This is a genomic window from Streptomyces sp. NPDC002446, from assembly GCF_053595675.1.
Window position 1 is genome coordinate 57,672 of the sequence record NZ_JBSFYC010000005.1, and the last position, 57,671, is coordinate 115,342.

The 57,671-nt window shown below is 71.3% G+C and carries 38 protein-coding genes (1 of these 38 only partly in view); 32 read left to right on the forward strand and 6 right to left on the reverse strand.

All coding sequences use genetic code 11. The annotated features are described in order from the left end of the window. The first annotated feature begins 38 nt into the window (after nt 1-38). From ACWD6P_RS04915 to ACWD6P_RS04990, 16 genes are all read left to right on the forward strand, one after another. Complete coding sequence (locus ACWD6P_RS04915; protein ID WP_451442600.1) at nt 39-479, forward strand: SH3 domain-containing protein; 441 nt, start codon at nt 39-41, stop codon at nt 477-479. A gap of 225 nt (nt 480-704) precedes the next feature. Continuing rightward, nucleotides 705-1,931 carry an acyl-CoA dehydrogenase family protein gene (locus ACWD6P_RS04920; RefSeq protein ID WP_451442601.1) on the forward strand — a complete coding sequence of 409 codons (1,227 nt, stop codon included), beginning with the start codon at nt 705-707 and terminating at the stop codon, nt 1,929-1,931. A 336-nt stretch (nt 1,932-2,267) separates the two neighbouring features. Next, nucleotides 2,268-3,245: a hypothetical protein gene (locus tag ACWD6P_RS04925; protein WP_451442602.1), complete on the forward strand. Its 978-nt coding sequence runs from the start codon at nt 2,268-2,270 to the stop codon at nt 3,243-3,245. Between the two features lie 34 nt (nt 3,246-3,279). Then, nucleotides 3,280-4,158, forward strand: a complete 879-nt coding sequence (locus tag ACWD6P_RS04930; protein WP_451442603.1) for a diiron oxygenase — start codon at nt 3,280-3,282, stop codon at nt 4,156-4,158. Further along, a complete protein-coding gene (locus tag ACWD6P_RS04935) occupies nt 4,155-4,400 on the forward strand; it encodes an acyl carrier protein (RefSeq protein WP_451442604.1) in 246 nt (81 codons plus the stop codon). The genes ACWD6P_RS04930 and ACWD6P_RS04935 overlap by 4 nt, the downstream gene beginning before the upstream one ends. Continuing rightward, on the forward strand, nt 4,397-5,224 hold the full coding sequence (locus tag ACWD6P_RS04940) for a hypothetical protein (protein WP_451442605.1): 828 nt from the start codon (nt 4,397-4,399) through the stop codon (nt 5,222-5,224). Before ACWD6P_RS04935 ends, ACWD6P_RS04940 begins: the two co-directional genes overlap by 4 nt. Beyond that, nucleotides 5,224-6,228 (forward strand): NAD(P)H-dependent flavin oxidoreductase, encoded by a 1,005-nt coding sequence (locus ACWD6P_RS04945; protein WP_451442606.1) that lies wholly within the window; start codon nt 5,224-5,226, stop codon nt 6,226-6,228. Before ACWD6P_RS04940 ends, ACWD6P_RS04945 begins: the two co-directional genes overlap by 1 nt. Then, on the forward strand, nt 6,215-7,063 hold the full coding sequence (locus tag ACWD6P_RS04950) for an alpha/beta fold hydrolase (protein ID WP_451442607.1): 849 nt from the start codon (nt 6,215-6,217) through the stop codon (nt 7,061-7,063). Before ACWD6P_RS04945 ends, ACWD6P_RS04950 begins: the two co-directional genes overlap by 14 nt. After that, entirely contained in the window at nt 7,056-7,316 is a 261-nt protein-coding gene (locus ACWD6P_RS04955) for a hypothetical protein (protein WP_451442608.1), read from the forward strand. The genes ACWD6P_RS04950 and ACWD6P_RS04955 overlap by 8 nt, the downstream gene beginning before the upstream one ends. A gap of 73 nt (nt 7,317-7,389) precedes the next feature. Continuing rightward, a complete protein-coding gene (locus ACWD6P_RS04960; RefSeq protein ID WP_451442609.1) occupies nt 7,390-7,893 on the forward strand; it encodes a 4'-phosphopantetheinyl transferase superfamily protein in 504 nt (167 codons plus the stop codon). A 37-nt stretch (nt 7,894-7,930) separates the two neighbouring features. Further along, a complete protein-coding gene (locus ACWD6P_RS04965; RefSeq protein WP_451442610.1) occupies nt 7,931-8,173 on the forward strand; it encodes an acyl carrier protein in 243 nt (80 codons plus the stop codon). Between the two features lie 14 nt (nt 8,174-8,187). Next, nucleotides 8,188-10,920 carry an aminotransferase class III-fold pyridoxal phosphate-dependent enzyme gene (locus ACWD6P_RS04970; RefSeq protein WP_451442611.1) on the forward strand — a complete coding sequence of 911 codons (2,733 nt, stop codon included), beginning with the start codon at nt 8,188-8,190 and terminating at the stop codon, nt 10,918-10,920. Continuing rightward, on the forward strand, nt 10,917-12,632 hold the full coding sequence (locus ACWD6P_RS04975) for a fatty acyl-AMP ligase (RefSeq protein ID WP_451442612.1): 1,716 nt from the start codon (nt 10,917-10,919) through the stop codon (nt 12,630-12,632). Before ACWD6P_RS04970 ends, ACWD6P_RS04975 begins: the two co-directional genes overlap by 4 nt. Nucleotides 12,633-12,762: 130 nt before the next feature. Further along, entirely contained in the window at nt 12,763-13,689 is a 927-nt protein-coding gene (locus ACWD6P_RS04980) for a phosphorothioated DNA-binding restriction endonuclease (RefSeq protein WP_451442613.1), read from the forward strand. Nucleotides 13,690-13,793: 104 nt separating this feature from the next. Continuing rightward, nucleotides 13,794-19,316, forward strand: coding sequence for an amino acid adenylation domain-containing protein (locus tag ACWD6P_RS04985; protein WP_451442614.1), 5,523 nt, complete (start codon nt 13,794-13,796; stop codon nt 19,314-19,316). Beyond that, complete coding sequence (locus ACWD6P_RS04990; protein ID WP_451442615.1) at nt 19,313-20,449, forward strand: saccharopine dehydrogenase NADP-binding domain-containing protein; 1,137 nt, start codon at nt 19,313-19,315, stop codon at nt 20,447-20,449. The genes ACWD6P_RS04985 and ACWD6P_RS04990 overlap by 4 nt, the downstream gene beginning before the upstream one ends. A 98-nt stretch (nt 20,450-20,547) precedes the next feature. Here the strand turns inward: ACWD6P_RS04990 and ACWD6P_RS04995 are convergent, their stop codons facing one another. Beyond that, nucleotides 20,548-22,152, reverse strand: a complete 1,605-nt coding sequence (locus tag ACWD6P_RS04995) for a B12-binding domain-containing radical SAM protein (protein ID WP_451442616.1) — start codon at nt 22,150-22,152, stop codon at nt 20,548-20,550. 423 nt (nt 22,153-22,575) lie between these two features. Between ACWD6P_RS04995 and ACWD6P_RS05000 the strand changes: the two genes are divergently transcribed. From ACWD6P_RS05000 to asnB, 6 genes are all read left to right on the forward strand, one after another. Further along, nucleotides 22,576-24,342 carry an ABC transporter ATP-binding protein gene (locus ACWD6P_RS05000; RefSeq protein WP_451442617.1) on the forward strand — a complete coding sequence of 589 codons (1,767 nt, stop codon included), beginning with the start codon at nt 22,576-22,578 and terminating at the stop codon, nt 24,340-24,342. Further along, on the forward strand, nt 24,342-26,051 hold the full coding sequence (locus tag ACWD6P_RS05005) for an ABC transporter ATP-binding protein (protein WP_451442618.1): 1,710 nt from the start codon (nt 24,342-24,344) through the stop codon (nt 26,049-26,051). Before ACWD6P_RS05000 ends, ACWD6P_RS05005 begins: the two co-directional genes overlap by 1 nt. 82 nt (nt 26,052-26,133) lie before the next feature. Then, a complete protein-coding gene (locus ACWD6P_RS05010; RefSeq protein WP_451442619.1) occupies nt 26,134-30,699 on the forward strand; it encodes an amino acid adenylation domain-containing protein in 4,566 nt (1,521 codons plus the stop codon). Continuing rightward, entirely contained in the window at nt 30,696-31,481 is a 786-nt protein-coding gene (locus ACWD6P_RS05015) for a thioesterase II family protein (RefSeq protein ID WP_451442620.1), read from the forward strand. The genes ACWD6P_RS05010 and ACWD6P_RS05015 overlap by 4 nt, the downstream gene beginning before the upstream one ends. A gap of 136 nt (nt 31,482-31,617) precedes the next feature. Beyond that, on the forward strand, nt 31,618-33,216 hold the full coding sequence (locus ACWD6P_RS05020; protein ID WP_451442621.1) for a (2,3-dihydroxybenzoyl)adenylate synthase: 1,599 nt from the start codon (nt 31,618-31,620) through the stop codon (nt 33,214-33,216). A 58-nt stretch (nt 33,217-33,274) separates the two neighbouring features. Continuing rightward, entirely contained in the window at nt 33,275-35,125 is a 1,851-nt protein-coding gene (gene asnB / locus ACWD6P_RS05025; protein WP_451442622.1) for an asparagine synthase (glutamine-hydrolyzing), read from the forward strand. 138 nt (nt 35,126-35,263) lie between these two features. Here the strand turns inward: asnB and ACWD6P_RS05030 are convergent, their stop codons facing one another. Continuing rightward, complete coding sequence (locus ACWD6P_RS05030) at nt 35,264-35,932, reverse strand: TetR/AcrR family transcriptional regulator (RefSeq protein ID WP_451442623.1); 669 nt, start codon at nt 35,930-35,932, stop codon at nt 35,264-35,266. A 1,150-nt stretch (nt 35,933-37,082) separates the two neighbouring features. On the opposite strand from ACWD6P_RS05030, the gene ACWD6P_RS05035 reads away from it, so the two are divergent. The 3 genes from ACWD6P_RS05035 to ACWD6P_RS05045 all read left to right on the forward strand — a co-directional run bounded on the left by ACWD6P_RS05035 (nt 37,083) and on the right by ACWD6P_RS05045 (nt 42,563). Further along, nucleotides 37,083-38,408 carry a salicylate synthase gene (locus tag ACWD6P_RS05035; protein ID WP_451442624.1) on the forward strand — a complete coding sequence of 442 codons (1,326 nt, stop codon included), beginning with the start codon at nt 37,083-37,085 and terminating at the stop codon, nt 38,406-38,408. A gap of 108 nt (nt 38,409-38,516) precedes the next feature. Next, a complete protein-coding gene (locus ACWD6P_RS05040; RefSeq protein ID WP_451442625.1) occupies nt 38,517-40,067 on the forward strand; it encodes a BTAD domain-containing putative transcriptional regulator in 1,551 nt (516 codons plus the stop codon). 801 nt (nt 40,068-40,868) lie between these two features. After that, nucleotides 40,869-42,563, forward strand: coding sequence for a fatty acyl-AMP ligase (locus tag ACWD6P_RS05045; RefSeq protein ID WP_451442626.1), 1,695 nt, complete (start codon nt 40,869-40,871; stop codon nt 42,561-42,563). Nucleotides 42,564-42,668: 105 nt separating this feature from the next. On the opposite strand, the gene ACWD6P_RS05050 is transcribed toward ACWD6P_RS05045, so the two are convergent. Then, on the reverse strand, nt 42,669-43,574 hold the full coding sequence (locus ACWD6P_RS05050) for an alpha/beta hydrolase (RefSeq protein ID WP_451442627.1): 906 nt from the start codon (nt 43,572-43,574) through the stop codon (nt 42,669-42,671). Nucleotides 43,575-44,147: 573 nt separating this feature from the next. Here ACWD6P_RS05050 and ACWD6P_RS05055 point away from each other — a divergent pair. Together ACWD6P_RS05055 and ACWD6P_RS05060 are read left to right on the forward strand one after the other, a co-directional pair. Continuing rightward, complete coding sequence (locus ACWD6P_RS05055; protein WP_451442628.1) at nt 44,148-45,947, forward strand: carbamoyltransferase family protein; 1,800 nt, start codon at nt 44,148-44,150, stop codon at nt 45,945-45,947. A 79-nt stretch (nt 45,948-46,026) separates the two neighbouring features. Then, nucleotides 46,027-46,350: a hypothetical protein gene (locus ACWD6P_RS05060; protein WP_451442629.1), complete on the forward strand. Its 324-nt coding sequence runs from the start codon at nt 46,027-46,029 to the stop codon at nt 46,348-46,350. A 459-nt stretch (nt 46,351-46,809) separates the two neighbouring features. Here the strand turns inward: ACWD6P_RS05060 and ACWD6P_RS05065 are convergent, their stop codons facing one another. Both ACWD6P_RS05065 and ACWD6P_RS05070 read right to left on the reverse strand, forming a co-directional pair. Continuing rightward, nucleotides 46,810-47,415, reverse strand: a complete 606-nt coding sequence (locus ACWD6P_RS05065) for a response regulator transcription factor (RefSeq protein WP_451442630.1) — start codon at nt 47,413-47,415, stop codon at nt 46,810-46,812. A gap of 144 nt (nt 47,416-47,559) precedes the next feature. Next, on the reverse strand, nt 47,560-48,846 hold the full coding sequence (locus ACWD6P_RS05070) for an MFS transporter (protein ID WP_451442631.1): 1,287 nt from the start codon (nt 48,844-48,846) through the stop codon (nt 47,560-47,562). A gap of 392 nt (nt 48,847-49,238) precedes the next feature. Here ACWD6P_RS05070 and ACWD6P_RS05075 point away from each other — a divergent pair, with 392 nt between their 5' ends. Together ACWD6P_RS05075 and ACWD6P_RS05080 are read left to right on the forward strand one after the other, a co-directional pair. Next, entirely contained in the window at nt 49,239-50,153 is a 915-nt protein-coding gene (locus ACWD6P_RS05075) for an oxygenase MpaB family protein (RefSeq protein WP_451442632.1), read from the forward strand. 33 nt (nt 50,154-50,186) lie between these two features. Continuing rightward, on the forward strand, nt 50,187-52,160 hold the full coding sequence (locus tag ACWD6P_RS05080) for a tetratricopeptide repeat protein (RefSeq protein ID WP_451442633.1): 1,974 nt from the start codon (nt 50,187-50,189) through the stop codon (nt 52,158-52,160). Nucleotides 52,161-52,187: 27 nt separating this feature from the next. Here the strand turns inward: ACWD6P_RS05080 and ACWD6P_RS05085 are convergent, their stop codons facing one another. Next, the gene (locus ACWD6P_RS05085) at nt 52,188-53,495 is read right to left on the reverse strand and encodes a glycoside hydrolase family 27 protein (protein ID WP_451442634.1); all 1,308 of its coding nucleotides are present in this window, start codon (nt 53,493-53,495) and stop codon (nt 52,188-52,190) included. A 179-nt stretch (nt 53,496-53,674) separates the two neighbouring features. Here ACWD6P_RS05085 and ACWD6P_RS05090 point away from each other — a divergent pair, with 179 nt between their 5' ends. The 3 genes from ACWD6P_RS05090 to ACWD6P_RS05100 form a co-directional block, all read left to right on the forward strand. Then, the gene (locus ACWD6P_RS05090; RefSeq protein WP_451442635.1) at nt 53,675-55,237 is read left to right on the forward strand and encodes a phytoene desaturase family protein; all 1,563 of its coding nucleotides are present in this window, start codon (nt 53,675-53,677) and stop codon (nt 55,235-55,237) included. 153 nt (nt 55,238-55,390) lie between these two features. Further along, the gene (locus ACWD6P_RS05095; protein ID WP_451442636.1) at nt 55,391-56,500 is read left to right on the forward strand and encodes an NAD(P)H-dependent flavin oxidoreductase; all 1,110 of its coding nucleotides are present in this window, start codon (nt 55,391-55,393) and stop codon (nt 56,498-56,500) included. Further along, nucleotides 56,497-57,671, forward strand: the 5' portion of a protein-coding gene (locus ACWD6P_RS05100; protein WP_451442637.1) for an acyl-CoA synthetase. Its footprint extends 376 nt past the window's final position; 1,175 of the gene's 1,551 nt are visible here — the first part of the coding sequence; its start codon is at nt 56,497-56,499; the stop codon falls past the right edge of the window. Before ACWD6P_RS05095 ends, ACWD6P_RS05100 begins: the two co-directional genes overlap by 4 nt.

Below are 57,671 nucleotides of genomic sequence, written 5' to 3' on the forward strand. Positions count from 1 at the left end.
AATGGGTGGCATTGCGCGTCAAGAACAGGAGACCCCCTATGTCCACGACCGAAATCCTCGTGGCCCGAGGCAAGAAGCTCGCAGCCGGTGCGGGCGCACTGACCGCGGCCGTCGCCGTCGGCGCGACGCTGTTCACCGCGGCCCCGGCCCAGGCGACGACGCCCGGACCCGTCAGCTCCGCGAAGCCGTACGGCATTGTCACCACGAAGATGGGTCTGAGTGCGCGTCAGTACCCCAGCACGGACTCCTCCGTGCGGGGCTTCTTCCGTCACCGCGCGCAGATCGGCCTGGTGTGCAAGGTGCGCACCCAGAGCGTCGGCGGCAACAGCGTCTGGTACCTCACCCGCGACGAGCGGGCGTCCTGGATCGCGGCGAAGTACGTGACCAACACCGGACACGTCAAGTACTGCAAGGACGTGCAGCGCGGCCGGCTCCAGCCCGGCGGCAGCAACAACCCGGCGAAGCACGCCATGGGCTGATGGCGCCCGGCTGAGGCCCGGCCCGGTACCCGCGGGTGCCGCGCCGGGCCGGCCTCGATGTGCACCAGGGCCGCCCGCCGTCCCCGGCGCCCGGTGCGCCGGTTCCGCCCCCTTCCGTATTTCTGCAACAAGTTCTACTGTGCCCCTCGATCCCGTCATCCGACGGACCGTCAGGACGCCGCCACCGTCGGACCGGACGACCGGACCGGACGAACTGGAGGGGCCGTGCACCTCGAATACACCCCCGAGCAGCAGCAGTTGCGCGCCGAACTGCGCACCTACTTCGCCGGTCTGGTGCCGGACCACGCCCTGGCGCTCCCCCGTGACCGCAAGGACACCGAAGCAAGCCCCCTCGCCGGTTCCGCCGCGGACCACAAGCGCTTCTACCGCGAGACCGTGCGCCGCCTGGGTGCCGACGGGTGGCTGGGCGTCGGCTGGCCCAAGGAGTTCGGCGGGCGCGGGATGACCCCGATGGAACAGTTCATCTTCTTCGACGAGGCCGCACAGGCGGGCGTACCGCTGCCCCTGATGGCGCTGAACACCGTCGGACCGACGCTGATGCAGTTCGGGACCGAGGAGCAGAAGGCCTACTTCCTGCCCAGGATCCTCTCCGGCGAGATCGACTTCGCGATCGGCTACAGCGAACCGGACGCCGGCACCGACCTGGCCGCCCTCAAGACCCGCGCCGTACGCGAGGGCGATCCGGAGACCGGGCACTACGTCGTCAACGGACAGAAGATCTGGACGACCAACGGGGACACCGCGGAATGGGTGTGGCTCGCGGTGCGCACCGACCCGGACGCCCCGCCCCACAAGGGCATCACCATGCTCCTGGTCCCCACCAGCGACCCCGGCTACTCGTGCACCGTGATCAACACCCTCGCCTCGCACGACACCACCGCCAGCTATTACGAGCACATCACCGTCCCCGCCTCCCGCCGCGTCGGCGACGAGAACAAGGGCTGGCGGATCATCACCAACCAGCTCAACCACGAGCGGGTCACCCTCGCCGCCCACGGCACCATGGCCATCCGCGCGCTGCACAACGTCCAGCGCTGGGCCGCCGACACCAAGCTCGCCGACGGCCGCCGGGTCATCGACCTGGGCTGGGTGCGCGGGCGGCTGGCCCGTACCCATGCCCGGCTGGACGCCATGAAGCTGATGAACTGGCAGATGGTCGACGCGCTCCAGCAGGGCGCGCTCTCCCCGCAGGACGCCTCCGCGGTCAAGGTCTACGGCTCCGAGGCCCGGCGGGACGCCTACGCCTGGCTGATGGAGGTCGTCGGCGCGGCCGGCCCGCTCAAGGAGGGCTCGGCCGGCGCCGTACTGCACGGCGAACTGGAGCGCGGCTACCGCTCCGCCGTCATCTTCACCTTCGGCGGCGGCAACAACGAGATCCAGCGCGAGATCATCTCGTGGATCGGCCTCGGGATGCCGCGGGTACGACGCTGACCTGCCCCCCACCCGCCCCGTCGCGCGTTTCGGCCGCGCGGCGGGGCGTCGGCATGCCGCCGGGCAGCACCCTTTCCCTGTGAACCGGGCGGCGGACGGCCGCGCCGGGGTCCTGGATTTGTCCCTGTCAAGCATTGGTTTTTTCCATTCCGTGCATGTAAAACGCACAGGGACGAATGTGAAGTGAATATGTCCGGATGCGGCATCCGGCTGCTAATGTCGGTATCGCTTCCTGGAATCCGGACCAGAGCCGGAATTGGCAGAATATTTACACTGGTATGGATCGATGGCGTACGTTGGCCATCGGTGCTTCTTTTTCGTCGGGGGAGATGGGCTGTGCTGCACGGAGCTGCAACCGCGGATGTGTCCTGGGAAAAAGTGGCGGACTCCATCGAATTCATTCCGGCGGAGTATTCCAGCAGGGTCCAGTCGGAATCCGTGGCGCGGGACATGCTCGGCTGTGAACCGGCGGATATCGACAGGCTGGTCGATGCGGGTCTGCCGTTCGAGGACCGGTCCGGGGTGCGGCACTTCGACGCGAACGATCTGTACAACCTCGGCATGTATTCGAACAAACGGACGACGCAGCCGGAGCTTGCCTTCCGTATGCTCTTCCGGTTCGCCGGCCGGCCGGTCGACGATCTGCTGCGCGCGAAGTCCTGGGATTTCCGGGTCCAGCTGGAATGCGCCGACTGCGCCGGGGAAGCGCCATGGCGCTTCGAGGCGCCGGATGCCGTCCGGTTCGGCGGGCAGGTCGCCGAGGTGACGGTGCCCGAGGCGAGTGCGGGGTCGGCGCAGTACGCGGCGACGGTCACCACGACCGGCGCGCGCACTCCACTGGCCTCGCCGGTGCTGCGGCGGCTCACCCGCGAGTACCTGGACGCCGGTTACCGCTGGCAGATGATCCCGGTCTCCATGCAGGCCGACCACGAGCTGGTGCACTCCCTCGGCGCGACGAGCTGTATCGCGGCGAGCCTGTTCCTGGCCGAGCGCTTCCGTGCGGCCGGGTACCGGGCCGAAGCGAAACGAGGCTGGTTCTGCGGTGTGCTGGGCGGCGCCCTCGACCTGCCGCACGCGTGCGTCGAGGTCGAGGACGACGACGGTGCGTTCAAGACCGTCGACATCGCCAAGGCGCAGCTGGCCGCGCGACTGCCGATGAACACCGAGGCTTTCCAGGAACTGTGCCTCGGATCGATCTACAACAAGGTGATTCCGTCCACCGCTTCCGGTAATGCGTCCTTCGGCTATCACGAATGTGGTTCACGGCTGCCGATCCAGGTGCGCGCAGATATTCGTGCAGTGCGTCAAATCTGATTCTGGACCACTCCACGGGGAAAGACGAGTGAAAATGGCGGTACGCGAGATAGAGCCGGTCCTGCTGAATCTTGACCGGCTGGAGAACCTGGCCGAATCCGGCTACTACAACCCGTACACGATGTTCGACTGGCCCGACGCGATCGAGCCCGACCTGCCGTGGATGAGCGAGAGCCTGACCACGCTGGCGGGCACGCCGATGTGGGACGAGCTGACCCGCGAGCAGCAGATCGCGCTGACCAGGTACGAGGCGATCAACTTCTTCAGCCTCAATATTCACGGAATCCGTGAATTGATGAGCGAAGTCGTGATGCGCATCCACGAGCGAACCTATGCGAACGTCTCGGAGTTCCTGCACCACTTCATCGGTGAGGAAAACGAGCACATGTGGTTCTTCGCGCAGTTCTGCCTGCGCTACGGCGGCAAGCTGTATCCGGCGCAGCCGACGCTGAAGGCCGACTCGGTCGAGCACCTCTCGCCGGTGGCCCGCGAGCTGATCGTCTTCGCGCGCATCCTGATCTTCGAGGAGATCGTCGACTACTACAACGCGCACATGGCGACCGACCAGTCGCTGCCGCCCATCGCCCGCGAGATCAACCGGGTGCACCACCAGGACGAGAGCCGGCATGTCGCGTTCGGCCGGATGATCTTCGTCAATCTGCTCGGCCAGGTGGCCGAGCGCGATCCGGCCGAGGTGCCGGTGGTCGCCGAGTACCTCGAGAACTACCTGCAGTACAGCATCGGCACCCTCTACAACCCGGCCGCCTACCGCGACGCGGGCATCCCGGACGCGCTGGCGCTGCGGCGGCGCGCGCTGGAGCACCCCGCCCGGGCGGAGGCGCACGACCAGGTGCTGAAGCGGACCAGGAAGTTCCTTTCCAAGGCGGGCGTCGGTAGGGAAATCGTCAAATGACCGATCCGATGCAGGCCGTCCAGGAGTTCATCCTGGGCCGCAACCCCAAGCTCGACCAGGTGCCCGTCGAGCTGGACCTGGTCGACAGCCGGGCCATCAACTCGCTGGCCTTCGTGGAGTTCATCTTCCTGCTCGAGGAGCTGACCGGCGAGTCGATCGATCCGGAGGACCTGGACCTGGACGACTTCCGCACCCTCAACGCCATCGAAGCACGATTCTTCCAGCGGAAAGCGGCACGATGACCACAGCGACCGACAACGGCCTGAGCGTTCTCGACGGCGACCAGCTGCGTTTGCTGCGGGCCGTCGACAGCGTGTTCCGGCGCCTCGCCGACGGCTGGGAGGCTCCGGAGTTCCGGTTCCCGTTCCTGATGCGGTGCCAGGACCTCGACAAGTTCGACTACTACGACAACTTCCCGCATCTGGGCCTCGCCGCCACCCGGCTCGATCCGGAACGCGTGGGCACCCTGCTGGCCGAGGCGTCCCGGCCGCTGGACCGGATCCCGACCGAGGTGATGGAGGCGAGCGGGTTCGCACTGCCCTCGGCGGCGTGCTACGCCATCTACGTCGATCTGGCCGGCGCGACACTGCCCGCCGGCGGGACGATGCGGACCACTCTCGGCACGTGCTTCCGCAACGAGAACCACTACGACGGCCTGCAGCGCCTGCTCGGCTTCTCCATGCGGGAGATCGTCTGCATCGGACCCGAGGACGACGCCAAGAACCATCTGCTCCGCGCCAAGGACGCCGTGGTGTCCCTGTGCGCCGAACTCGGGCTGGACCTGCAACTCGAGGTCGCCACCGACCCGTTCTTCGACAAGAACAGCGGTAAGGCGAAGATGCAGCGGCTCTTCCCGGTGAAGGAGGAGTTCGTCGTCAACGGCCTGGCGATCGGCTCGGTCAACTACCACCGGAACTTCTTCGGCGAGCGGTGCGCCATCCAGGCCGGCGACGCCACGGCACACACCAGCTGCCTCGCCTTCGGCCTGGAGCGGTGGGTGCACACCCTGACCGAGCGGTTCGGCAGCGCCGCCGACGCGGTGTCCGCGGTCGAGAGCCTGGGCTGATGCGCGCCACAGTGTCAGGGGTGCTCGGCACGGAGGTGAGCCTGCTGCAGTCGGGCATGGGCGGTGTCGCGGGCGCGGAGCTGGCGTGCGCGGTGTCCAACGCCGGCGCGGCAGGCTGTGCGGGCGGCTACAAGCTGGTGGACGGCGCGCTGTCGGCCATGCTCGGCAGGCTGACCGCGGGTACCGACCGGCCCGTCGGCGTGAACCTGATTCCGGAGGTGGTCGGGCCGGACGAGCTCGACCGCCAGGTGGCGCAGGTGCTCGACGAGACGCCGGACCATGTGTACCTGTCCTTGTTCGGCATGCCCGACGACGCGGTGTTCGAGCGCGTCGTCGCGGCGGGCCGGCGCCTGGTGGTCCAGATCGGGACCGTCGAGGACGGGGTGCACGCGGCCGAGCGGGGCGCCGTGGTGGTGGCACAGGGCATCGAGGCCGGCGGGCATCTCCTCGGTACCTCGCACCGCGACGAACTGGTCGCGGCGCTGCGCGCACGGCTGCCCGGCGCCTGCCTCGTCGCCGCGGGCGGGATCGGCTCGCCGGACGAGGCCGGCCGGGCACTCGCCGCCGGAGCCGACGGCGTACTGCTCGGCACCGCCTTCGTCGTCGCGAACGAATCGCGGGCCCACTCCTCCTTCAAGGCGGCGGTGACCGCCGCTGCCGGGACCGACACCGTGATCACCGATGTCTACGAGATCGGATGGCCGGGCCGGCGGCACCGTGTGCTGGCGACGTCCGTGACCGGCGACCCGGGGCAGGCAAAGAAATTCATCGGCCGCACGGTGGTCGAGGGAAAGCCCTACCTGGTGCCGCGGTTCAGTGCAGCGGTGCCGACCGATGCGACCAGCGGCCGGATCGAGGAGATGGCGATGTACTGCGGGCTGTCCTGCGGTGCCCTTTCCGACGAGAACCCGGCGGCCGATGTCGTTGCCGAGTTCGCGGGTGTCCTCCGGGACGCCGAAGTCATCAAGAACGAGCAAAGGATGGAAAGCGATGTCAGCCGGTGATCTGCAATACCGCGAGGACACGCCGCGAATTCGCACCAGGGAGGGTGTCGAGCTCTACTACGAGTCCAGCGGCGAAGGCACTGCCATCACGGCCCTCAACAACTTCTTCATCACCAGTCCGTTCTGGCGGGAGTACACCGGGGAACTCGCCCAGAACCACCGCGTTCTGAGCTACGACCTGTGCAACCACGGCGCGTCGTCGCGCGTCGAGCACGAGCCGACCTGGGCGGAGCACGCGGCGGATGTGATCGGGCTGCTCGATGCGCTGGAGATCGAGTCGACCTATCTGATCGGCACGTCGGCCTCCACCCAGCTCGCCCGGGACGTGGCGCTGCAGTACCCGGACCGGGTCAGGGGACTGGTGCTGGCGGGCCCGGCCCTCAGCCTGCGGGGCATGCGGCGCCACCGGCAGCTGCAGCGGGCGTGGCTGCTGACGCTGAAGAGCCACGGGGTCGCCGCCCTGTACAACCACATGTACCCCGAGGTGATCAGCGGGGACATGAACGAGGAATCCGGTACGCCGGGCTTCCTGGGGCTGCGGGAGAGCTTCCTGGCGATGAACACCGTGGAGGAGCTCACCAACGGTCTGAATCTCGCCCTGCAGGGTGAGACCAGCCCCGAGCTGCTGTCCCGCATCGACGTGCCCACCCTGGTCGTCCTCGGTGACGACGACATCCTGCTGAGCCCGACGCGCGGACAGGAACTGGCCGATCTCTTCCCGAAGGGGCGCCTCGAACTCATGCCGAAGGCCGGCCATGTGCCGTTCCTCGACGACCCCGAGGGCTTCCAGGCGATCGTCCGCAAGTTCATCGAAGAAGCGGAATCGCATGTCTGACACGGTGGTGGAAGCCGAGGTCCGGCAGCGCATCCGCGAACTGCTGGTCGATCTGTTCGGCGGTGACAGCTTCGTCAGTGGCGTGCCGGACACCGTGTCGCTCCGCGAGGCGGGGGTGCCCTCCACCGCACTGGTGAGTCTGCTGGTGGCGATGGAGGACGCGTTCGGCTTTGAATGGGAGGACGACGTCCAGCCGGAGGTGCTGCGCTCGATCGATTCGCTGGCGGGGCACGTCGTGTCGCTGCGCAACTGAAGGCCGCACGGTGGCTGTTGAGCTGGCGGTTCCCGCGGGAGTCGCACCGCGTACGTCGATGGAGTGGCGCCCGGTGCCCTGGCCCCATGGGCCGGCTCAGCAGTTCGCGGCAGGTCGTCGCGCGGCCGCCGCGGCGCTGGCCGGTGCCGGGTCCGCCGAGCGGATCGTGCCCCGTGAGGCCGGTGGCCGGCCGCGCTTCCCGCGGGGATTCGCCGGTTCGATCTCCCACACCGATCACCTGGCGGTCGCGGTGGTGGTCCCCGGTGCCGAGGCGGTCGGTGTCGACATCGAGACCGCGGTCATCAGTCCTCGCGTGGCCGCATTCGTCCTTCGTGAGCGGGAGCGGCACGAGCTGCTCCCACCGGCCGGGCAGTACACCCCCCGTGAGCTGTTCGCCGCCAAGGAAGCAGCTTTCAAGGCCATGAACGGAAACGGCGCGCTGGGCGAGTTTCTGTTCTGGTGGATCGAACTCAGCCCGTCCGAGGGTGCGTTGATCGCGTCGTACCGCGACGAACCGGTACCGGTGTGGGTTCATTCGGAGGCAGATCTTTCGTTCGCCTTGGCGATACGGAGGTGAAATGTGCGATTCACCTCGAATGGGAGAAGAGAACGCAATGGATCGCGATATTTTCAAGATCGTCGATGAACTTTTCCGTAACCGACTACAGGTACCCGAACTCGACCCCGAAGTCCCGCTGGTGGACTACGGGCTCGATTCCATTCGCTCTATCGATTTGATAGTCGAAATGGAAGGCAAGTTTGATGTGCACATTTCCGACGAGCAGGCAGCTCTGATGCAGACACTGCGTGACGTCGTGGACCAGATCACCGCGTCGCTGACCGCGCGGGCCAGGTAGGGGGACAGTGACCCATGAACGCCGAATCTGGTTTCGCGCGATACGCCCGGCCCGAGTTCGCCAGGCTCTTCCGTGCACTCAATCTGGATGTGATCTACCGAGCCGGCCAGGGTGACCACCTGACCCGGGAAGCGCCGGACGGAGCCGGCCACGCCGACTCCACCGACCAGGTGCTGGACCTGGTCGGTGGTGCGGGTTCGTCGCTGTTCGGGCACAACCACCCGGCGCTGCTGGAAGTGGCACGGCGGTGCTTCGACGAACAGACCCCCTTCAACGCGCAGGCCAGCATCCGTCCCGGAGCGGCCGAGCTGGCGGAGCGGCTGTCCGAGATCGTCGGCGCCACGACCGGTGCGAGCTACGTGGTCACCCTCGGCAGCACCGGCGCGGACGCGGTGGAAGCCGCGGTCAAACACGCCACGGTCGAGCGCCGGCGGCGGCTCGGCGCACTGCAGGAGGATCTCGAACTGGCCCTGCGGCGCGTGCGGCGGGACGGGCTCGCGGACGTCCCCTGCGCGAGCGGGCCCGCGGCCGGGCGCCCCTGCGCGGAGCTGCTGAGCGAGTCCCTCGACCAGATCGCGGAGATGCGGGCGACCGATCCGGTCTTCGTCTCGCTGCGGAACGCGTTCCACGGCAAGACGACCGCCGCCGGCACGCTGACGCACGGCGGGAACGTGCCGGCGGATCTGCACGTACCGGGACCGCGGCACCGGCGGCTGCACGACTGGACGCCGCGGGAAGTGGTGACCGCGCTCGACTCCGAACGCGTTCCGGTCCACTCGGTCAGGGTCGACGCCGCCGGAGTGCCGCACTCCGCCGTACGCCATCTGTCGCCGCTGGCCGCCTGCTTCGTCGAACCCGTCCAGGGCGAGTCCGGGGTGCGCGAGGTTCCGGCCGAGACCCTCGCCGCCCTGCGCGAGCTGGCCGACCGGCACGAGGCGGCGTTGGTGTTCGACGAGATCCAGTGCGGCATGGGACGCACCGGCACCTTCCTGGCCTCCGAGGACTCCGGTGTGGTCGCCGACTACTACCTGTTCTCGAAGTCCCTCGGGGGCGGGCTGGCCAAGATCTCGGCGCTGCTGATCGACGAGAAGCGGTATGTGGCGGAGTTCGGCCGCCACCACACCTCCACCTTCGCCGACGACGACTTCTCGTCGCGGATCGCGACGGCCGCGCTGGACCTCTCCTTCGCCTATCGCGACCGCATCGTCGAGACGGGCACCCTGCTGCGCGAGCGCCTGGCGCAGGTCGCGGCGCGCTGGCCGGACGCCGTCGTCGAGGTGCGGGGACGCGGACTGCTCCTGGGCATCGAATTCGCGCTGCCGCAGCCCGAGTCGGGCCTGCTGCGCGAGGCGATCGACTCCGAGTCGCTCGGCTACCTGATCGCCGGCCGTCTGCTGCACACGCACCGGATCAGGGTCATCCCCACTCTGTCCGCCCCCACGACCGTCCGTGTGCAGCCGTCCGCGCTGCTGGAGCCGGCCGATGTGGACCGCGTCGCCGCCGCGTTCGACGACGTCGCGCGCCTGCTCTCGCACGGTGACTACGCGACCTTGCTGGAGCATCTGACCGTACCGGCGGCCGGCGCGTGGCAGCCGCGACAGCACGTCCCGCTGCCGCGCCGCGACCGGCCGGTACAGCGCAGCGGGAAGCGGGCCGGCGTTCCGCGCGTCGCGTTCCTCGCCAACCTGGACGTCCCGAGCAAACTGTGGTCCATGGCGCCGGAGCTGGCGGACTGGTCGGACGCACAGTGTGCGGCGGCGCTCGACCGGATGTGGGGCGAACTGGACCCGTTCGAGGTCGCCCGGCACCGCATCGCCTCCGAGGCCCAGGGCGAGGTGGAGATCATCATGGTGGCGGCGCCGTTCACCGCCGCCCAGGCCAACACCGCGCTGCGGGCCGGTCAGGGGGCGTGGCTGCGCCGCACGGTGCTCGACGCGGTGGAACTGGGGGTCTCGCTCGGCGCCGAGGTCATCGGCCTCGGGGGCCACACCTCCATCGTCACCAACGCCGCGCGGGACGTGGTGGAGAGCGACATCAGGGTGACGTCGGGCAATTCGCTGACCGCCGCCTGCGCCTACGACCTGCTCCAGCTGAAGCTGGCCGAATCCGGCGTCGACGAACGCCGGGTCGGAATCGTCGGCGGCATCGGCAACATCGGCGCGGTGATGGCCGAACTCATCGCCCCGCACTGCGATTCGATGGTGCTGGTCGGCCGGCCCGGCTCGGCGCGGCGGCTCGCCACGGTCGCCGACCGGCTCTCCCACCTGGTGGACGTCTCGATAGCCGAGGACCTCGACGCGCTGCGGGACTGCCCGATCGTGGTCAGCGCCACCAACTCGGCGGACCCGGTGATCCTGCCGCACCACCTCTCCGGTGACCGGAAGGTCCTCGTCTGTGATCTCGCGGTCCCCGGCGACGTCCACCCAGCGGTGGCCGGCGTGTCCAACGTCGATCTGGTGTCCGGCGGTCGCATCCAGCTGCCGGGCGCGCAGACTCCGCACTTCCCGGGCATCACGCTGCCGCCGGGAATTCTGTACTCCTGCATGGCCGAAACCATCCTGCTCGGCCTGGAGCCCGAGACGCCGAGCCCGTCCTACGGCGGCCTCTCCTCGGCAGGTGTGCTGGCCGCCCGGGATCTGGCCGTCCGCCACGGGCTGCACCCCGCCCGCATCGTCTCTGACGACGTCTCGGTACAGCCGTGGATCGTCGATCAGCTCAGCAGCGCTATCGAGGAGAACATCGGATGACCGCACTTCGCCCGCGTTTCCCGAGTATTTTGCACGCACTGTTCGCCGAGGCGGAGCGCGGCTCCGACGCCTCGGGGGTGACGCTGATACCGGAGCCCGGCAAAGAGGAGACGCTGCGTTACGACGCGCTCGTCGAGACCGCCGCGCGCTGTGCGGCAGCCCTGGCGGAGTACGGCGTCGGCCACGGTGACCGGGTGTTGCTCTGCCTGCCGACGGGCGCGCAGTTCCTCACCTCCTTCTTCGGAACCCAGCTGCTCGGCGCCATGCCGACGGCGATCGCCGTACCCGTCCGCTTCGGGGGTGCCGCCGGGTTCGAGGGCCAGCTGAAGGACCTCGTGGGATATCTGCGGCCGGCCGCCGTCGTCACCACGGCAGCGGTGATCGGGGCGCTCCCCGATCTCGGCGACACCCATCTGATCGACGGTGCCGAGCTCCACGCACGCGCCACCGCCAGTGACGCGCCGGCGCACCCCCTTCGCCTGCCGGGCACCGACGACCTGGCGGTGATCCAGTGCACGTCCGGTTCGACGGGCACGCCCAAGGGCGTCATGATCTCGCACGCCAACCTGGCCGCCAACTGCGAACAGTTCGTCGGTGCCCTCGGCTGGACGCGCACGGACACGACGGTCAGCTGGGCGCCCCTCTACCACGACATGGGTCTGATCACGGGGATCCTGTGCCCGGTCTACGCCGGCGGGAGCACGGTGCTCATGCCGCCCACCCGCTTCCTGCGCGCACCGGCCGAGTGGCTGCGGCACATCAGCACCTACCGCGGCGCGGTCTCGGCCGCGCCGAACTTCGCCTACGGCTATGTCACCGCCCGGGTACGCGACGAGGAACTCGACGGCGTGGACCTGTCGAGCTGGCGCGTGGCGCTCTGCGGAGCCGAACCCATCCGGCCCGCCACCGTGCAGCGCTTCGTCGACCGCTTCGTCCGATGGGGCCTGCCGTCCCATGCGCTCACACCCGCCTACGGGATGGCCGAGGCCTCACTGGTCATCACCTCCACACGGCCGGACGCGCCGCTGGTGTCCGACTCCATCGACCGGCAGACCGCCGTCGCCGACGCACGGGTGACCGATGTCGACCCGCACAGCACGGACGCGCTGCAGATCGTCGACTGCGGTGAGCCGGTGGCCGACACGGAGGTGCGCATCGTGGACGGCGACGGCCACGTTCTGGGGGAGAACCAGATCGGCCATGTCCAGTTCCGCAGCCCCTCGCGCACGGTGGGATACTTCAACCTCCCGCAGGAGACCGCCGCGGCGATCGACGCACCGGACTGGTGGCGGACCGGCGACGTCGGCTATCTGCGCGACGGCGGCCTGCGGATCACCGGCCGGGCCAAGGACCTGATCATCATCCGCGGTGCCAACTACTTCCCGTCGGACTTCGAGCAGGCCGCGGAGACCGTGCCCGGTGTGCGCCTGGGCGCCGTCGTCGCGGTTGGACACCGGCCGGAGAACGGCGACTCCGAGGAACTCCACATGGTCGTCGAGACGGAGCTGGAGAGCGAGCAGCACGCGCCGCTGCGCCAGGCCGTCCGCGCCGCGGTCAGCTCCCGGACCGGCGTGCCCGTCGCCGAGGTCCACCTGGTTCCGAAGCGGAGCATCCCCAAGACGACCAGCGGGAAGCTCCAGCGGGCCAGGACCCGCGAGTTGTTCGTCGCGCGGGCCGGACTCGGCGAGCTCGCCGGGCGTGACGGCTCCTGACCGCCTTGAGGCTCCGCTGGGACGGGGCGGCCTTCGCGGGTCGCCCCGTACCACCGGAGCCCCGGCGCAGGTGACCCCCCGAACGCAGCCCGGAACCCGAGGCGGTGCTGCGCATGACACAGTGGGCGGCATGACGGTCGAGGAGCTGACGAGCCTGCTGGCCTCCGTACGCCGGGCGCAGATCGGCGGCCGCCGCGCCCCGCACAAGCCACTGCTCCTGCTCTGGTTGCTCGGCCGGTTCTCCGCCGCCGGCAGCACGGCCGTCGCGTACGAGGAGGCCGAGGAACCCGTCAGCCGCCTGATCAACGACTTCGGGCCCGCGATGGCCGACCCGAGGCGGGCGCGCGAGCGGGCCGCCATGCCGTTCGTCCACCTGGAGCGGGAACTGTGGGAGCTGCGCGACGCGCACGGCGCTCCCCTCGCCCCCGACACCCCGGAGCGGGGGAGCCTGCTGCGGCGGCGCGGCGCCCACGGCCGTCTGCATCCGCACATCGAACAGCTCCTGGCCGCCCCGGCGACCCTCGCGGCCGCGGCCCGCCTCCTCCTCGACCAGCACTTCACCCCGGCCCTGGAAGGGCCCGTCTGCGCGGCGGTCGGCCTGGACCTCACCGCCGTCGAGGACGCCGCCGGCCGGCCGGCGGCCCGAAAGCGGCGGGCGGCACGCCGCGCGGGGTTCGCCGAGGAGGTCCTGCACGCCTACGCCTTCGCCTGTGCGATGTGCGGCTTCGACGGCGCGCTCGGACGCAACCCCGTCGGCCTCGAAGCGGCCCATGTCCGCTGGCACAGCCAGGACGGCCCGGACGAGGTCGCCAACGGGCTGGCGCTGTGCGCACTGCACCACACCCTCTTCGACCTCGGCGTACTCGGCCTCACCGCCGGCCTGCGCATCCAGGTCTCCCAGCGGTACGTGGCCCGGAGCCCGGCCGGACAAGCCATAGACGCGCTCCACGACCGCCCGCTCGCGACGCCCCGTCCCGGACACCCGTCCCCCGGCCCGGACTTCGTCCTCTGGCACGGCCGCCAGGTCTTCAAACGCCCCGCTCAGCTCGCCGCATAGCCCCGCCGCCCCGCGCATCCAGATTCCCTCCAGGCCACGCGTGCGAAGCTGCCTTGCTGCGGGCCTGGAATGTGATCTTCGTGGGGAAAGAGAGGCGCAGCGATATGCGTGTCGAGGAGTATGTGGCCGAGCTCACCGCCCTCGGTGTCACGTTGTACGAGGAGGACGGACGGCTGGGGTACCGGGCTCCGAAGGGGGCCCTCACTCCGGAGCGCCTGGCCTGGCTGCGGGACCACAAGGGCGAGGTGCTCGCCCACCTCAAGGAGGGGGAGCTCGGCCCCGGCCTGGTGCCCGAACCCGGCGCGCGCCACGAGCCGTTCCCGCTCACCGACGTCCAGGCGGCGTATCTGCTGGGCCGCAGCGACGCGTTCGACTACGGGGGCGTGGCCTGCCACGGCTACCTGGAGATCGAGCTGCCCGGCGGCGCCGAGGAGACCGTCGAGGACGCCTGGAACCAGCTGATCCAGCGGCACGACATGCTGCGCGCCGTGGTCTCCGCGGAGGGCCACCAGCGGGTGCTGCCCGAAGTGCCGCGGTACGCGATCCGTACGCAGGACCTCAGCGGCCGCTCCGTCGAGGAGGAGCGGCGCGCCGTCGAGGAGGTCCGCGACGCGATGTCGCACCAGGTGCGGCCGACCGACCAGTGGCCGCTGTTCGAGCTGCGGACGACCCGCGTCGGGGCGAAGCTGCTGCTGCACATCGCCATCGACCTGCTGATCTGCGACTACAGCAGCATCCGCATGCTGCTCGCCGAACTGCACGAGCTGTGCAGCGGGTCCGCTCCGGCGAACGCCCCTCGGCTGACCTTCCGCGACTACGTCCTCGCGGCCCGCGGCGCCCGTGACGGCAGCCGCTACCAGCGCGACCGGGACTACTGGTGGGACCGGATCGACTCCCTGCCGCCCGCCCCCGAACTGCCCCTGCGCACCGACGCGGTCGACGCCCCGCCCCGCTTCCGGCGGCACGGGACGCGGCTGACCCCGCAGCAGTGGAAGGCCCTCGACCAGCGGGCGGCCGCGGCGGGCGTGACCGCATCGGGCGCCCTGCTCCAGTCGTTCGCCGAGGTGCTCGGGCGGTGGAGCCGCTCGCCGCGGTTCACGCTCAGCCTCACCGTCCAGAACCGGCTGCCGCTGCACCCGGAGGTCGACCGCCTCATCGGCGACTTCAGCTCCACCAGCCTGCTCGCCGTCGACCTCACCGAGGGCGTCACGCTCCTCGAACGCACCCGCGCTGCGCAGGCCCGCCTCTGGGAGGACATGGACCACGGGCTCTGCTCCGGCGTCGAGGTCCTGCGCGAGATCGCCCGGCGCCGGGGCCGTGCCGATGCGCTGATGCCGGTCACCTTCACCAGCGTGGTCAGCGGCGCCGCCGGCGGTGACGCGCCGTCCCTGATGCCGGGCGGTGAGCTGGTGTACGGCATCACCCAGACGCCGCAGGTGTGGATCGACTGCCAGATCATGGAGGACGGCGGCGGACTCCTGGTCCACTGGGACGTACGCGAGGGGCTGTTCCCCGACGGGGTGGTCGAGGACATGTTCGGCGCGTTCTGCGAGCTGGTGCGGCATCTGGCCGAGGGCGGCGCCGGGTGGGAGGCCACCGACCCGGTGGAGCTGCCGCGGGCCCAGCGCGAGCGGCTGGCGCGGGTCAACGCGACACAGGCCCCGCGCTCCCTGGAGCCGCTGCACGCCGAGGTCGTGGCGCAGGCCCGGCGCACCCCGGACCGCACGGCGGTCATCACACCCGAACGCCGCCTGGACTACGCCGAGTTACTCGGCAGGGCCGGGGCGGTGGCCGCGGCCCTCACCGACGCGGGCGTGACGCGGGGCGAGCGCGTCGGCATCGTCATGGACAAGGGGTGGGAACAGGTCGTCGCCGTGCTCGGCGTCCTCCTCGCGGGCGGCGCGTATCTGCCGGTCGACACCACGCAGCCCGCCCTGCGCAGGGACGCGGTGCTCGCGGACGCCGGGGTGCGGCAGGTGCTCACCCAGTCGTGGCTGGCGCCGGGGCTCGCACTTGCGGCCGGTACGGGGACCGTCGTCGTGGACGCGCTGCCCCCGGCCGCCGCTCTTCCGGCGACCGCGGCGGGCGACCCCGACGATCTGGCCTACGTCATCTACACCTCCGGCTCCACCGGGACCCCCAAGGGCGTGATGATCAGTCACGCCGCGGCACGGAACACCGTGGACGACGTCAACGCCCGCTTCGGGGTGGGCGCCGACGACCGGGTGCTCGGCCTCGCCCAGCTCGGCTTCGACCTCTCCGTCTACGACGTCTTCGGCCCCCTCGCGGTCGGCGGCGCCCTGGTCCTGCCCGATGCCGGGCGGCGCGGTGACCCCACGCACTGGGCCGCCCTCATCGAGCAGCACGGCGTGACCGTGTGGAACTCGGTGCCCGCCCAGATGCAGATGCTGCAGGAGTACCTGCGGACCCAGCCCGCGCTCGACGCCGGCCGGCTGCGGCTGGCGCTGCTGTCCGGCGACTGGATCCCCGTGACGCTGCCGGACGCGGTGCGGCAGCGGGTGCCGGGGCTGCAGGTGGTCAGCCTCGGGGGCGCCACGGAGGCGGCGATCTGGTCGATCCACCACCGCGTCACCACCGTCGACCCCGCCCTGGGCAGCATCCCGTACGGCAGACCGCTGGCCAACCAGACCTTCCGCGTCCTGGACACCCTCATGCGGGACTGCCCGGAGCAGGTGACGGGCGAGCTGTACATCGGCGGCGCCGGCCTGGCCCTCGGCTATCTCGGCGACGAGGCCCGCACCGAGGAACGCTTCGTCAAGCATCCGCACAGCGGTGAACGGCTCTACCGCACCGGCGACATGGGGCGCCGGATGGCCGACGGGGAGATCGAGTTCCTCGGCCGCGCCGACGGCCAGGTGAAGCTGAACGGCCACCGCGTGGAGCTCGCCGAGGTGGAGGCGGTCCTCCAGGGGCATGACGCGGTGCACCTGGCCGCGGCGGTGGTGCGCGGCGAAGGCCCGAGCCGCAAGCTGGTGGCCTTCGCGGAGACCGCACGCACCGAACGCCCCCCTCTCGACACCGGATTCGCGGCGGCCGCCCGGCACCGGGCCGCCGCCGAGGCACGCTTCGACGAGGCGGCGCAGGGGACGGACGTCCGCGCGATGAGCGAGGCCCTCGACGAGTCCGCCCTCCAGGCGATGGCCCTGCTCCTGCGCGGCAGCGGCCTGTTCGCGGCGGCCGGGGACCGGCACACCGCCGAGGAGATCACCGCCGCCTGCGGTGCCGCCCCCGAGAACCACTACCTCGTACGACGATGGCTGAGCGCGCTGGTGACGGCGGGCCGGATCACCCATGACCCGGACAGCGACGCGTACCGCGGCCTGGCGCCGGTGAGCGACGAGGACCGCGCGGCCGTGCGCGAGCGCGTCGACACCCTGGAGCCCCGCGTCGGATGGGGCGCGGAGCTGGTGCGCTTCCACCGCGACTGCGAGGAGAACCTGGGGAGGCTGCTGAGCGGCGAACTCCCGCTCAAGGACCTGCTGTTCCCCGAGGGACGGCTGGAGACCGCCGCGGCCGCCTACCGCGACAACCTGATCAGCCGGTACAACAACGCCGCCGTCATCGAGGTCGTCCGCGGGATCGCCCAGGCGCACCAGGGCCGTGGACCGCTGCGGATCCTGGAGATCGGGGCCGGGGTCGGCGGGACCAGCGCCGCGCTGATACCGGCGCTCGCGGACCTCTTCGTCGACTACCACTTCACGGACCTGTCGCACTTCTTCCTCAACGAGGCCCAGGAGGCCTACCAGGACTGCCCGTGGGTGCGCTACGGCCTCTTCGACCTCAACGCGGACCACCGGGCCCAGGGATTCCCGCCCAACTCGGCGGACGTCATCCTCGCCGCGAACGTCCTGCACAACGCCGTCAACGCCGACGAGATGCTCCGGCGCCTCGGCGAACTGGCCGCGCCGGGCGGCTGGTTGGTCTTCGTCGACGCCACCCGCGACACCTGGCGCGGTATGACGTCCATGGAGTTCAACGACGGGCTCACCGGCTTCACCGACGAGCGTGCGGAGAGCGGCGCCACCTTCTTCACCCGGCGGCAGTGGCTGGACCTGCTGCGCGAGGCCGGTGCCGAGACGGCGGTGTGCCTGCCCGAGGAGGGCAGCGCGCTCGCGGAGATCGGGCAGCAGGTCTTCGCGGCCCGGTTCAAGGCCGACCGTGTCGGCGTCACCCCCGACGAGCTGCAGGCCCATCTCGCCGAGCGGCTGCCCGGGTACATGATCCCGGCGGAGCTGCAGCTGGTCGATCACCTTCCGCTGACCGGCAACGGCAAGGTGGACCGCGGACGGCTCGCCGAGTGGACCGGCGCGGCGGCGGCAGAGGGCCACCAGGACGGCGGGGCCGCGCCCGCCGACGAGCTGGAGCGCGCCCTGGCCGGCCTGTGGTCCGAGGTGCTGCATGTGCCCGCCGTCGGCCGGGACGCCAACTTCTTCAATCTGGGCGGGGATTCCCTGCTGGTCGCCCAGCTGGTGGGCCGGATGCGCGAGCGGGTGCCGCAGGCGGGCGGGATGAGCTGGGACGACCTGCTGCGCTCCGTGCTGAACCGGCCGACCGTCGCGGCACTGGCCGCGCAGCTGCGCTCGGCCGGTGCCCAGGGCGGCGCGGGAGGCCTCGGCGCGGCTTCGCCGCTGGTGGAGATCGACGCGGGTCCCGGCGGAGCGGACGGCGCCGCGACGCTGGTCCTGGTGCACGACGGCACCGGCACGGTCGGCCCGTACCGGGCGCTGATCCGGGAACTCGCCGGCAAGGTGCCGATCGCCGGACTCGTCGTCGACGACCTGGACGCCTATCTGGACGCCGACCCCGAAACGGTGATCGGCGCGCTCGCCGACCGCTACGCCGAGACCCTGCTGGCCCACGGCCACACCAGGGTCCATCTCGTCGGCTACTGCATGGGCGGGCTGCTCGTCACCGAACTGGCCGACCGGATGGCCGCGGCCGGCGGCGAGGTGACCGAGGTGTCGATCATCAGCAGCTACCGGGTGCCCTACCTCGTCGAGGACGACCTGCTGGCCGAGTACATCTTCGCCCGCATGATGCGGGCCGACACCGTCGCACTCGGCTACCCCCAGGACGAGTCGGCGACCCGGGCGCTGGTCACCGCGGTCACGGCCGAGTACGGCGACCGGGTGCCGCAGGGCAGCCTGACCGGGCCGTCGCCCGACGTGCTCGGCGCGAAGGGGACGGCGGCGCTGCGGGCCTTCGAGGCGCTGGCCGCCCGGACCCAGGAGGAACGGCTGCGGGCCATCGGCGCCGCCATGCCCCAGGAGGACGCCCAGCTGAGCTCGCCCGAGCGGCTGGCCCGCGTCTTCCGGGCCGTCAAGCACAGCCTGGTCGCCGTGGCCACGCACCGGGCGACGCCGTACACGGGTCAGGCCACGCTGGTCCGCCAGGTCGGCGAGGCGGAGATCTTCCCCGGGATGCACCGCGACATGGGGGTGTACTGGCAGCAGGTGTGCACCGGCGGGCTGCGCCTCGTCGACGTGCCCGGCGACCACTTCACCTGCGTGCGGCCCCCGCACGCCGCGTCGGTAGCGGCGCTCCTCACCACGGGCGGGGCAGCGGAGCCGGCGGCCGTGGCCGAGGTCCGGGAGGGGCGCGGATGAGGGCGGGGCAAGCGCCGCTGATCGGCATCATCGGAGGCTATGGCGCGGTGGGCGCCGCCGCCGCGCGCCGGCTCGCGGCCGAGGGACGGTTCCGGCTGCGCGTCGGCGGGCGGAACCCCGACGCCGCGCGGGCCTGCGCCGCCGGACTCGGGGCGGCGGCGCACGCCGTGGCGGTCGACGCGGAGGACGACGGCAGCCTGGCGGCCTTCAGCCGGGGCTGCCGCACCGTGCTCAACTGCTCGGGCCCCGCCTACCTCCTGCTCGACCGGGCACGGCGCGCGGCGCTGGCCGAGGGCGCCGACTACGTCGACGTCATGGACGACGGCAGCGCGCCCGGCCCGGTGGAGGGGCGCACGGTCGTCCTGTCGGCGGGCCTGGCGCCGGGGCTGTCCGGCCTGCTGCCCGGGCTTCTGGCGCAGGGGACCAGCGGCGGCCGGTTCACCGGCTGCTATGCGGGACTCGGAGTCTTCACCCGCACCGGAGCCATCGACTATCTGCTGAGCATGGAGCGCGACTACGGCACGCCGCTGGCCGAGTGGCGCGGCCGCGTGGTGCCGAGGGCGCTCCGGGTCGAGGAGGACTTCCGGCTGCCCGGAGTGGTGCGGCCGCTCGTCGCGTATCCCTATCTGACGGCGGAGACGGCGGGCCGGGCGCGGGCCCTGCGCCTCGACGCGGCCCGGTGGTACAACGCCTTCGACGGACATGCGCTGCTCGACGTGTTGAACCGGTCCCGGGCGGCAGGGCCCGCGGGGCGGCATCTGGAGGCCAGGGCGGCGGAGCTGGTCGCGGCGAGCGCCCTGGACGTGGCGGGCCGTACGCCGTACCACCTGGTGTGGGGAGCGCTGGAGGCCCGGGACCACGAGGGCACGCCGGTGCGGCGCACCGCCGTGGTGCGCGCCGTGGACGGTTCGGAACTGACCGGTCTGGTGGGGGCGTTCGCCGCCGCGGCCGTCTGTGACGGCCGGCTGCCGCACGGGGTGCACCAGGCCTCGGCGGTGCTCGACCCGAGGGCGGTGGTCCAGTGGCTGAGCGGGAGCGCGGCCGGGGTGACGGTCACCGAGACGGAGGTGGTCACCGGGGCCGGCACCGGGAGCCCGGCCGCGGCGGAGGCGGTGGAGGAGGGCGTGCTCTGAGGTGTCCGTGCCCTGTGGTGGCGGGCGGGACGCACACGCCCTTGGCGTCCGCTTCGCCGCCCGCCACCGTCGGTCCGGCCGGCGGTGACCCGCCGGTGTCAGATGGCGTCCCGGCACAACTCGCGTCCGGCCGGGGCGAGTTGCACGCCGAGGTCGTGGAGCTTGCCGAAGTGGGCGGACATCACCTGGGCGCCCTCGTCGGTGTCGGTGTAGTCCAGCGGGGCCATGCAGATGCGCTCGATGGCCTTCTCCACGGCGAGGTTGACCTTGTGGTCGTGGTTCGGCATCAGCCGGGGCGCGTAGTCGTACTGCCACAGGTCGAGCACGGCGTTGTCGTTCTTGAGGCGGACCTTGTCCATGGTCTCCTTCTGGAGGGCCGCGGCCTCGTCGCTGTCCATCCCGATGTGCGACCAGGGGGAGGTCGGGTTGGTCGGGTCCTCGGCGACGATCCGGAGCTCTTCCTTGTCCTGCCAGAGCGGCATCGTCTCGTCGGTGATGGAGAAACGCGCGATCGAATAGTGCCCCTCATAGCTGTTGACGAGGAAGTCCTGGGTGTCCTGGAACATATCGGGGGACTCGCCGGGATAGCCGACCATGAAGAGTCCGTAGTACGAGAGATTGCTCTGGATGAGCAGTTCGATGGCCCGTTTGTTCTGTTTGACGCTGACCCGTTTGCTCATCCGCTTCAGGGTGCCGTCGTTCATGGATTCGAAACCGATGTGCAGCTGGAAGCAGTGCGCCTTCGTCAGGCCGTCCACGACCCGCTCGGAATTGAGGGTGTTGGCCCTGCTGAACCCCTCCCACGGCGGAATGCCGGAATCCGGAAGTATTTCGAGGAGTTTGCGCAGTCTGGTGGGCGGGATAGTGAACGTCGAGTCCATGGCGTAGATGCTCTGCGCGTTGTTCTTGGTGACATAGGCCGCCCAGTCGTCCCGGATCTTCTCGGCGGACTTGTAGCGCCATTTCGGCGAGGCCGCGGGAAACGAACAGAACTTGCAGTCGAACGGACAGCCGCGCATGGACTCATAGGGGACGACTGCCGCGTTTCCGGAGAAGCTCGGCGAGGGGTACGCGTCGATGTCGATGTACTCGACCGGATTGATCCGGATCCTGGCGTCGTCGCGCCACACGAGATTGGGCACGGTGGCCAGATCGCCGCGCCTGTCCAGTACGTCCAGGGTCATCGGCAGCGTGATCTCGCCGTCCCCTCGGACGACGGCGGTCACCTCCGGGTGGTCGCGCAGGGCCTGCATGTACTTGAGGTTGGTGAACTGGCCGCCGGTGATGATGCCGGTGCCGGGCAGGTTCTGGCTGATCCACCGGATCGCGGTGGACAGCAGGGCCGCGTTCCATATGTAGGTGGTCGACAGGAGGGCGAGGTCGAAGTCGCCGGCCGGCACCTCGGCCGTGTCCGCCCAGACGTCCGCCAGGTCGATCGGCGCGAAGTCGTGGCCGCTGTGTTCCAGGATGGAGTGCAGGGTGACCGACGTCAGGTGCGGGGCGGCGTCGGGCCGGGGGCGCAGCAGCGCGTACTCGCGGCCGGAATTCATGAAGGAGAGCCGCTCCAGATCGAGATCCGACAGGCCGGCCCGCCTCAGCATTTCGAGGCCGCGTTCATGGGGATTCTTGGTGAAAAGTGATCCTTCGATGTGCGGCGAGGTGAAAATACCCGGCCCCAGTCCGCTCAGAATCAGGACGCGCATCACGTTATCCTCTGTCGGTTTCTTGCCGTGGCGTCATCGTTGCTGGCCACGGAGGTGGACCGCCCAGCGTTACACAAGGTTTCTGTAGAGATTCTGTATGCGCTCTTCATTTGCGAGGGGGGTGTGAGCGGGCGGTATCCAGGTGCTGTCCAGTGTGCTTCTGTATCGTTTCAGCGCGCTTGCAGGGCTCGTTGTTATACGTGTAAAGTCCGCGTTCGGAGTCCCGCGCAGTACGGTTCGACGAGCCGTGTGACACGCCATGTGCGGGTCAGGTGAATCGGCCTGGAAGGTGGGAAACCTATGGCCGCGGCAGGTGAAGCGGTTGCCCGAGCGGAAGACGGTGAAGCGGCCGGAGACGACGGCCGGAAGGGGGGCGGCGGCCCGCAGGGTCCACCGGACACCGGCGGGCCGGGCGGGAAAGGGATGCTGCTGAAGCTGCTGCGCCCCTACCGCGGCCGCCTGGCCGCCGTCTTCGCGCTGCAGTCGGTGAGCGCCCTGGCCGGACTCGCGCCGCTGCTCGCGGTCGTCGAACTGGGCCGGCAGCTCCTTGCGTCCGGTCCCCTCGACGAGAGCGCCGCATGGACCGCCGTCGTGACCGGCGCCGCCGGACTCCTCTTACGCGTCCTCGCGGCCACCGCCGCCAGCGGGATCGCCCACCTCGTCGACGGCGAACTGCACCTGACACTGCGCAGATCGCTCGCCCAGCGCCTGGGCAGGGTGCCCCTGGGCTGGTACGCGCGGCGCAGCTCCGGCGAGATCAACCGCGTGGTGCAGAGCGACGTCGACTCGCTGCACTACCTGATCGCGCACACCCCGGGCGAGTTCGCCTCGGCCGTGACCGTCCCGCTGGCCGCGCTCGCCTATCTGGGCTGGGTGGACTGGCGGTTGATGCTCATCGCGCTGCTCCCCGTCCTGGTCGCGGTGGTGCTCTTCAGCCGGCTGATGAACGAGGAGCGGCAGCGCGCCGAAGCGGCCATGGGCGAGGCCATGGGACGGATCGGCGCCTCCGCGGTCGAGTTCGTCGAAGGCATCTCCGTCGTCAAGACCTTCGGCGGCGCGGGCCGTGCCCACCGGCGCTACCGCAAGGCCGCCGACGACTTCGCCGACTTCTTCCTCGGCTATGTCGAGGGCAGCGCCGGCCTCGCGTCCCTGGCCGCGCTGGTGCTCTCGCCGCCCGTCGTGCTGCTCGTCGTCCTCACCGGCGGCACGGCGCTCATCGCGGGCGGCTCGATGCCGCTGGCCGATCTGCTGCCCTTCCTGCTGCTCTCGGTCGCGCTGACCGCGCCGGTGGCCGCGCTGGGGCACGGCCTCGACAACATCCAGGCCGCGCAGCAGGCGGCAGGGCGCATCCACGAGATGCTCTGTGTGCCGCCGCTGCCCGAGCCCGTCCACCCCCGAACCCCGGACGGCGCACGCGTGGAGCTGCGCGGTGTCGGCTTCGCCTACGACGAGGACAGCCCCGTCCTGAGCGAGGTCGACCTCGTGCTCGAACCCGGCACCACCACGGCCCTGGTGGGCCCCTCCGGCGCGGGCAAGAGCACCCTGGCGCAGCTGCTGCCCCGGTTCTACGACCCGACCGAAGGCGCCGTACTGCTCGGCGGGGTGGACGTGCGCGACATCCCCGACGACGAGCTGTACAAAACGGTCTCGTTCATCCTTCAGGACGTGCGGCTGCTGCGCGCCACCGTCGCCGAGAACATCGCCCTCGCGGTGCCGGAGGCCGACCGGGCGGACATCGTGTCGGCGGCCAGGACGGCGGGCATCCACGACCGCATCGAGGCCCTGCCGGACGGCTACGACACCGTGATCGGCGAGGGGACGGGACTCTCCGGAGGCGAGGCCCAACGCCTGGCGATCGCCCGGGCGTTGCTCGTCGACGCCCCCGTGCTGGTGCTGGACGAGGCCATGTCCTTCGCCGACGCCAGGACCGAGGCGGAGATCCGCAGGGCGCTCGAAGCCCTGATGGCCGGCCGTACGCAACTGGTCATCGCCCACCGCCTGGAGACCGTGACCCGCGCCGACCGCATCGTCGTTCTGGAAGGCGGACGGATCGTGGAGAGCGGGACATACGGCGAACTCATCGCACGCGACGGCCGGTTCGCCGCCATGTGGCGGGCGCAGCACGAGAGCGCCGCACACGGCCGCGCCGCCCGCGACAAGCACCAGAGCGCGCAGGGAGAGACCCGCTGATGATCCGCTTGCTGTTGAAGGTCCTCGGTGAGCCGAACGCCCGGCCGGTGCGCCGCACCCTCGCGCTGATGACGGTGTGCGCGGCCGTCGAGGGACTCTCCTACGGACTGCTCGTCCCCCTGCTGCGCGCCGTCCTCGGCGGCGACGCGGCACACGCCTGGCCCTGGCTGGCGGCCTTCGCCGCGGCCGTCCTGGTCAGCGCCGTCCTGGGCTTCCGCAGCGACCTCGCCGGCTTCCGCACCGGCGGCGAGCTGTCCCGCGGGCTGCACCACCGGCTCGGCGACCACATCGCCCGGCTGCCGCTCGGCTGGTTCACCTCCGCCCGGATCGGCGAGGTCTCCGGACTGACCAGCCGCAGCGTGATGGAGGTGATGACGGTCCCCGCACACCGGCTGCGGCCGTTGATCAACGCCTCGGTGACCCCGCTGTCCATCGTGGCCGTGATGTTCTTCGTCGACTGGCGCCTCGCCCTCGCCGCCCTGGTTGCCGTGCCCGTCATCGTCGCCGTCCAGAACGCCACCGGCAGGGCGACGGCACGACAGGACGCCGAGCGCCTGCGGCGCAGCGACGAGGCCTCGGGGCGCGTGGTGGAGTATGTGCGCGCCCAGCCGGTGCTGCGGGCCGGCGGACGCTCCGGCGAGCGGCTCGGCATGCTCGACGACGCACTGCGCGAGCAGTGGCGCAGCGAGCGCGGCGCGGCGCTGCGGAGCCTGCCGGGCACGCTGGGCCTGACCCTCACCGTGCAGGCCTCCTTCACCCTCGTACTGGCCCTCGGAACGTATCTCGCCCTGGGCGGCGGCATCGGCGTCGCGGAGGTCCTCGCGCTGCTGGTGCTCGCGGCCCGCTGCGTCGATCCGCTGCTGTCCCTGTCGGACCTGGGCGGAGTGATGCGGGCCTCCCGCGGGGAACTGGAGCGCATCCAGGCGGTGCTCCAGGAGAAGCCGCTGCCCGAGGCCGACGAGCCGCTGGCCCCGGCCGGCGGTGGCATCGAGCTGGCGAACGTGGTCTTCCGCCGCGCCGGCCGCACGGTGCTCGACGGGCTCTCCCTCAAGGTCGCCGAGGGGCAGCGGGTCGCCGTCGTCGGATCCTCCGGCGCGGGCAAGAGCACGCTGCTCCAACTGGTGGCGCGCTTCCACGACGTGGACTCCGGCGTCGTACGCGTCGGGGGAGTGGACGTACGCGACCTCGACGGCGACCGGCTGATGGCCCACCTCTCCATGGTCTTCCAGGACGTCTATCTCTTCGGCGGGACCATCGAGGACAACGTGCGCATCGGACGCCCCGACGCCACGGACCGGGAGGTGCGCGCGGCGGCCGTCGCGGCCCGCCTGGACGAGGTCGTGGCCCGGCTGCCGCAGGGCTGGTCCACCCAGGTCGGCGAGGGGGGCAGCGCCCTGTCCGGCGGCGAGCGCCAACGCGTCTCGATCGCCCGCGCCCTGCTCAAGGACGCCCCGGTCCTGCTGCTCGACGAGGCCACCTCGGCGCTGGACCCGGAGAGCGAGGTCGCCGTCCAGGAAGCCCTGGACCGGCTGATGCACGGCCGCACCGTGGTGATGGTCGCGCACCGGCTGAACACCGTGCGCCAGGCCGACCGGATCGCCTTCCTGCACGAAGGGCGGATCGCCGAGGAGGGCAGCCACCTGGATCTCCTCCGAAGCGGCGGGAGGTACGCCGAGTTCTGGAAGATCGCCGCGTACGACGAGGCCTGAGCGGCGTACGGCGCCGCCCGGCAGCCGTTCTGCAGTCACCTGGACCGCCTTGCACCGCACCTTCTGTCGAACCGAGGTAGGGATGTCACACAAGCGCACGTCGAGACGTTCGGCGCGACCACTTGACCCCCAAGAGCTGGCGGGCAGCCTGGACGCGCTCAGGGCCCAGGTCTCCGCGGTGCTCGGCGCGGAGCTCGGCCCCGCGGACGACGAGGCCGATCTCTTCGCACTGGGCCTCCAGTCACTGCAGTTGATGCAGCTCACCAACCGGCTCAACCGGGCGGGCCTGCGGGCCGACTTCACCGAGATGGCCCGCGACGCCCGCCTGACGACGTGGTACGCGCAGCTGTCCGGCGCGGGCCGGGAAGCACCCGCGCCGAGCGCGGCCGGCACCGGCCCCGCCGAGCCGTCCGCCCCGGCCGACGGCCGCGCCCCCTTCCCCCTGACACCCGTTCAGCAGGCCTACTGGATCGGCCGCGCGGACGGCCGGACGCTGGGCGGCGTGGGCTGCCACGCCTATCTGGAGTTCGACGCCCCGCACGTCGACGCGGACCGGCTGGAGGGCGCCGTACGCGCACTGATGCGCCGGCACCCGATGCTGCGCGCCCGCTTCGACGAGGACGGTACGCAGCGGGTGCTCGACACCGCGCCGTGGCCGGGCCTGACCGTCCACGACCACAGCGGGCAGCCCCCCGCCGCCGCCGAGCGGGAGCTGCTCCGGCGCCGGGAGACGCTCTCCCACCGGCGCCTCGACGTGGCGCGCGGCGAGGTCCTCGACGTCCAGCTGAGCCGCCTTCCGGGCGGCGGGCACCGCATCCACGTCGGGATCGACCTGCTCGTCGCCGACGTCCACAGCTTCCGGCTGATCCTCGGCGACCTGGCCGCGCTCTACGAAGACCCCTCGGCACTGCCCGAGCTGGGCTACGGCTTCGCGCAGTACCTCGCGGACCGCGACACCTCGCGCGCCGCCGACCGGGCCCGCGCCGAGGAGTACTGGACCACGAGGCTGCCGGAGCTGCCGGGCGGCCCGAGGCTGCCGCTGAAGACCGAGCCCGAGGACCTCGCCGTCACCCGGTTCGTCCGCCGCACCCACGAACTGCCGCCGCACGAATGGGCGGTGCTGCAGCGCCGGGCCACCGAGCACGGCATCACCCCGTCGGTGCTGCTGGCCACCGCCTTCGCCGAGATCCTCGCCCGCTGGAGCGGAGAGCAGCACTTCCTGCTCAATCTGCCGCTCTTCGACCGCGACCAGGCCACCCACGCCGACATCGGGGGCATCGTCGCCGACTTCACCAGCCTGGTGCTGCTGGAGATCGACCTGACCCGCGGCACCGGCTTCGCCGAGCGGGCCAAGGCGGTGCAGCAGCGGCTGCACGACGACGTCGGCCACGCGGCGTACACCGGCGTGGACGTACTGCGCGACTTCGTCCGCGCCGACGGCGAGACACCGCGCACCGCCCCGGTCGTCTTCGCCTGCAACGTGGACGCCCCGCTGGTCCCGGACGCCTTCGCCGGGCTCTTCGGCGAGCTGTCCTGGATGGTGTCCCAGACCCCGCAGGTGTGGCTCGACTGCCAGGTCTACCGCACGCGGGACGGCGGTCTGCAGCTCGCCTGGGATGCGGTCGACGAGCTGTTCCCCGACGGGGTGCTCGACACCATGCTCTCCGCCTGCGGCGCACTGCTGCGCGAGCTGATGACGGCCGACTGGGGGAGTACGCCGGACATCCCGCTGCCCGAGGCCCAGCGGCGCCGCCGCGACCAGGTGAACTCCGTGGCGCGCGGGCACAGCGGGCGGCTGCTGCACGAGGAGTTCTTCGCCCGGGCCGCGGAGCGGGACGCGGCGCCCGCGCTGCTGTGGGGCCCGGCCGATGCCCGGCCGCCGGGCGCGGTCACCCACCGGGAACTCGCCGAGCGCGCCCTGCGCATCGCCGGCGCCCTCGCCGGGCGCGGCATCGGGCGCGGCAGCCCGGTGGTCGTCACCGCCCCGAAGGGACCCGACCAGATAGCCGCGGTGCTCGGTGTGCTGGCCGCCGGGGGAACGTACATCCCCCTCGGCACCGACCAGCCCGCCGAGCGCCGCGAACGGATCCTGGCCCGGAGCGGTGCGCGGCTGGTCCTGGCCGGCGGCGACACCTTGCCGGCCGCGGGCCCGGGCACCGAAGTCCTGCCGCTGGAGCGGGCCCTGGCGGCCGAGCCGCTGTCCGCCCCGGTGGCCGCGGACCCGGACGACACCGCGTACGTCATCTTCACCTCCGGGTCCACCGGCACCCCCAAGGGCGTGGAGGTCAGCCACCGGGCGGCCGTCAACACCGTCGAGGACATCAACGAGCGCTTCGCAATCACCGGCCGGGACCGTGTGCTGGCCGTCTCCGCCCTGGACTTCGACCTGTCGGTGTGGGACGTCTTCGGTCTGCTGAGCCGCGGCGGCGCCCTCGTCCTGGTCGCGGAGTCGGACCGGCGCGACGCGCAGCAGTGGCTGGAACTGTGCGAGCGGCACCGGGTGTCGGTGTGGAACTCCGTACCCGCGCTGATGGACATGCTGCTCACCGCCGCCGACGGGGCCCCGCTGCCTACCGGGCTGCGCCTGGCCCTCCTCTCGGGCGACTGGATCGGCCTCGACCTGCCCGCGGCGCTGCGCGAGGCGTCCGGCGGACGATGTCGGCTCGTCGGGCTCGGCGGCGCCACCGAAGCCGCGATCTGGTCGAACTTCCACGAGGTGGACGAGGTGCCGGCGCACTGGCGCTCCATCCCCTACGGCACTCCCCTGAGCAACCAGCGCTTCCGGGTGGTCGACCCCCGCGGCCGGGACTGCCCCGACTGGGTGGCGGGCGAGCTCTGGATCGGCGGTGACGGCGTGGCGCTCGGCTACCGCGGGGACGCGGAGCTGACCGCCGGGCGCTTTGTGCGCCACCGCGGCGAGCGCTGGTACCGCACCGGCGATCTCGGCCGCTACTGGCCCGACGGGACCCTGGAGTTCCTGGGCCGCGCGGACCACCAGGTGAAGATCAACGGCTTCCGTGTCGAACTGGGCGAGATCGAGGCCGCCCTGCAGAGCCACCCGGGCCTGGCCCACGCGGTCACCGTGGCCGTCGGCGACCGCCGCAAGGAGCTGGTGGCCGCCGTCGTCGAGCGGCGCGGCACACCGCCGGCGACGGACCGGGACACCTCCGACCGGCTGCCGGACGGACCGGCAGCGGACCAGGCGCCTGCGGCGGTGCAGCTCGAACACGCCCTCACCGAGGCGTTCCTGGCCACGGTGCTCGACCGGCTCGGCCTCGGCCGGGCACCCGGCGCCGCCTGGTCCCCGCCGGTGCCGGAAGACCTCCGCCCGATGCTCACCGGCTGGGTGGACTACCTGACCGGACGCGAGGTCCTGACGGGCCCCGCGCACACGCCCGCACCGGGCCCCCGCTGGGCCGAAGTGCGCGGCACACAGCACCTCGTACGGATCCGGGAGCGCGCGCACGGCACGTACCTGGAGACCGTGGCGGACGCATGGGAGCGGGCCGTGCCGCTGCTGACGGCCGTGCTCAAGGGCGAGGCCCCGCCGACGGCGCCGCTCGACGACCCGGCCCTGGCACCGGACGGACTGGGCGATCTGCTGCCCGGGGCGCGGGCGAGCCTGGCCGCGGTCGGCGACGGGCTGCGGCGGCTCGCGCAGGACCGGCCGGAACCGCTCGCCGTCGTCGAGTGGGCCGGGACCGGGGGCCGAAGCGCCGCCCGGCTCCTGGAAGAGACCGGGCCCACCCCCGTGACGTACACGCTGATGGCCCCCTCCGCGGCCGAACTGGCCGCCGCCGGAACACGGCTGGCCGGGGCCGCGCACACCGTGCGGACGGTCCTGCGGGACGGGTCGGCGATGCCGGAGACGTCGTGGCACCGCTTCGACGCGGTGGTGGTCAACGACGCCCTGGGCCGCATAGCGGACCCGGACGCCGCGGCGGCCGCGGCGGCCCTGCTCGGCAGGGCGGGCGCCCGGCTCTGGCTGGTGGCACGGACCGCGCCCTCGCCGCTGCCGCTGCCGGGCGGCGCGGCGCCCGCCGCGGCCTGTGACGCGGGACGGTGGCTGCGCGCACTGCGGCGCGAGGGGTTCACCGACGTCCGCCCGGCCCGTACGGAGCCGGACGGCGTGGTCCTGATCACCGCCCAGTGTCCCCCGCGGTCCCCGGCCGTGGACGCCGACGCCCTGCGGACCTGGCTCGCCGGACGGCTGCCCGCGCACATGATCCCCGGCACGGTCGTGGCCCTGCCGGCGCTGCCCCTGAGCGGCAACGGCAAGGTGGACCGGCGCCGCGTCCGGCAGCTCCTCGACGACTGCGCCGACCGGCCGCAGGAGAGCGCCGAGCCGCCCCGGGGCGAGACGGAGCAGCAGGTGGCACAGCTGTGGGCCGACGTCCTCGGCGCCCGGAGCGTGGCGCGGGAGGCCAGCTTCTTCGTGCTCGGTGGGGACAGCCTCCGAGCGACCCGCCTGGTCACCGCCGTCCGCCGCCGCTTCGGCGTCGAACTCCCCATGCGCGAGGTGCTGCGGGTGCCGACCGTCGCCGGAATGGGCGCGCTGATCACCCAGTTGCGGGGGACGCCGGCCGCCGGGGGCGGGAGCACGGCGCACGAAGCCGGCCACGCCGCGTACGAAGTGGGCGTGCTGTGAGCGCCGGCGCAAGCGTGCGCACCGTGTCGCCGCGCGCCCACGCCCGGGCCCGGCTCGTCTGCTTCCCGCACGCCGGAGGGACCGCGGGCGCCTACCGCCTGTGGTCGCTGGACGCGCCCTGGGACATCGAGGTGAGCGCGGTCCAGTACGCCGGCCGGGAGGACCGCTACGGCGAGGAGGCGGCCGCCGCCATGAGCGACCTCGTCGCCGAGGTCTGCGCCGATCTCGTCCGCGAGCTCACCGCCCGCCCGCGGTGCGCCACCGTGCTCTTCGGACACAGCATGGGTGCCGCGGTGGCGTACGAGACGGCGCGCGCCCTGGCCACCCTGGGGCACGCCCCCCAGGCGCTGGTGGTCTCCGGACAGCCCGCGCCGCACCTGACCCGCGGCGGTGCGCTGCACCTGGCCTCCGACGCCGAACTCGTCGCGGACCTGCGGCGGCTGGGCGGCACCGCGGCGGACGTACTCGACAACGACGCGCTCCTGACCGCGATGCTGCCGACGCTCCGGCGCGACTACCGGCTCATCGAGACCTACCGGCCCCTGCCGGGCCGCAGGCTGGACCTTCCCGTGACCGTGCTGTACGCGGACGCCGACCCGGAGGTCGACGCCGCGGAGGCCGGGGCGTGGCGGGCGAGCACGCTCGGCGCGTGCGACGTACTGCCCTTCCGCGGCGGCCACTTCTACCTCGAGGAACAGCGCGAACGCGTGCTGACCCGGGTCTGGGAGCGGGTGCGGGCCGTGCTGCCCGCCGCCTCCGAGGCCTGGGCCTCGATGCCCTGAGACCGCCGGGCGGGCCGCCACGACCCCCGCGTGCGCCCGCCCGGCTCCCCGTCACACCCATGGCAGCACCTTGTGACCGCTTTTGCCGCCACCCATGTGCGAAAACCCTTCCAGATACCAGGAGTTGGGATCATCCATGCGAGAAGGCTGTGTGCCGTGGCCCGATGCGTTCGTCCGTGACTACCGGGCCAAGGGGTACTGGACCGACGAGGTTCTGGGCCGGCTGCCCCTGTCCCTGCCCGACGCGGCCACCCGACCGGCCGTGGTCACCCCCGCCCGCACCCTCACCTACGGCGAGCTCGACCGGGCGGCCGACCGCCTCGCCGCCGGACTGCGCCGCCACGGCATCGACACCGGAGACCGGGTCGTCGTCCAGCTGCCCAACGACGTGGAGATGGTGGTGCTGTGCATCGCCCTCTTCCGGCTCGGGGCGCTGCCGGTGTTCGCGCTCCCCGCCCACCGGACGTCGGAGATCACCCATCTGGTGAACACCTCGGAAGCGGTGGCGTACGTCTGCGCCGACCAGGTGCTCGACTGCGACTACCGGACCATCGCCAAGGAAGTCCTGGCGAGCACGGCAAGCCTTAGGCACGTCCTGGTGGCCGGCGACCCCGGGCCCTTCACGGCGCTCGCGGCGCTGGACGCGGACCCCGTCGAACTGCCGGTGCCCGACCCCCAGGACGTGGCGCTCTTCCTGCTCTCCGGCGGCACCTCCGGGCCGCCCAAGCTGATCCCGCGCACCCACGCCGACTACACCTACCAGCTGCGGCAGAGCTCGCGGCTGTGCGGCTTCGGCCCCGGAACGCGGTACCTGTGCGCGCTCCCGATGGGGCACAACTTCGCGCTGGCCTGTCCGGGCGTGCTCGGCACCCTGCGCCTGGGCGGCACCGCGGTCCTCGCGCCGGCACCGACCCCCGAGTCCTGCTTCCCCCTCATCGCGAGCGCCGGGGTGACGGCCACCTCGCTGGTCCCGCCCCTGGTGCCGCTCTGGCTCGACGCCGCCGAGTGGACCGAACACGACCTGGACTCCCTCACACTCCTCCAGGTCGGCGGGGCCAGACTCGGCCCGGAGGTCGCCGGCGAGGTCTCCGAGGGGCTCGGGTGCACCCTGCAGCAGGTGTACGGGATGGCGGAGGGCCTGCTCAACTTCACGCGCCTCGACGACCCGGAGAGCGTGGTCCTGCACACGCAGGGCCGCCCGCTGTCGCCGGGCGACGAGATACGGGTGATCCGCGAGGACGGCGCGGACGCCCGCCCCGGCGAGGAGGGCGAGCTCTTCACCCGCGGCCCGTACACGCTGCGCGGCTACTACCGGGCCGAGGAGCGCAACCGCACCGCGTTCACCGAGGAGGGCTACTACCGCACCGGTGACGTGGTCCGGCGGACCGCCGCGGGCTACTTCGAGGTCGTGGGCCGGATCAACGACGTGGTCAACCGGGGCGGTGAGAAGGTGCCGGCCCAGGAGGTCGAGGAGCATCTGCTCGCCGACCCCCGCATCAGGGCCGCCGCGGTCATCGCCCTGCCGCACCCGCACATGGGCGAGCAGACCTGTGCCTGCGTGGTGCCGCAGGACGCGCAGCGGCCGCCGGCCCTGCGCGAGGTGCAGGCCGGGCTCAGGGACCGCGGCATCGCGCCGTACAAACTTCCCGACCAGCTGGTGGTGCTTTCCACCATGCCGCTGACCGGTGTCGGAAAGATCGACAAGAGAGCACTCAAGGCTCAGCTTCAGGGCTGACAACAGCCGTTGTCTGTGAGGGCGCGCCGCCCCGGCGACGCGCGAAAGGTGGTCAAGCATGTGTGGAATCGCCGGCTGGGTGGACTTCAGCCGGGACCTGAGGCAGGAACGTCACAGGCTGGCGCTGATGACGGAGAGCATGAGCTGCCGCGGCCCGGACGCCGGGGGAACGTGGAGCGACCGCCACGCCGCGCTGGGGCACCGCAGGCTGGCCGTGATCGACCTGGAGGGCGGGACCCAGCCGATGCTCGCCCAGGAGGCGGGCCAGACGCTCGCCTGCCTCAGCTACAGCGGTGAGGTGTACAACTTCACCGAACTGCGCGAGGAGTTGAGGTCCCGGGGCCACGCCTTCAGGACGCGCAGCGACACCGAGGTGGTGCTGCGCGCCTACCTGGAGTGGGGCGAGGGGTTCGCCGAGAAGCTCAACGGGATGTTCGCGTTCGCCATCTGGGACACCCGCAGCCGGGAACTGCTGCTGGTGCGCGACCGCATGGGCATCAAGCCGCTGTACTACTACGAGACGCCCGACGGGGTCCTCTTCGGGTCGGAGCCGAAGGCGATCCTCGCCCACTCCGATGTCCCCCGCCGCGTCGACGCGGACGGTCTGCGCGAGATCCTGACGCTGGTCAAGACCCCCGGGCAGGCGATCTTCGCCGGGCTGCGGGAGGTCCGCCCGGGCAGTGTGGTGCGGGTGCGCAGGGAGGGCCTCACCGAGCGGCGCTACTGGCGGCTGACGGCCCGGGAGCACACGGACGACCTCAAGACCACCATCAAGACGGTGCGTTCCCTCCTCGACGACATCGTGGAGCGGCAGCTCGTCTCGGACGTCCCGCTGTGCAGCCTCCTGTCGGGCGGGCTCGACTCCTCCACGATCACCGCCCTGGCGGCGAAGCACCTGGTCGCCCAGGGGTGCGGTCCGGTGCGCTCCTTCTCCGTCGACTTCCGCGGCAACGCCGAGGAGTTCGGCGACGACCCGATGCGGGGCCTGGCCGACGCGCCCTTCGTCCGCAAGCTGGCCGATCATGTCGGCTCGGACCACACCGAGATCCTCCTGGAGAGCACGACGCTGGCGGGGCTGGACCTGCGCGCCACGGTGCAGAGCGCCACCGATCTGCCCACGGCGTACTGGGGCGATCTGTATCCCTCGCTGTACCGGCTGTTCGGCGCCATCCGCGAGCACTCCACGGTGGCGCTCTCCGGCGAATCGGCGGACGAGGTGTTCGGCGGCTATCCGTGGTTCCACGACCCGGACGCGGTCAGGGCGGACGTGTTCCCGTGGCTGACCCCGCGCGTGCGCGGGTACTTCGTCGACGACTCCCTGTTCGCCCCGGAGCTGCTGACCAAGCTCGGCATGGCGGACTTCGTGCGCGACAGCTATGCGCAGGCGCTCGCGGAGACCCCGGTGCTGGCCGGGGAGTCGGCCGGGGAGAGACGGATGCGCGGGCTGAGCTATGTGCATCTCACCCGGTTCGTGCAGGCCCTGCTCGACCGCAAGGACCGGATGAGCATGGCCACCGGCCTGGAGGTGCGGGTGCCGTTCTGCGACCACCGGCTGGTGGAGTACATGTTCAACGTGCCGTGGGCGATGAAGTCCTTCGACGGCAGGGAGAAGAGCCTGCTGCGGGCGGCGGCCGGCGACCTGCTGCCGGACTCGATCCTGCAACGGGTCAAGGCCCCCTATCCCAGCACCCATGACCCGGCCTATGAACGGGCCCTGCGCGACCGGCTGGCGGAGGTGATGGCGGATCCCGGGTCTCCGGTGTCCGCGTTGCTCGACCGCAGGCAGGTGGCCGACCTGCTGAACCGCCCGCTCGGCCGGAAGAGCCTGCAGAGCGACCGGATGGGAATGGAGCTGGCGCTCGGCCTGGACTTCTGGCTGACGTCCTACGGCGTGACGGTGGACCTCTAGGAAACGCCCAAAACGCCCCGCCCCCGCCCCGGGGAACAAGAACGCCACCGCTCGTACCTCTACGAGCGGTGGCGCTTTTGTGCCACGGCCTGTGCGTCAAGGCCCTTGCATCACGGCCTGTGCATCACGGCCTGCGCGTCACGCGTTCTGGCTGAGCAGTCCGTCGATCACGGCTTCGAGGCCGCGCCGCTGATTGCCCTCGGTGGTCAGCCCGACCCAGCTCCTGCCGAGCGAGGCGAGCCTCGGGAAGGCCTCCTTGTCCAGTGAGGCCATGGCGCGCTCGCGGTAGCGCGGCCGTTTGGGATCGCTCTCGGAGCGCTCGCGGTTGAAGCGCAGCGTCAGTTCGCCGACGGTGTAGTACCAGATGACGCGGTAGGCGTAGACGGCGTCCTCCGGGGTGAGCCCGCACTCGACCAGGGCGTCGATGACGGTCTCCACGATCCAGATGGCCGCGATGCTCACGAAGTCGTCGGAGGCCAGCACCTCCACGCCCCAGGGGCAGTCCGCGAGGATGTCATGGAGCAGCTGAGCGCCGGCGACGAGGCGTTCACGGGGATCGGTGGGAAGCTCGGGCCGGTCGAAACCGCGGGCGTGCGCGTCGAGCAGCAGCATCAACAGCTCGTCCTTGTCCCGCACATGGTGGTACAGCGCCATGGGCGTACTGGACAGCTCCTTGGCCAGACGGCGCATGGAGAGATGCTCCGCCCCTTCCTCGTTCAGGATCCGCTGTGCGGCGGCGAGGATCGCATCCCGCGACAGGCGGGGCGGACGGCCGATTCTCCCTCGACCCGGGGTGGCGGAGGACATCAGTCCAACTTCCTCTTTCTTGTGTCACCGGTCCCGTTGTCGACGGGATGGTGAGCGTATCGGCCGGGACGTGGCGGTGCCCAATGCGTCCCGGTGCCGCGGGGTGTGGTCAGCAGGAGGCCCTTGGCGACGGCTTCCAGGGCGCGTTCGTGGGCGTCCTGGGGGACGAGACCGGGCTGTTGGCGTGCCGCGATCGTGCCGGGCCGGTGGTGCTGGTGTTCCAGGCGGGACGGGAGTTCACCCGCTGCGGAGCGCCACACGGTGTGGTGGGTGCTTTAATGAAGTGATCGGAGTCGAAATAGCCCTAGGTGGCGGACGATTCGGAGGGTCCGCCGAAGGCCGGACAGGGGTGGTGCCGGAATTCCGTACTCCGCAGAATGATTTTCCGTACTCCGCAGGCGGAATTCCGTATTCAGTCGGCGGGGTACGGGATGAGCATGGTCGGGCAGATAGCGGCGGAACTCCTCGGGGGTTGCAGAGACTTCACTGGTCATGTTCCCCATCGTCAACTCCGCGGCGCCCTTGCCGGCGATGATGTCCTTCTCTCGGCTCTGCCCTGACCGGCGCGGGCTGTGACAGGAGTGACAGCAGGGGGATGCCCCGCTAGAGTTATCTTACGCGTAGGGTGTACGTGTACAAAATCTGCAGGCAGGGCCTTCGCGGCATGCGGACGGCGCTCGCGGAGAGAGGGGGCCGGTCGGTGTTCCGCCCCGTCGGCCCGGCAGCTTCGAGTGATGCCCGGTACCGGGCGTTCCGCCGTTGCGGGGTGTGATGCGGAACGCCCATGAAAAATGTGAAAAAATCATTGAATTGGTATGTCGCTGCGTTAATCTGACTCCTGTTCAATTGAGTTCTTGGCGTAGGGGTGTGGCGTGCTGCGGCGATTGTCCAGTTTCTTCATGACCGACATCTCTACGGTCCCTGCGGCGGCCGCGGATTCGCGGTGCCCGCTTTGAGGTAAGGCACGTTCTTCGGGGGGTGGCAGTTGGTGCTCAGGGGTGCGCCGACAGGATCGTGCCGCGCTTTCCTCCAGGCCAGCCCACGTGACTAGCGTGCTGATTTCATGGTGATTCCGATGCGAAGGGCGCGGCGTCCCATGCGGCGATGAGCCTGCATGCCTGCGTGTCGTTCCTGTCCAGAGGGAGGGCGTATGAAAACCCATTACCGAACAGCCGTGGTGGAAACGAAGCAGGAGCCGTTGGACACGGCGACGGGATTAGCGGAGTCCGGCCTCTTCCGTACCTATGTGGTGTACGAGGAACCCGGCTGCTGGTCCATAGCGGGGGGCGTGGCGGCCGAAGTCGTTGTCACCGCCCGGACCGTTCGCACCACCCAGGACGGTAGCACCGCCGAGGAGCCCTGGCACGGTGATCCGTTGGCCAAGGTGCGGGAGTTTCTGGCCAACCTGAGGATCACCGACTGGAGCGCCTACGGCTGGTGTGCCTTCGAACTCGCCCATGCCATCGCCGGGTTGCCCCTGGAGCGCGATGAGGTGCTGCTCCATCTCGTCGTCCCGGAGACGGAGGTCCGGCTGACCGGGGGCAAGGCGCTGATCCGCAGCCTCGGCAGCGGCACCCTGGCCGATGCCGAGGCCGTGATCGCCGGCGCGGTGCCGCGTCTCCCGGCCCCCCAGCGGGTCCGGCTGGATCTGGAGGCCGACGCCGACGTCTACCGCAAGGGCGTCGAGTCCCTGGTCGAGGACATCCGCGCGGGCGTTCTGCACAAGGCCGTCATCTCCCGGGTGGTGCCCGTGGCGGAGGAGATCGACTTCCCCGCGAGCTATGCGAACGGCCGCCGGAGCAATACGCCCGCCCGCTCCTTCCTCCTGGACATGGCAGGACTGCAGGCCTTCGGGTTCAGCCCGGAGACCGTGGTGGAGGTCGACGCCCAGCGCCGGGTGACCAGCCAGCCGCTCGCGGGCACCCGTGCCCTGGCCGACGACCCCGAGGTGAGCCGCGAGCTGCGCGAGAACCTGCTCGGGGACCCCAAGGAGGTGCACGAGCACGCCATCTCGGTGAAGGTCGCGATGGACGAGCTCGCCGGGCCCTGCGAGCCGGACTCGGTGGTGGTGCAGGAGTTCATGGCGGTCAAGGAACGCGGCTCCGTCCAGCACCTGGCGTCCCGGGTCGGCGGCCGGATGCCCGAAGGCGCCGGCCCCTGGGACGCGTTCGCCGCCGTCTTCCCCGCGGTGACGGCCTCCGGCGTGCCCAAGCGCGCGGCCTACGAGGCCATCCGCCGCTATGAGTCGCAGCACCGCGGACCGTACGCCGGCACCGTCATGAAGGTGACCCACGACGGTGTCATGGATGCCGCGCTGGTGCTCCGCAGCGTCTTCGCCGAGAACGGCCAGACCTGGCTGCGGGCCGGCGCAGGAGTCGTCGAGCAGTCGCGCCCCGAGCGTGAACTGGAGGAGACGTGCGAGAAGTTGATGTCCGTGTCCCGATGTCTGGTGCCACGTACACCCGAGACCGCATGACGCGCTGCGCCACCGCGCGCGGTCGGCGCCACCAGCCCCGCAGAGTCGGCGCGGGGCCGATGATCTGCCAGTTCACTTGCCAGCCCGATTCGAGGAGTTGACTGTCTGATGACTGTGACGGGGGCACCCCTACGCGTCCAGCTCTTAGGCCCGTTACGTGCCTGGCGCCACGACGAGGAGCTGGTCCTGGGCCCGCCGAAGCAGCGCGCCGTGCTGAGCCTGCTCGCCAGCCGGGCCAACGAGGTCGTGGGCGTCGACGACATCGTGGACGCCCTCTGGGGCAGCGACGTGCCGCAGACGGCGACCAACGGCGTCCACACCTACGTCGGCGGACTGCGCCGGGCCCTGGACCCCGGGCGGGGCAGGCGCGCGGCGAGCACGGTCCTCACCTCGGAATCCGGGGGCTACTGTCTGCGCACGGACCCGGACGAGGTCGACATCGTGCACTTCACCCGATGCCATGTCCGCGCCCGCAGGCTGCGCGGCGAAGGCGACGCCGCCACCGCGCTGCGCCTGTACGAGGACGCCCTGTCCCTGTGGCACGGCGAGGCGTACGCGGGCATCCCCGGCCCCTTCGCCGCCATGGAGCGCACCCGCCTGCGGGACCTGCGGCTGACCGCCGTGGAGGAGTGGGCCGCCGACATGCTGGACGCCGGGCGGCATGTGGAGGCGGTCGGCGAGCTGTCCCGGGCCGTGCCCGAGGAGCCGCTGCGCGAGAAGCTGCGCTGGCTGCTGATGCTGGCGCTCTACCGCGGCGGCCGCCAGGCCGAGGCCCTCAGCGTGTACGCCGAGACCCGGCAGCTGCTGAACGGGGAGCTGGGCATCGAACCCGGCGCCGAACTGCGCACGCTGCACCAGCAGATCCTGACCGGCCACCCGGAACCGCGGACACCCGGTGCCGGGAGCGCCCCGGCGGCGGGCGGCGGCACCCGGCAGAGCGCGCCGCCCGAACCCCTCAGACCGGCCCAACTCCCGGCCGCGGCGCGGGGGTTCGTCGGACGGGAAGACGAGCTGGCCCGCCTTGAAGGGCTCCTCGAAGAAGAGCCCGCCGGCCGGCGCGGCGCCGCCACTGCCATCGCCGTCGTGGACGGACCCGCCGGTGTGGGCAAGTCGGCCCTCGTGCTGGAGCTGGCGCGCCGCCTGCTGGACCGCTTCCCGGACGGTCAGCTCTATGTGGACCTGAACGGAACGGAGCTGGGCGGCAGGTCGCTGAGCGCGTCGGAGGCGCTGCTGCAACTGCTGGGCGGCCTGGGCGTCGACACCGCGCGGATTCCGCCGGATCTCGCCGGACGTGCCGCGCTCTACCGCAGTGTGCTGCACGGCAAGCGGATGCTGGTGGTGCTCGACGACGCACTCAACGCCGATCAGTTGAGGCCGCTGATACCCCGCGGTCCGTCCTGTGTGCTCGCCACCAGCCGGCAGCGGCTGAGCGGGCTCGCGGCCCGGGACGGTGCGCACCTGGTCACGCTCCGGCCGCTGCCCGTCGACGCCTCCGTGCAGCTGCTCGTCGGCCTCAGCGAGGGGCGGCTCAGCGGTCAGGAGTCGCTCGCCCTGCGGCTGGCGCGGGTGTGCGGAGGGCTGCCGCTCGCCCTGCGGATCGCCGCGAGCGTGCTGGTGGGCAGCCCCGAGGTACCGCTCGCGGCCCTGGTCGAGCGGTAGGCCTCAGGGCAGGGCGCGGCCGTCCGGACCGGCCGGCCGCGGCGGACGACGCCGCGGCCGGCCTTCTTCGGGTGGCCGCGTCTCCGTACCGGGCACTCTGTGCCGAGGTGCACCGCTGGGGCGACGTTCCCTTCCAGGGGTCTCCTTCACATTCCTCGAAGCGGTCCGCCGCCGGGCGTTCCGGGCGTTCTCCTTGTTCATCTGCCGGGCTGCCATTGTTCTGGTCAATTCCATTCCCGGGCACCCTGCGAAATCCGGTCCTGGCAGGTACAGAACAGAGATATACCACCGGAGTTGTGGTGGTGCAATGTGGTGCGGAAATCCCGATCTCATGACTCCGGATGAGGGCTTAATGCCCCGGTGTGCGATTCTCACCTCTGCCGTCCGGCCGCTGGATGGCCAATCGTGGCGGTGCTAGCGTCGGATCGAGTCAACGCGGTGTTCTGCGGGGGCTGTTGCGGTGTCCGCCCCCGGCTTGAACTACGCGGCCGTCGACGAGGCCGCGCGGGATGCCGGCCCGCTCGTATCCGGCGAACAATTCCTGTGACCATGCGCCGCCTGGAGATCCTGCTGCAACGCCGAGGTAAGTCCGCATGGACGGTTTCCCTTCGGCGCGCCTCGGTGGCGTGTGTACGCCGGCCGGGGTGAATTCCCGTTCCGGGGCCGGCGCCGCACCCGACCAACCAACCTTCACGAGGCACCCGTAGCCCACTTGGCGTTATCGGGCCGTCCACGCGGCAGAAATGAGAAAGAGGAAACCAGGTCATGGTCGATTTGCCGCACGCTACCAGTGCTGCCGCGGTGATTCGTGAGCACGCGCTCTCGACGCCGGACCGCACCGCGGTGATCTTTGTTGACGATGTGGAGCGGGACGACGGCGCGACCCGCTGGTCGTACGCCCAACTGGACGCCGAGGCCCGGAAGATCGGCTCATGGCTGCGGGCCCGCTTCCCGGTGGGTGACCGGGTGCTTCTGCTGTACCCGACCGGGTTCGCCTTCGCCGCCGCCTACGTGGGCTGTCTCTACGCCGGCATGGCCGCCGTACCCGCGCCGCTGCCCGGCCGGTACCGCCATGAGCAGGCGCGGGTGAGCGGCATCGCCAGGAACGCCGCGATCTCCGCGACCCTGACCGACACGGAGAGCCTGCCCGACGTCATGGGATGGGCCGAGGCCGAAGGGCTCACCGGCACACCCGTGCTGGCGACGGACAGCGGCGCCCTGCCGGACGCGGGCGCATGGACGCCGGAGGAGCCGGACCGCCGGACACTCGCGATGCTCCAGTACACCTCGGGCTCGACGGGCGAGCCCAAGGGCGTGATGGTCAGCCACGACAACCTCCTGCACAACGTGGACAGCCAGCGCCGCGCGTTCGGGCTGACCTCCGAGGCCCGGCTGGGCGGGTGGATCCCGCACTACCACGACATGGGGCTGCTCGGTCAGATACTGCCCGCGCTGATGCTCGGCGGCAGCTGCGTGCTGATGCGCTCCAGCGCCTTTCTGCGGCGGCCGCACCACTGGCTGCAGATGATCGACAAGTACGACGTCCACTGGTCCGCGGCTCCGGACTTCGCCTACGAGCTGTGCTGCGCCAAGGTCACCGACGAGCAACTGGCCGGGCTGGACCTGTCCCGGTGGCGGATAGCCGCCAACGGATCGGAGCGGGTCGGCACCGCGACGCTGGACGCCTTCGCGAAACGGTTCGCCCCCGCGGGTCTTCGGGACGACGCGCTGTGCCCCTGCTACGGCATGGCCGAGGCGACGGTCTTCGTGTCCGGCGAGGCCCACCGGAAGGCCATGGTGACGACGGTCGACGCCGAACGGCTGCAGCAGCACCGGTTCGTACCGGCAAAGGTCGGTGCCGATCTGGTGAGCTGCGGGACACCGCGCGACTACGACGTGCTGATCGTCGATCCGCGGACCGGTGAGGCGCTGGCACCCGGCGGCATCGGTGAGATCTGGCTGCGCGGCCCCAGCCTCGCCAAGGAGTACTGGCGCAACGACTCCGCCAACGAGCGGGCCTTCCTGCCGGACGGCTATCTGCGTACGGGCGACGTCGGCACCCTGCACGACGGCGAGCTGTATGTGACCGGGCGGCTGGAGGAGCTGGTGACCGTGCCGGGGCGCACCCTGTACCCGCAGGACATCGAGCGGGAACTGCGCGCGCGGCACCCCGGACTCACCGGCGTCGGCGCCGCCTTCACGGTGCCGCTCGCCGGGCCCGGCACCGAGGAGGCCCTCGTCGTCACGCACGAGGTCGCCGGGCGGCCGGCCGAGGACGTGCTGCGCCGGCTGGCCCTCGGGATCGGACAGACGGTCACCCACGAGTTCGGCGTGCCCCTTGGCGGCGTCGCCCTGCTGCGGCGCGGCGGGGTGCGGCGCACCACGAGCGGGAAGATCCAGCGCGTACCGATGCGCCGGCTGTTCCTGGACGGCGAGCTGGACGTGATGTACGCCGACTACGCACCGCAACTGGCCGACGCGCTGCGGCCGGTCTGACGGTCGCGGCGGCACACGGCACGGCCCTGCTCGGACCGGCCGCCGCACCGGGGCCGGTCCGAGCAGGGCCGTTGTGTGCCGCCGCATGCCCGCGCGGCGGCCAGCTCACTCCCCTCGGATCGCCTCGGCGTACGCGCCGGATGCCCGGCGGCCCGCTCCGTGCGCCGACCGCAGCACGGTGTCCAGCTCCTGGAGGACCCGCTGGGCGCAGGTCGCCGCCGCCGGCACGATGTCCTGCATCAGAAAGTAGCCGTGCACCAGACCCGGCCCCGGCACATGGCGGACGGGTACGCCGTCGACGCGGAGCTTGTCGGCCAGCTCCACCCCCTCGTCGTGCAGCGGGTCGAATTCGGCCGTGGCGACCACCGTCGGCGGCAGGTCCCGCAGGTCCGCGCGCAGCAGGTCGAGGGCGGGTTCGCTGCGCTGCCGCGGATCGGGAACGTACAGCTCGTAGTGCCAGGCCATGTCGTCGACGGTCAGCAGATACCCCTCGGCGCATTCGCTGGCCGAGGCGAAGAGCAGCCGTGGATCCACGGGCGGGTACAGCAGGAGCTGAGCGGCCAGCTCCAGGTCACCGGCGTCGCGCGCGTCGAGTGCCACGCCGAGCGACAGGTTGGCGCCGGCGCTGTCACCGGCGATCACATGCGCGCGGCCGGGGAAGGACCGGCTCGTCCAGCGGGCCGCGGCGATGGCGTCGAGCAGGGGAGTGGGATAGGGGAACTCCGGTGCCCGTCGGTAGTCGGCCGAGACGACGACCGCGCCCAGCGATGCCGCCAGGATGCGGCAGACCCAGTCGTGACTGTCGATGTCGCCCAGCACCCACCCGCCGCCGTGCAGGTAGGTCACCACGCGGCCCTCGTCCGATTCCGGGGTGTAGACCCGGCACCGGAACGACGAACCGTCCGCGGTGCCGACCGTCCGGTCCGCGGCGGTGACGCGGGGGCCGCCGTCCTCCCGGCGCGGGCGGACCGCATTGCGGAGATACAGCTCGCGGGCGGACTCGACGGTCATGGCCCGAGCCGGAACCGGGGGGCCGCCGGCGCTCTGCCAGGTGATCAGGTTACGGAGTATGCGGTCCAACGGCATAGCAGCCCCTCCTAAGGACTGGTCCGATGCAAAATGCGGCGCATACGATTGTCTTTGACAATTCGTCGGCAACAGCGTCAGGAAGACGCGCGTCCAACTCCCCCACGCGCTCCGACTGTACATGACTGATCACGAAATACGCTGGGGCCAATCATCCGTCATGGCAGCGAATTACTGTGGCGCTCCCCGGCGTAGGCACGGTTCTTGAGGGGCTGTGAAAAACGCATCCATGGTGATGTGGTTCGCACATTGCCGGGGGTTGATCTACGCCGGTAGCCTGGCGAGGAGAGTCGGCAATGTGAAAAGCCACTCGAATATTGCCGTACTTGGGAATCCTGCCCGGATGTGACATTCGAGCATATCGATGTGCGGTGGGGAACCGGCACTTTTTGGCAGCACGCCCCATCACCAGCCCTTTCGTGAGGACGCGTCGGCCCGAGCGGTTCAACCGCTGGCGGACGGTGCACGCGACGCAGCGCAACAGAGAAGGAATTTGTCATGATTGTTCTGGGGTGCAACGGGTTCACCCGGGGCGCAGAAGTCTTCGCCGAGCAATTTGGCGCGGTCGGCACCGAGAAGCACTACGTCCTCGGCCATGACTCGGGTGCAGCGCTGTTGGTGGACGGCAAGCTGGTCGCCGCCGTCGAGGAAGAGCGGCTGAACCGGGAGAAGAAGACCTCCGACTTCCCGGTCAACGCGGTGCAGTGGTGCCTGGACCAGGCGGGCATCACGTTCTCCGACGTCGATCTCATCGCCATCCCGTGGAACTTCTCCGCGACGGTCTTCGACGGGATGATGATCGACCTCGCGGACACTCCGATGCAGCCTCCGGAGAAGCTGGCCCGGCTGGGTCGCCTCGGTGAGCTGTTCGCCAAGGCCCTCAGCCCCGAGGCGATCCTCGCCGACTTCGCCGAGCGCACCGGCTTCACCCCCGACCCGGACAAGGTGGTGTTCGTACAGCACCACCTCGCCCACGCGATGACCGGTTACTACATGGCGGGAATGAAGGACACGGCGTTCCTCATCAGTGACGGCCGCGCCGAACTTTTCTCCTCGCTGATCGGCGAGATCCGCGACGGCCGGATACGGGTCTTCGACGAGTCGACCATCAGCGCCAACGACTCGATCGGCAACCTCTTCGCCTCGATCACGCGATTCCTGGGCTTTGTGCCCAACAATGACGAATACAAGGTCATGGGCCTCTCCGGGTTCGCTGAGCCCCCCTCCCCGAACCCGTTCCTGGACCACATCGTCCAGCTGCACGACGACGGGCGCTACACCCTGTGCAGGCCGCACGACGTGGAGAACCCCCGCTGCTTCGACGAGCTCTTCGAGAAGCACTTCGGTCCGTTCGAGGACACCGTCGAGTACAAGGCCAATGTGGCCGCCGCGGCACAGGAGATGCTCACCGTCGTCACCAGCCACCAGCTGCGCGCGCTGGAGGCCAGGACCGACCTGAACCACCTGCTGTTCGAGGGCGGCCTGGCGCTGAACTGTGTGAACAACACCAAGCTGCTGGAGGGTTCGCGCTTCGACGACATGGACGTGAGCTTCGGTGCCAGCGACACCGGAGTCGTCATCGGCGCCGCCGTCCACGCCTGGGCCAACCACCCGGACACCACCGCCGAGGTGAAGTACGCCGACTCGGTCACCCCGTACCTCGGACCGGAGTACGACGAGGCGACGATCGAGCGGACCCTGCAGGAGTTCGGCGATCGTGTGCAGTGGACCCGGCTGGCCGAGGACGAGGTCGTCGAGAAGGTGGCGAACCTGCTCACCGAGAAGGTCGTCATCGGCTGGTTCCAGGGCCGGATCGAGCACGGCCCCCGGGCGCTGGGCCACCGCAGCATCCTGGCGAACCCGAAGTTCCCAGACATCAAGGACGTCATCAACACCAGGGTCAAGCACCGCGAGCCGTTCCGGCCGTTCGCGCCGATCGTCCTTGAGTCGGATGCGCCGAAGATCTTCGAGATGGGCCGCAAGACCCGCTCGCCGTTCATGACGTTCGTCTTCCCGGTGCGGCCGGAGTACCACGAGGTCATTCCGGGTGCGACGCACGTGGACGGTACCTCCAGGGTGCAGACGATCACCGATGAGGACACGCCGCTGCTGGCGACGCTGCTGCGCCGGTTCACCGCGCTGACCGACGTCCCGTGCCTGATCAACACGTCGTTCAACGTGGCGGGCGAGCCGATCGTGTGCAACCCGGCCGACGCGGTGAAGTGCTTCCTGGGCACCGAGATCGACTACCTCGTGCTCGGCAACCACCTCGTCACCAAGGTCGACCGGCCGGCATGACGTCCGTTGTCCTCCCGCCGGGGCGTCGTGCTGCGACGCCCCGGCGTTCCGGCGTCGGGGAAGGCGAAGGGTTCTTGCTATGAGTACCGTCCACGAGACGACCGTGGACCTGACGACGGTCGTCCGCCAACTGGAAACGCTGGCCGTGGAACTCCGCGGCTCGCACCGGCAGCGCATCCCGGAGGTCAGCGCCGCCTGCGATGCCCTCACCTGCGCGGCCGTCCTGCTGCGTACGCAACAAGACGGCCCGGACGGCGCCGCCACCCACGCCGATCACGCCACCCACACCGATCTCCTCTACGACGCCGTCGCCCTGGCCCGCAGCACTGTGGAGGCGGCGAAGTACGCGTGCCGCGAGCGCATGGGATCGCGTCGAGGCGCACCGGCGACCCGATCCGAGTAGCAGCGGGGACCGGCACGGTGGCTTGGCTCCGTCACCGGTCCCCGCCGCCGCACGCTTCCGGGACCCCGGCAAAGGAATCCAGGTCCCCGCCGCCGGGGCCCGAATTTACTGAGGTCCGTATAGGCGGCGGGCTGCAGATTTTCTTTCGGAAACACCCCGACCGGCCCCGGCGGTCTCGGCACGGGAAAGACGATCTGCAGCGAGCTCCCCCGTGGAATCCGTTATTCCACCGAACGGCCGCGGCCGGACCCGGAGCGACGCCGCTGGATTCTTCAGCACGTCACTCCAGGCCCGGCCGGATCGGCGCCGTCAAACAGGCCACAAACAGTCCACAAACAGGCCGCCCCGTCCTGGAAAGTACCGGCGACCTGGACGCTGAGAAATCCCCGCTGCCGCCGACGCGCACTCCGTCGCGATCGCCCGGCGCTCAGGACGAGGAATTCCCAGCAGCGGAATAATTCAGATCCAGTGTGAATCCCGGGCGATACGGAGCGCATCAATTCGGTTGCGCGCGCCCAACTTCGCCACCGCGGAGGAAATGTAATTGCGCACGGTCCCCTCCGACAGACACAACCGCGCCGCGATCTCCATCACCGTGTCACCCCGGGAGACCTGCTCCAGTACGGAGAGCTGCCGCATGGTCAGCGGACAGTCACCGTTGCCCACCGCCGCGACCGTCAGCTCCGCGTCGAAGACCCGCTCACCCTGGTGCACCATGTGGATGGCCTCGAAGAACTGACGAGGGGGCGCACTTCGCTGCACCATCCCGTCGATGCCGCCCGTAAAGGCTCTGCGGACGGTCGACCGGGTAAATGCGGTGGCGAGCAATAAGCTTCGGCACCCCGGCAGGCTGGTAATTTTCTGAGCGATTTCGATCGTGTCGCTGTCTCCGTCTTCGAAGCTTATTATGACGACATCCGGTCGATGCAGCTCGGCGAACTCCAGTGCCGCAAGATTGCTGTCTGCCGATCCGGCAACTCTGATCTCGTCGTGCTGCTCAAGTAATGCCGTGAGCGCAACCCGGGACAAATGCAGATCATCGGAAACCGCTACATTGATTCCCACTTGATTCCCCCATGCAATTAGGGTCGCCTTGATTCCTCCCTAGAGCTGGGTGATCGTATCATACGCGTACGAGAACCACTTGTGATCGTCTTTGTCAGTTCTCGCCGCTTTGCTCGGACAGGGCGTCTGTCCGAATGGAGATCTCTACCGAACCCGGGGTGGTCCGGTCGGCACGGCGGGCGGTTCCGCGGCTGTTACCTGCACGGTTTGGCGTACTCCCCGGTGGGTGAACGTGAAGATCGATACGGCCGCCAGCATCACCGTGCCGAAGAGGTACGGGATGGAGCGGCCGACCTCGTAGAGGCCGTTGCCCAGCAGCGGGCCGGTCATGAAGGTGAGGGCGGTGGTCGCGTTGACCAGCCCGGCCACGCTGGTCTGCTCCTCCGGCCTGGCCAGAAGGCTCGGCGCGGACATGATCCCGGGCATGCCGAACCCGAGTCCGGCCCCGAGCAGGGCGGTCCCCAGGCCGATCAGGAGTCCGGTCGGGGCGACGGCCACGACGAGCATGCCCGTGGTCATCAGGGTCGACCCCACCCGCATGAGGCGAAGCGGTGGCCAGCCCAGCCGCGGTACGGCCACGGCCTGGACGACGGCGATCATGCCCGCTCCGGCCAGCGCGACCATGCCGGTCACCGTCCCGGTCCGGCTGGGGGTGAGCTGCAGCCGGTCCTGCAGGAGGAAGCCGACCGTCATCAGGGTGAGGGTCATGGCGAGGTACAGGCAGAAGCCGGTGGCCAGGAAGGGCCACATGCGGCGGTCGAACGGGCTGACCTTCACCGCCGGGGGGCGCTCCGTGCGGGCCCGCGGCTTCGGCACACTGACAGCCACCAGGAGGGTGGTCACGGCCAGGATCGCCGGTGCCGCGTACAGCGGAGCCAGCAGACCGGTGATGCTCAGCAGACCGCCGATGGCGGGCCCGACGGCGAGGCCGAGGCCCTGCGCCGCGCCGAAGAGGGCCATGCCCCGTACCCGTTCGGCCTCGCCGGTGGTCATGTCGGCCACATAGGACTGCGCGGTGACCGGGGTTGCGGCCCAGGCGAGGCCGAACGCGGCGCCGCGGCTGAGGATGGCGCATGCGTACACGACCGGCACGGAGAGCACGCCGGTCAGCCCGATGTGGGCGCTGATCGCGAACGCCAGTAGGCCGACCGTCGCTCCCGTGAGCGAGATCAGCAGAACGGGGCGGTGGCCCCAGGCCGCGGCGCGGCGGCCCCAGAACGACCCGGCCAGCACCACGCCGGAGGCCCCGACGAACAGCACGAACCCCAGCGCCAGTTCGCTGAACCCGAGCTCGCGCGCGAGGGGGGCGAGGACCGGGTTCACCACCTGCTGGCCGGTCATCAGCCCGAACACGGCCAGGCACACCAGCAGGATCGGCCGCTGGTGAGTGAGCTTCGGCCGCTGGTCGGCGACCGCCGGACCAGCGCTCACGGCGGGCTCGGTTCCGTGCGCAAGCCGACGGCCGGCAGGTCGCCGGTCGCGGCCGCCGGACGGCCGCGACGCGGGTCCGTGCGCCGGGTTCGCTCGCACCGGGTGGTTCCAGGATGGTTTTCGAGCACGTTCCAAAAGTACAGGAGGGCGCTGGGCCTGTGAACACCGCATCTGACGGCGCATCGGTTTCGCGCCAGCCGGACGCGCCCGGGAACGGCGGCACATGTGGCGCTTCGGCGGTTCCCCCGGCACGCCCCCTGTGCCAAAGTGCCCACCAAACCGCCTACTTCGTGGCGGGGCATACGGGTCGCCGTCAGCATCAGGGCAGGTCAGGGCCGTGATCCAGGGCCAACTCGAACGCCTCGTCACACCGGCAGACCGGAGGTGTGGTGATGGCAGGCGACCCCGGGCTCTTCGGGCCCCGCTCGGTGACCTGGCAGCTGCACGGCGACCCGATGATGTGGATCGCGGGCGTCCGTGCGCTGTACCTACAGGCGCTGCACCCGCGGGCCGTACGCGGCGTCATGCAGAACTCGGCCGCCTTCCAGACGAACACCAGCGGCAGACGCGACGCCTGGGGCCGCCTGATGCGGACCGCGAACTTCGTCGGCACCCTCACCTACGGCACCACCGAGGCCGCCGAGCGGGCCGGCGCCGCGGTCCGCGGCATCCACCGCAGGCTGACCGCCACCGACCCGGCCACCGGCGAGCGCTACGGCGTCGACGAACCGGCCCTGCTGCTGTGGGTGCACTGCGCCGAGGTGGACTCCTACCTGCACGTACTGCGCCGCTCCGGCTATCCGGTCGGCGACGCCCAGGCCGACCGCTACCTCGCCGAACAGCGGGCGAGCGCCCGGCTGGTCGGCCTCGACCCCGACGGCGTCCCCGGCGACCGGGCCGCGCTCGCCGCCTACTTCGACCGCGTACGGCCCGAACTGGCGCTGACCCCCGAGGCCCGCCAGGTCGACGACTTCCTGCGCCGGCCACCGACCCCCGCCCCGCTCGTCCCGGCCCGCGCACTGCTCTGGCGGCCGGTCGCGCACCTCGCCTACGGGGCGCTCCCGGCGTACGCACATGAGCTCTACGGGCGCCCCGCACCCCCGCCGGCCGCCGTCACCCGCCGTCTGCGCGCCACCGGCCGCCTCCTTCGCGCCATTCCGCCCACCGTCCGCTGGCAGCTGCCACCCCGGCACATCCTGCGCGCCGTCGAGCGACTCGGCCCCGGCACCCGCCCAGCGCCCTACAAGCTCCGCCGATCCGCCGCCATACTGGACGAGCACCAGGGGCAGGGGGAGATGCGCGGCTGACCGCGGCACTGGGGACGGGGGCGGCGATACGGGATGGCGGAAAACAGGCTGATTCAGGGGCGCTACCGGCTGCTCGGCACCATCGGGCGCGGCGGCATGGGCGAGGTCTGGCGGGCGCGCGACGAATCGCTGGGCCGGCAGGTCGCCGTCAAATGCCTCAAGCCGCTGGGGCCCCGGCACGAACCGTCGTTCCTCCAGGTGCTGCGCGAACGCTTCCGGCGCGAGGCCCGGGTCGCGGCCGGGCTCCAGCACCGCGGCATCACGGTCGTCCACGACTTCGGCGAGGACGACGGCACGCTCTTCATCGTCATGGAGCTGCTCAGCGGCCGTAACCTCAGCCAGCTGCTGGACGACAACCGGCGCCAGCCGCTGCCCGTACCGGACGTCATCGAGATCGCCGAGCAGGTCACCGCCGCACTCGCCTACACCCACGAACAGGCCGTCGTGCACCGCGACCTGAAGCCGGCGAACATCGTCCGCACCACCGACGGCACGGTCAAGATCTGCGACTTCGGCATCGCCCGCCTCGGCCACGACATCGGCTTCACCGCCCGCCTCACCGGCACCGGCATCGCCATGGGCAGCCCGCACTACATGTCGCCCGAGCAGATCGGCGCGCACGCCATCGACCACCGCAGCGACCTCTACTCCCTGGGCTGTGTGCTCTACGAGCTGGCCACCGGCGTCCCGCCGTTCGACCTGGGCGACGCCTGGGCGGTGCTCGTCGGCCACCGCGACACCGCCCCCACACCGCCGCGCACCCTCCGCCCCGACCTGCCCGGGCCCTACGAGCGGATCATGCTCGAACTGCTCGCCAAGGACCCCGACGACCGGCCCTGCGACGCCGACGAGCTGGCCAAACGCCTCGCCGACGCCCGCCATCCGCAGCCCGGCAGCCATCCTCCGGCCGGCCCCGATGACGTCACGGTCCCCGCCGCACTGCCGTCGTGGACCCGCGGAATCACCCCCGGCTCCCCGGCCGGTGCCGCCCGCCGTCCGCCCCGCCCCGCGGCGGACCGGGCCGCCACGGTCCTCACCGACGCCTGGACCGGCGGCGATCCCCGGCCCGGCGCCGCCGCCCCGGCCGTCCCGCTCGCCAGCCCCGCGCCGCCGAACGACCGCCGAGCCGCCCTCACCGGACGCCTGGAGGACGCCCACGAGCTGGGCCGCCGCGGCCGGTACTTCGAGGCCCACCAGTGCTACGCCGAGGTGCTCGCCGCCCAGGAACGCACGCTGGGCCCCGACCACCCCGACACCCTCGGCTGCCGCCACCACCTCGCGCTCAACCTGGGCCGGCTCGGCCGGCTGGAGGACTCCCGCGCGATGGCCCACGAGGTGGCCGAGGCGCGCGCCCGCGTGCTGGGCGCACACCACCCCGACACCCTCACCACCCGCTTCGAACTCGCCTCCGTACTCGGCAGGCAGGGCAACTGGGCGGCGGCGCTGCGCGCCTGCCAGGAGGTCACCGCGGGCCGCTCGGCAACGCTGGGCCCCGACCACCCCGACACCCTCGCCGCGCGCTACGAAGTCGGCATCGGCCTGGGCCGGCTCGGCCGCAGCGCGGAGGCCATGACGCTCTACCGCGAGCTGATCGCGGCGCGCACCCGCGCCCAGGGCGCCGACGACCCGGACACCCTGCGCGCCCGGCACGGCCTGGGGGTCACCCTCGGCCGGCTCGGCCGCTGGCAAGAGGCGCTCGTGGAGGCCCGGGAGGTGGCCGAGGCCCGCGCACGGGTGCTGGGCCCCGACGACCCCGACACCCTGGTCAGCCTCCGGGAGACCGCCGTGGCCCTCGGCTGGCTCGGCCGTTGGAGCGATGCGCTGGAGCGCTACCGCCAGGTCGCGGACGCCCGCGAACGGGTCCTGGGCGCCGCGCACCTCGACGCGCTGGCCAGCTGGAGCGACCTGGCCCAGTGCCTGGAACAGCTGGGCCGCGCCGACGAGGCGGCCGCCCTCCACCGCCGGGTCGCGGCCCTGCGCCGGCAGCGCACCGCACGGGCGAGGTAGCGGCGCCGCCGGCGGAGCCAGGGCGGTTCAGCTCGGGGTGACCCGGTAGAGCACCGTCCCGTGCGCCGGCACCTGCCGGGCCACGATGTCCCGGTCGCTGTGCGCGCGGCGCCCGGAGACCAGGTCGTGCAGCTGGTAGGAGGAGGCCTCCGGCAGCCCGGCCGCGCCGGCCGTGACGGACAGGGTGCGCGGGGTGGCACCGGAGTTGAACAGGGCGATCGCGTGGTCGCCGTTCTTCAGCGGCTTCGACAGCACCGCGGAGCCCGCGTCCTGCTGCACGATCCTCCCCTGTACGCCGAGCGGATCCTGGTCGACCGCGATGACCTCCTCGTTCCCGAGCACCGTCCGCGCCGCCGGCGACAGCTTGCCCAGGTCCGTACTGGAGATCAGCGGCGCCGCCATCACCGCCCACAGCGACATCTGGCTCTGCATCTCCTGCTGCGTCAGCCCCGAGTCGCCGGCCAGCAGGAAGTCCGGGTCGTTCCAGCGGCCGGGCCGCTGGAGGTCCGCCAGATTCGCGTTGTAGCGGAAGTTGTAGACGATGGAGGACCACTTCGCATCCGGTGTGCTCTGCTGCAGCGCCACATCGCGACCGCTGCGCCACAGGTTGCCGAGCTCGGCGGACCAGCCGATGACCTGATGCCAGACGCTCTGCTTGCCGAACTGGAAGTACGCCGGCGCGGACACCGAGAAGGTCATCGGCCGGCCGGAGGCCCGCAGCGCCCCGCTCATCTGCCCGTACAGATCGCGGTAGGTCTGCTCCTTGTCGCGCCCCGCCACCGTGGGCACATTGCAGCCGTCCGCCTTGACGTAGTCCACCTTCCACTGCGCGAACAGCTCCGCGTCCTGGCGGAAGTGGCCGAGGCTGCCGGGATACTTCTCGCAGGTGAGCGTGCCGACGTCCGCATAGATGCCGAACTTCAGACCCATCTGGTGCAGCTGCTGCCCGAGGTGGGCCATGCCGTGCGGGAACTTCGCCGCGTCCGGCACCAGCTCGCCCTTGGCGCCGCGCTGCCTGGCCATCCAGCAGTCGTCGACGGTGACGGTGTCATAGCCCCGCTTCGCCAGCCCCGAACCGACCAGCGCCCGCGCATTGTCGAGCACCACCTGCTCGCTGACGCCGCACATGTAGTACGACCAGTTGTTCCAGCCCATGGGGGGAGTCGGCGCCAGATTCGGATACGGCCCGGCGGAGTGCGGCGCACCCGGCGCGCGGACCGGTCCGGAGGTGGCCGAGGCCGGCGCGGGGGCCGCGAGCAGCCCGGCCGAGCAGGCGGCGACGGCCGTCAGCCCGGCGAGGCGGCGGCCGGTGCGGAGTACCGAAGGGCGGGACACGGGTCACCTCACGGGGGAAGCGGGACGGCCCGCGGACAGGACGGCCGGGGCTGTGCCGGGGCGAGCACGGCCGGACGCTAGGAGCAGCCCCCCGGCCGTGCAAGACGCCGCACCGACCGGACCGGAGGATTCAGCCGCGTGCACCTGGCGACCGAGATCACCGCGTGCTACCAAGGGGCATGCCGGAACGGACTTCGTATGACGCGGTCATCGTCGGCGGCGGGCACAACGGACTGGTCGCCGCCGCCTATCTCGCACGCGCCGGGCGCAGCGTGCTGGTGCTGGAGCGGCTGGACCACACGGGTGGCGCCGCCGTCTCGACCCGGGCGTTCACCGGGGTCGACGCCCGGCTGTCCCGCTACTCCTACCTCGTGAGCCTGCTGCCGCCGAAGATCGTGCGGGACCTCGGGCTGCGGTTCGCGGTCCGCAAACGCACCGTCTCCTCCTACACCCCCGCCGTCCGCGACGGCCGCCCCACCGGTCTGCTCGTCGGCGGCGGCGACGCCCGCACCCGTGCCTCGTTCGCCGAACTCACCGGCTCCGACCGGGAGTTCACCGCCTGGCAGCGCTTCTACGGCACCACCCGGCGGCTCGCCGAACGGGTCTTCCCCACCCTCACCGAGCCGCTCCCCACCCGCGCCGCACTGCGCGCCGCCGTCGACGACGACGCCACCTGGCACGCCCTCTTCGAACGCCCCCTGGGCGAGGTGGTCGAGGAGACCTTCCGCGACGACCTGGTCCGCGGCGTCGTCCTCACCGACGCCCTGATCGGCACCTTCGCCACCGCCCACGACCCCTCCCTGCGGCAGAACCGCTGCTTCCTCTACCACGTCATCGGCGGCGGCACCGGCGACTGGGACGTGCCCATCGGAGGCATGGGCGCCCTCACCGACGCACTGGCCGACGCCGCCCGCCGCGCCGGGGCCGAGATCGTCACCAACTGCCCGGTGACCGCGATCGCCACGGACGGCCGGACCGCGGAGGTCAGCTGCGAGCAGGGCACGATCGGCGCCCGCCGGGTCCTGGTCAACGCCGCACCGCGGGAGCTCGCCCGCCTGCTGGGCGAGGCCCCGCCACCCCCCGCCGAGGGCGCCCAGCTCAAGGTGAACATGCTGCTCACCCGGCTGCCGCGGCTGCGCGACACCCGAGTGGACCCCCGGGAGGCCTTCTCCGGCACCTTCCACATCGCCGAGGGCTACGACCAGCTGGAGCGCTCCTACCGGCAGGCCGCGTCCGGTGAGCCGCCCACCGCGCCGCCGTCCGAGATCTACTGCCACTCCCTGACCGACCCCTCCATCCTCGGCGCCGACCTGGTCCGCCAGGGCTACCAGACGCTCACCCTCTTCGGACTGCACGCCCCGGCCCGGCTGTTCACCGCCGACAACGACACCACCCGCGACCGGCTGCTCGCCGCCACCCTCGCCGAGCTCGACACCCACCTCGCCGAACCGCTCGCCGACTGCCTGGCGAAGGACGCCGACGGCCGCCCCTGCATCGAGGCCAGGTCCCCCCTCGACCTGGACCGGGAGCTGGGCCTGCCGGGCGGCAACATCTTCCACCGCGAGCTGGCGTTCCCGTACGCGGACGAGGAGGCCGAGCGGGCCGGGGGCGCGCCCGCCCGCTGGGGCGTGGCCACCGCCCACCCCAACGTCCTGCTGTGCGGCGCGGGGGCCGTCCGCGGCGGCGGGGTGAGCGGCATCCCGGGGCACAACGCGGCGATGGCGGTGCTGGAGGAGGGGTAGCGCGAGCGGGCCGCCCCCGGGCAGCGCGAGCGGGCCGAGCCCGGGGAGGCAACCGGGCCGGTCCGGCAGACCAACCAGCCCGGCCCGGCGGATTTCTGACGCTGCATCAGAAAATCTCTTCCCTCGTACGGCGCACTGCGGCATCCTGCGCGCATGCAGACGGAGCTGAGCAACACGCTGGGAGCCGAGCACGCCGTCTTCGGGTTCACGCCCTTCCCCGCGGTCGCCGCCGCGATCACCCGGGCCGGCGGGTTCGGGGTGCTCGGCGCGGTCCGCTACACCGCGCCGGACGAGCTGGCCCGCGACCTCGACTGGATGCAGGAGCACACCGGCGGTCTGCCCTACGGCCTCGACGTGGTGATGCCCGCCAAGAAGGTCGACGGCGTCAGCGAGGCCGACGTCGAGGCGATGATCCCCGAGGGGCACCGCAGGTTCGTCGAGGAACTCCTCGACAAACACGGGGTGCCGAAGCTGGCCGAGGGCGAGGCGTCCGGCTGGCGGATCACCGGGTGGATGGAGCAGGTCGCCCGCACCCAGCTCGATGTGGCCTTCGACTATCCGATCAGACTGCTCGCCAGCGCCCTCGGCCCGCCGCCGCCCGACGTCATCCAGCGCGCCCATGACCAGGGCGTCCTCGTCGCCGCACTGGCCGGCAGCCCCCGCCACGCCCGGCACCACAAGGCCGCCGGCATCGACATCGTCGTCGCCCAGGGCTACGAGGCCGGCGGCCACACCGGCGAGATCGCCACCATGGTCCTCACCCCGGAAGTCGTGGCGGCCGTCGACCCGCTGCCGGTGCTCGCCGCGGGCGGCATCGGCACCGGCGAGCAGATCGCCGCCGGGCTCGCCCTCGGTGCGCAGGGCGTCTGGCTCGGCTCGATCTGGCTGACCACCGAGGAGGCCGAGCTGCACTCCCGGCGGCTGACCGCGAAGCTGCTCGCCGCAGGGCCGGGCGACACCGTCCGCTCCCGCGCCCTGACCGGCAAACCCGCCCGTCAGCTGCGTACGGAATGGACCGACGCCTGGGACGGCCCCGACGGCCCCGGCCCCCTTCCGATGCCGCTGCAGGGCCTGCTCGTCGCCGAGGCCAACTCGCGCATCCAGCGGCACGAGGTCGCACCGCTGCTGGGCACCCCGGTCGGTCAGATCGTCGGCCGGATGAACAGCGAACGCAGCGTCCAGGCCGTCTTCGACGACCTCACCCGCGGCTTCGAGCGGGCCATCGACCGCATCAACCGCATCGCCGGAAGGGACCGGTCATGACGCAAGCGCCCAACGGCTTCTGGGCCCAGGCCACCGCCGACCCCGACCGCACCGTCCTGATCGCCCCGGACGGCGAGGAGTGGAGCGCGGGCCGGCTGCACACCGCCGTCAACCGGCTCGTGCACGGGCTGCGCGCGGCGGGCCTGGAGCGCGGCGACGCCTTCGCCGTCGTGCTCCCCAACGGCGTCGAGTTCTTCACCGCCTACCTCGCCGCCTCCCAGGCCGGGTTCTACCTCGTCCCCGTCAACCACCACCTGGTCGGCCCCGAGATCGCCTGGATCGTCGCCGACTCCGGCGCCAAGGTGCTCATCGCCCACGAGCGGTACGCGGCCGCGGCGACCGCGGCGGCCGACGAGGCGAAGCTGCCGGCGAGCCACCGCTACGCCGTCGGGGACATCGAGGGCTTTTGCCCGTACCCCCGGCTCCTGCACGGACAGCCCGGGTCGGCGCCCGAGGACCGCACCCTCGGCTGGGTGATGAACTACACCTCCGGCACCACCGGCCGCCCGCGCGGCATCCGGCGCCCGCTTCCCGGCAGGCCCCCCGAGGAGACCTACCTCGGCGGCTTCCTCGGCATCTTCGGGATCAGGCCCTTCGACGGCAACGTCCACCTGGTCTGCTCGCCGCTCTACCACACGGCCGTGCTCCAGTTCGCCGGCGCGTCCCTGCACATCGGGCACCCCGTCGTCCTGATGGACAAGTGGACGCCCGAGGAGATGCTGCGCCTCATCGACGCGCACGACTGCACCCACACGCACATGGTCCCCACCCAGTTCCACCGGCTCCTCGCCCTGCCGGACGAGGTCAAGGACCGCTACGACGTCTCGTCCATGCGGCACGCCATCCACGGCGCCGCGCCCTGCCCCGACCACGTCAAACGGGCGATGATCGACTGGTGGGGCCGGTGCGTCGAGGAGTACTACGCGGCGAGCGAGGGCGGCGGCGCCTTCGCCACCGCCGAGGACTGGCTGAAGAAACCGGGCACGGTCGGCAAGGCCTGGCCGATCAGCGAACTGGCCGTCTTCAACGACGACGGCGACCGGCTGCCGCCCGGCGAACTGGGCACCGTCTACATGAAGATGAGCACCGGCGGGTTCTCGTACCACAAGGACGCGGCGAAGACCGCGAAGAACCGCATCGGCGACTTCTTCACCGTCGGCGACCTCGGCAT

Bases quoted from the DNA above. Each gene is read 5' to 3' on its own strand.
- ACWD6P_RS04950 (WP_451442607.1), top strand. From the start codon at position 6,215: ATGTCAGCCGGTGATCTGCAATACCGCGAGGACACGCCGCGAATTCGC.
- ACWD6P_RS04915 (WP_451442600.1), top strand. From the start codon at position 39: ATGTCCACGACCGAAATCCTCGTGGCCCGAGGCAAGAAGCTCGCAGCC.
- ACWD6P_RS05095 (WP_451442636.1), top strand. From the start codon at position 55,391: ATGCAGACGGAGCTGAGCAACACGCTGGGAGCCGAGCACGCCGTCTTC.
- ACWD6P_RS04980 (WP_451442613.1), top strand. From the start codon at position 12,763: ATGACGGTCGAGGAGCTGACGAGCCTGCTGGCCTCCGTACGCCGGGCG.
- ACWD6P_RS04990 (WP_451442615.1), top strand. From the start codon at position 19,313: ATGAGGGCGGGGCAAGCGCCGCTGATCGGCATCATCGGAGGCTATGGC.
- ACWD6P_RS05035 (WP_451442624.1), top strand. From the start codon at position 37,083: ATGAAAACCCATTACCGAACAGCCGTGGTGGAAACGAAGCAGGAGCCG.
- ACWD6P_RS05080 (WP_451442633.1), top strand. From the start codon at position 50,187: ATGGCGGAAAACAGGCTGATTCAGGGGCGCTACCGGCTGCTCGGCACC.
- ACWD6P_RS04985 (WP_451442614.1), top strand. From the start codon at position 13,794: ATGCGTGTCGAGGAGTATGTGGCCGAGCTCACCGCCCTCGGTGTCACG.
- ACWD6P_RS05075 (WP_451442632.1), top strand. From the start codon at position 49,239: ATGGCAGGCGACCCCGGGCTCTTCGGGCCCCGCTCGGTGACCTGGCAG.
- asnB (WP_451442622.1), top strand. From the start codon at position 33,275: ATGTGTGGAATCGCCGGCTGGGTGGACTTCAGCCGGGACCTGAGGCAG.
- ACWD6P_RS04935 (WP_451442604.1), top strand. From the start codon at position 4,155: ATGACCGATCCGATGCAGGCCGTCCAGGAGTTCATCCTGGGCCGCAAC.
- ACWD6P_RS04970 (WP_451442611.1), top strand. From the start codon at position 8,188: ATGAACGCCGAATCTGGTTTCGCGCGATACGCCCGGCCCGAGTTCGCC.
- ACWD6P_RS05020 (WP_451442621.1), top strand. From the start codon at position 31,618: ATGCGAGAAGGCTGTGTGCCGTGGCCCGATGCGTTCGTCCGTGACTAC.
- ACWD6P_RS04975 (WP_451442612.1), top strand. From the start codon at position 10,917: ATGACCGCACTTCGCCCGCGTTTCCCGAGTATTTTGCACGCACTGTTC.
- ACWD6P_RS04955 (WP_451442608.1), top strand. From the start codon at position 7,056: ATGTCTGACACGGTGGTGGAAGCCGAGGTCCGGCAGCGCATCCGCGAA.
- ACWD6P_RS05055 (WP_451442628.1), top strand. From the start codon at position 44,148: ATGATTGTTCTGGGGTGCAACGGGTTCACCCGGGGCGCAGAAGTCTTC.
- ACWD6P_RS05030 (WP_451442623.1), bottom strand. From the start codon at position 35,932: ATGTCCTCCGCCACCCCGGGTCGAGGGAGAATCGGCCGTCCGCCCCGC.
- ACWD6P_RS04940 (WP_451442605.1), top strand. From the start codon at position 4,397: ATGACCACAGCGACCGACAACGGCCTGAGCGTTCTCGACGGCGACCAG.
- ACWD6P_RS05050 (WP_451442627.1), bottom strand. From the start codon at position 43,574: ATGACCGTCGAGTCCGCCCGCGAGCTGTATCTCCGCAATGCGGTCCGC.
- ACWD6P_RS04995 (WP_451442616.1), bottom strand. From the start codon at position 22,152: ATGCGCGTCCTGATTCTGAGCGGACTGGGGCCGGGTATTTTCACCTCG.
- ACWD6P_RS05000 (WP_451442617.1), top strand. From the start codon at position 22,576: ATGCTGCTGAAGCTGCTGCGCCCCTACCGCGGCCGCCTGGCCGCCGTC.
- ACWD6P_RS04945 (WP_451442606.1), top strand. From the start codon at position 5,224: ATGCGCGCCACAGTGTCAGGGGTGCTCGGCACGGAGGTGAGCCTGCTG.
- ACWD6P_RS05040 (WP_451442625.1), top strand. From the start codon at position 38,517: ATGACTGTGACGGGGGCACCCCTACGCGTCCAGCTCTTAGGCCCGTTA.
- ACWD6P_RS04965 (WP_451442610.1), top strand. From the start codon at position 7,931: ATGGATCGCGATATTTTCAAGATCGTCGATGAACTTTTCCGTAACCGA.
- ACWD6P_RS04930 (WP_451442603.1), top strand. From the start codon at position 3,280: ATGGCGGTACGCGAGATAGAGCCGGTCCTGCTGAATCTTGACCGGCTG.
- ACWD6P_RS05010 (WP_451442619.1), top strand. From the start codon at position 26,134: ATGTCACACAAGCGCACGTCGAGACGTTCGGCGCGACCACTTGACCCC.
- ACWD6P_RS05090 (WP_451442635.1), top strand. From the start codon at position 53,675: ATGCCGGAACGGACTTCGTATGACGCGGTCATCGTCGGCGGCGGGCAC.
- ACWD6P_RS05005 (WP_451442618.1), top strand. From the start codon at position 24,342: ATGATCCGCTTGCTGTTGAAGGTCCTCGGTGAGCCGAACGCCCGGCCG.
- ACWD6P_RS05060 (WP_451442629.1), top strand. From the start codon at position 46,027: ATGAGTACCGTCCACGAGACGACCGTGGACCTGACGACGGTCGTCCGC.